The 52990-nt window shown below is 67.9% G+C and carries 50 protein-coding genes; 24 read left to right on the top strand and 26 right to left on the bottom strand.

Annotation, left to right across the window (positions count from 1 at the left end; genetic code table 11):
• The first annotated feature begins 67 nt into the window (after positions 1–67).
• Both AC5JJ2_RS12955 and purH read left to right on the top strand, forming a co-directional pair.
• A complete protein-coding gene (locus AC5JJ2_RS12955; RefSeq protein WP_495858460.1) occupies positions 68–604 on the top strand; it encodes a PP-loop family protein in 537 nt (178 codons plus the stop codon).
• A 67-nt stretch (positions 605–671) separates the two neighbouring features.
• Positions 672–2249 (top strand): bifunctional phosphoribosylaminoimidazolecarboxamide formyltransferase/IMP cyclohydrolase, encoded by a 1578-nt coding sequence (gene purH / locus AC5JJ2_RS12960; protein ID WP_495858412.1) that lies wholly within the window; start codon positions 672–674, stop codon positions 2247–2249.
• Positions 2250–2417: 168 nt separating this feature from the next.
• Here the strand turns inward: purH and AC5JJ2_RS12965 are convergent, their stop codons facing one another.
• Positions 2418–3419 (bottom strand): ABC transporter ATP-binding protein, encoded by a 1002-nt coding sequence (locus AC5JJ2_RS12965; RefSeq protein ID WP_495858413.1) that lies wholly within the window; start codon positions 3417–3419, stop codon positions 2418–2420.
• 121 nt (positions 3420–3540) lie between these two features.
• On the opposite strand from AC5JJ2_RS12965, the gene AC5JJ2_RS12970 reads away from it, so the two are divergent.
• Positions 3541–4416 (top strand): alpha/beta hydrolase, encoded by an 876-nt coding sequence (locus AC5JJ2_RS12970; RefSeq protein ID WP_495858414.1) that lies wholly within the window; start codon positions 3541–3543, stop codon positions 4414–4416.
• A 39-nt stretch (positions 4417–4455) separates the two neighbouring features.
• Here the strand turns inward: AC5JJ2_RS12970 and AC5JJ2_RS12975 are convergent, their stop codons facing one another.
• The 3 genes from AC5JJ2_RS12975 to AC5JJ2_RS12985 form a co-directional block, all read right to left on the bottom strand.
• Positions 4456–5541: a S1C family serine protease gene (locus tag AC5JJ2_RS12975; RefSeq protein ID WP_495858415.1), complete on the bottom strand. Its 1086-nt coding sequence runs from the start codon at positions 5539–5541 to the stop codon at positions 4456–4458.
• A gap of 74 nt (positions 5542–5615) precedes the next feature.
• Entirely contained in the window at positions 5616–6716 is a 1101-nt protein-coding gene (locus AC5JJ2_RS12980) for a S1C family serine protease (protein WP_495858416.1), read from the bottom strand.
• A gap of 381 nt (positions 6717–7097) precedes the next feature.
• Positions 7098–7859 (bottom strand): sugar phosphate isomerase/epimerase family protein, encoded by a 762-nt coding sequence (locus AC5JJ2_RS12985; RefSeq protein ID WP_495858417.1) that lies wholly within the window; start codon positions 7857–7859, stop codon positions 7098–7100.
• 237 nt (positions 7860–8096) lie between these two features.
• Here AC5JJ2_RS12985 and AC5JJ2_RS12990 point away from each other — a divergent pair, with 237 nt between their 5' ends.
• The gene (locus tag AC5JJ2_RS12990) at positions 8097–8414 is read left to right on the top strand and encodes a hypothetical protein (RefSeq protein WP_495858418.1); all 318 of its coding nucleotides are present in this window, start codon (positions 8097–8099) and stop codon (positions 8412–8414) included.
• A 169-nt stretch (positions 8415–8583) separates the two neighbouring features.
• Positions 8584–9324, top strand: a complete 741-nt coding sequence (gene ispD / locus AC5JJ2_RS12995) for a 2-C-methyl-D-erythritol 4-phosphate cytidylyltransferase (RefSeq protein ID WP_495858419.1) — start codon at positions 8584–8586, stop codon at positions 9322–9324.
• Positions 9325–9403: 79 nt separating this feature from the next.
• Here ispD and AC5JJ2_RS13000 read toward each other — a convergent pair whose 3' ends face one another.
• On the bottom strand, positions 9404–10279 hold the full coding sequence (locus tag AC5JJ2_RS13000; protein ID WP_495858420.1) for a sugar phosphate isomerase/epimerase family protein: 876 nt from the start codon (positions 10277–10279) through the stop codon (positions 9404–9406).
• A 165-nt stretch (positions 10280–10444) separates the two neighbouring features.
• On the opposite strand from AC5JJ2_RS13000, the gene mqnE reads away from it, so the two are divergent.
• From mqnE to AC5JJ2_RS13025, 5 genes are all read left to right on the top strand, one after another.
• On the top strand, positions 10445–11569 hold the full coding sequence (gene mqnE, locus AC5JJ2_RS13005; protein ID WP_495858421.1) for an aminofutalosine synthase MqnE: 1125 nt from the start codon (positions 10445–10447) through the stop codon (positions 11567–11569).
• A gap of 48 nt (positions 11570–11617) precedes the next feature.
• Positions 11618–12616: a hypothetical protein gene (locus AC5JJ2_RS13010; protein ID WP_495858422.1), complete on the top strand. Its 999-nt coding sequence runs from the start codon at positions 11618–11620 to the stop codon at positions 12614–12616.
• Positions 12613–13119 carry an RNA-binding regulator gene (rbp, locus tag AC5JJ2_RS13015; RefSeq protein ID WP_495858423.1) on the top strand — a complete coding sequence of 169 codons (507 nt, stop codon included), beginning with the start codon at positions 12613–12615 and terminating at the stop codon, positions 13117–13119. Before AC5JJ2_RS13010 ends, rbp begins: the two co-directional genes overlap by 4 nt.
• A gap of 126 nt (positions 13120–13245) precedes the next feature.
• Entirely contained in the window at positions 13246–13743 is a 498-nt protein-coding gene (locus AC5JJ2_RS13020; RefSeq protein ID WP_495858424.1) for an ACT domain-containing protein, read from the top strand.
• Positions 13744–13925: 182 nt separating this feature from the next.
• Entirely contained in the window at positions 13926–14975 is a 1050-nt protein-coding gene (locus AC5JJ2_RS13025) for a DUF1559 domain-containing protein (RefSeq protein WP_495858425.1), read from the top strand.
• A gap of 53 nt (positions 14976–15028) precedes the next feature.
• On the opposite strand, the gene AC5JJ2_RS13030 is transcribed toward AC5JJ2_RS13025, so the two are convergent.
• Both AC5JJ2_RS13030 and AC5JJ2_RS13035 read right to left on the bottom strand, forming a co-directional pair.
• The gene (locus AC5JJ2_RS13030) at positions 15029–16129 is read right to left on the bottom strand and encodes a WD40/YVTN/BNR-like repeat-containing protein (protein WP_495858426.1); all 1101 of its coding nucleotides are present in this window, start codon (positions 16127–16129) and stop codon (positions 15029–15031) included.
• A 3-nt stretch (positions 16130–16132) separates the two neighbouring features.
• Positions 16133–16423: a MoaD/ThiS family protein gene (locus AC5JJ2_RS13035; protein WP_495858427.1), complete on the bottom strand. Its 291-nt coding sequence runs from the start codon at positions 16421–16423 to the stop codon at positions 16133–16135.
• 225 nt (positions 16424–16648) lie between these two features.
• On the opposite strand from AC5JJ2_RS13035, the gene AC5JJ2_RS13040 reads away from it, so the two are divergent.
• The gene (locus tag AC5JJ2_RS13040) at positions 16649–16954 is read left to right on the top strand and encodes a hypothetical protein (protein ID WP_495858428.1); all 306 of its coding nucleotides are present in this window, start codon (positions 16649–16651) and stop codon (positions 16952–16954) included.
• 82 nt (positions 16955–17036) lie between these two features.
• The gene (locus AC5JJ2_RS13045) at positions 17037–17456 is read left to right on the top strand and encodes a hypothetical protein (RefSeq protein ID WP_495858429.1); all 420 of its coding nucleotides are present in this window, start codon (positions 17037–17039) and stop codon (positions 17454–17456) included.
• A 126-nt stretch (positions 17457–17582) separates the two neighbouring features.
• Here the strand turns inward: AC5JJ2_RS13045 and olsH are convergent, their stop codons facing one another.
• From olsH to olsI, 3 genes are all read right to left on the bottom strand, one after another.
• Positions 17583–19169, bottom strand: a complete 1587-nt coding sequence (gene olsH / locus AC5JJ2_RS13050; protein WP_495858430.1) for a lyso-ornithine lipid synthetase OlsH — start codon at positions 19167–19169, stop codon at positions 17583–17585.
• 71 nt (positions 19170–19240) lie between these two features.
• Entirely contained in the window at positions 19241–19870 is a 630-nt protein-coding gene (locus tag AC5JJ2_RS13055) for a class I SAM-dependent methyltransferase (RefSeq protein WP_495858431.1), read from the bottom strand.
• A 20-nt stretch (positions 19871–19890) separates the two neighbouring features.
• Complete coding sequence (olsI, locus tag AC5JJ2_RS13060) at positions 19891–20733, bottom strand: ornithine lipid biosynthesis O-acyltransferase OlsI (protein WP_495858432.1); 843 nt, start codon at positions 20731–20733, stop codon at positions 19891–19893.
• A gap of 371 nt (positions 20734–21104) precedes the next feature.
• On the opposite strand from olsI, the gene AC5JJ2_RS13065 reads away from it, so the two are divergent.
• Positions 21105–22220: an HAF repeat-containing protein gene (locus AC5JJ2_RS13065; protein ID WP_495858433.1), complete on the top strand. Its 1116-nt coding sequence runs from the start codon at positions 21105–21107 to the stop codon at positions 22218–22220.
• On the opposite strand, the gene AC5JJ2_RS13070 is transcribed toward AC5JJ2_RS13065, so the two are convergent.
• Together AC5JJ2_RS13070 and AC5JJ2_RS13075 are read right to left on the bottom strand one after the other, a co-directional pair.
• Positions 22209–22889: a hypothetical protein gene (locus AC5JJ2_RS13070; protein ID WP_495858434.1), complete on the bottom strand. Its 681-nt coding sequence runs from the start codon at positions 22887–22889 to the stop codon at positions 22209–22211. The two genes, AC5JJ2_RS13065 and AC5JJ2_RS13070, sit on opposite strands and share 12 nt — an antisense overlap.
• Positions 22890–22900: 11 nt before the next feature.
• Positions 22901–23875, bottom strand: coding sequence for an AAA family ATPase (locus AC5JJ2_RS13075; protein WP_495858461.1), 975 nt, complete (start codon positions 23873–23875; stop codon positions 22901–22903).
• A 406-nt stretch (positions 23876–24281) separates the two neighbouring features.
• On the opposite strand from AC5JJ2_RS13075, the gene AC5JJ2_RS13080 reads away from it, so the two are divergent.
• Positions 24282–25673 (top strand): DUF1501 domain-containing protein, encoded by a 1392-nt coding sequence (locus tag AC5JJ2_RS13080; RefSeq protein ID WP_495858435.1) that lies wholly within the window; start codon positions 24282–24284, stop codon positions 25671–25673.
• A 1-nt stretch (position 25674) separates the two neighbouring features.
• On the opposite strand, the gene AC5JJ2_RS13085 is transcribed toward AC5JJ2_RS13080, so the two are convergent.
• The 6 genes from AC5JJ2_RS13085 to AC5JJ2_RS13110 form a co-directional block, all read right to left on the bottom strand.
• A complete protein-coding gene (locus AC5JJ2_RS13085; RefSeq protein ID WP_495858436.1) occupies positions 25675–26943 on the bottom strand; it encodes a DUF1444 domain-containing protein in 1269 nt (422 codons plus the stop codon).
• 97 nt (positions 26944–27040) lie between these two features.
• Complete coding sequence (locus AC5JJ2_RS13090) at positions 27041–28891, bottom strand: M28 family peptidase (RefSeq protein WP_495858437.1); 1851 nt, start codon at positions 28889–28891, stop codon at positions 27041–27043.
• A 214-nt stretch (positions 28892–29105) separates the two neighbouring features.
• Positions 29106–30071, bottom strand: a complete 966-nt coding sequence (locus tag AC5JJ2_RS13095) for an SMP-30/gluconolactonase/LRE family protein (protein ID WP_495858438.1) — start codon at positions 30069–30071, stop codon at positions 29106–29108.
• 241 nt (positions 30072–30312) lie between these two features.
• A complete protein-coding gene (locus AC5JJ2_RS13100) occupies positions 30313–31641 on the bottom strand; it encodes an NAD(P)/FAD-dependent oxidoreductase (RefSeq protein ID WP_495858439.1) in 1329 nt (442 codons plus the stop codon).
• A 41-nt stretch (positions 31642–31682) separates the two neighbouring features.
• Positions 31683–32906 carry a glycosyltransferase 87 family protein gene (locus AC5JJ2_RS13105; protein ID WP_495858440.1) on the bottom strand — a complete coding sequence of 408 codons (1224 nt, stop codon included), beginning with the start codon at positions 32904–32906 and terminating at the stop codon, positions 31683–31685.
• Positions 32906–34105 (bottom strand): iron-containing alcohol dehydrogenase, encoded by a 1200-nt coding sequence (locus AC5JJ2_RS13110; RefSeq protein WP_495858441.1) that lies wholly within the window; start codon positions 34103–34105, stop codon positions 32906–32908. Before AC5JJ2_RS13110 ends, AC5JJ2_RS13105 begins: the two co-directional genes overlap by 1 nt.
• A gap of 114 nt (positions 34106–34219) precedes the next feature.
• Between AC5JJ2_RS13110 and mog the strand changes: the two genes are divergently transcribed.
• The 6 genes from mog to AC5JJ2_RS13140 all read left to right on the top strand — a co-directional run bounded on the left by mog (position 34220) and on the right by AC5JJ2_RS13140 (position 38880).
• A complete protein-coding gene (mog, locus tag AC5JJ2_RS13115) occupies positions 34220–34744 on the top strand; it encodes a molybdopterin adenylyltransferase (protein WP_495858442.1) in 525 nt (174 codons plus the stop codon).
• A gap of 76 nt (positions 34745–34820) precedes the next feature.
• The gene (locus tag AC5JJ2_RS13120; RefSeq protein WP_495858443.1) at positions 34821–36374 is read left to right on the top strand and encodes an ABC transporter permease subunit; all 1554 of its coding nucleotides are present in this window, start codon (positions 34821–34823) and stop codon (positions 36372–36374) included.
• Positions 36371–37066 (top strand): amino acid ABC transporter ATP-binding protein, encoded by a 696-nt coding sequence (locus AC5JJ2_RS13125; protein WP_495858444.1) that lies wholly within the window; start codon positions 36371–36373, stop codon positions 37064–37066. Before AC5JJ2_RS13120 ends, AC5JJ2_RS13125 begins: the two co-directional genes overlap by 4 nt.
• Positions 37063–37923 carry a menaquinone biosynthesis family protein gene (locus tag AC5JJ2_RS13130; RefSeq protein ID WP_495858445.1) on the top strand — a complete coding sequence of 287 codons (861 nt, stop codon included), beginning with the start codon at positions 37063–37065 and terminating at the stop codon, positions 37921–37923. The genes AC5JJ2_RS13125 and AC5JJ2_RS13130 overlap by 4 nt, the downstream gene beginning before the upstream one ends.
• A gap of 17 nt (positions 37924–37940) precedes the next feature.
• Positions 37941–38162 carry a DUF433 domain-containing protein gene (locus AC5JJ2_RS13135; RefSeq protein ID WP_495858446.1) on the top strand — a complete coding sequence of 74 codons (222 nt, stop codon included), beginning with the start codon at positions 37941–37943 and terminating at the stop codon, positions 38160–38162.
• A 79-nt stretch (positions 38163–38241) separates the two neighbouring features.
• The gene (locus AC5JJ2_RS13140) at positions 38242–38880 is read left to right on the top strand and encodes a hypothetical protein (protein WP_495858447.1); all 639 of its coding nucleotides are present in this window, start codon (positions 38242–38244) and stop codon (positions 38878–38880) included.
• On the opposite strand, the gene AC5JJ2_RS13145 is transcribed toward AC5JJ2_RS13140, so the two are convergent.
• Complete coding sequence (locus AC5JJ2_RS13145) at positions 38877–39299, bottom strand: 2Fe-2S iron-sulfur cluster-binding protein (protein WP_495858448.1); 423 nt, start codon at positions 39297–39299, stop codon at positions 38877–38879. The genes AC5JJ2_RS13140 and AC5JJ2_RS13145 overlap by 4 nt on opposite strands.
• 101 nt (positions 39300–39400) lie before the next feature.
• The gene (locus AC5JJ2_RS13150; RefSeq protein WP_495858449.1) at positions 39401–40294 is read right to left on the bottom strand and encodes a BON domain-containing protein; all 894 of its coding nucleotides are present in this window, start codon (positions 40292–40294) and stop codon (positions 39401–39403) included.
• A gap of 89 nt (positions 40295–40383) precedes the next feature.
• Here AC5JJ2_RS13150 and AC5JJ2_RS13155 point away from each other — a divergent pair, with 89 nt between their 5' ends.
• Positions 40384–41520 (top strand): Gfo/Idh/MocA family protein, encoded by a 1137-nt coding sequence (locus tag AC5JJ2_RS13155; RefSeq protein ID WP_495858450.1) that lies wholly within the window; start codon positions 40384–40386, stop codon positions 41518–41520.
• Positions 41521–41652: 132 nt separating this feature from the next.
• Here AC5JJ2_RS13155 and AC5JJ2_RS13160 read toward each other — a convergent pair whose 3' ends face one another.
• The gene (locus AC5JJ2_RS13160; protein WP_495858451.1) at positions 41653–41808 is read right to left on the bottom strand and encodes a hypothetical protein; all 156 of its coding nucleotides are present in this window, start codon (positions 41806–41808) and stop codon (positions 41653–41655) included.
• A gap of 175 nt (positions 41809–41983) precedes the next feature.
• Here AC5JJ2_RS13160 and dcuC point away from each other — a divergent pair, with 175 nt between their 5' ends.
• A complete protein-coding gene (dcuC, locus tag AC5JJ2_RS13165) occupies positions 41984–43300 on the top strand; it encodes a C4-dicarboxylate transporter DcuC (protein ID WP_495858452.1) in 1317 nt (438 codons plus the stop codon).
• Positions 43301–43391: 91 nt separating this feature from the next.
• Here dcuC and AC5JJ2_RS13170 read toward each other — a convergent pair whose 3' ends face one another.
• A complete protein-coding gene (locus tag AC5JJ2_RS13170; RefSeq protein ID WP_495858453.1) occupies positions 43392–44699 on the bottom strand; it encodes a DUF4974 domain-containing protein in 1308 nt (435 codons plus the stop codon).
• A 326-nt stretch (positions 44700–45025) separates the two neighbouring features.
• Between AC5JJ2_RS13170 and AC5JJ2_RS13175 the strand changes: the two genes are divergently transcribed.
• A complete protein-coding gene (locus AC5JJ2_RS13175) occupies positions 45026–45748 on the top strand; it encodes a hypothetical protein (RefSeq protein ID WP_495858454.1) in 723 nt (240 codons plus the stop codon).
• Positions 45749–45897: 149 nt separating this feature from the next.
• Here AC5JJ2_RS13175 and AC5JJ2_RS13180 read toward each other — a convergent pair whose 3' ends face one another.
• The 4 genes from AC5JJ2_RS13180 to AC5JJ2_RS13195 all read right to left on the bottom strand — a co-directional run bounded on the left by AC5JJ2_RS13180 (position 45898) and on the right by AC5JJ2_RS13195 (position 51181).
• On the bottom strand, positions 45898–48882 hold the full coding sequence (locus AC5JJ2_RS13180) for an ATP-binding protein (protein WP_495858455.1): 2985 nt from the start codon (positions 48880–48882) through the stop codon (positions 45898–45900).
• A 49-nt stretch (positions 48883–48931) separates the two neighbouring features.
• On the bottom strand, positions 48932–49375 hold the full coding sequence (locus AC5JJ2_RS13185; RefSeq protein ID WP_495858456.1) for a carboxypeptidase-like regulatory domain-containing protein: 444 nt from the start codon (positions 49373–49375) through the stop codon (positions 48932–48934).
• Positions 49376–49393: 18 nt separating this feature from the next.
• The gene (locus tag AC5JJ2_RS13190; RefSeq protein WP_495858457.1) at positions 49394–50302 is read right to left on the bottom strand and encodes a DUF1559 family PulG-like putative transporter; all 909 of its coding nucleotides are present in this window, start codon (positions 50300–50302) and stop codon (positions 49394–49396) included.
• A gap of 123 nt (positions 50303–50425) precedes the next feature.
• On the bottom strand, positions 50426–51181 hold the full coding sequence (locus tag AC5JJ2_RS13195) for an SDR family NAD(P)-dependent oxidoreductase (RefSeq protein WP_495858458.1): 756 nt from the start codon (positions 51179–51181) through the stop codon (positions 50426–50428).
• A gap of 119 nt (positions 51182–51300) precedes the next feature.
• Between AC5JJ2_RS13195 and AC5JJ2_RS13200 the strand changes: the two genes are divergently transcribed.
• Positions 51301–52788, top strand: coding sequence for a sulfatase family protein (locus tag AC5JJ2_RS13200; protein ID WP_495858459.1), 1488 nt, complete (start codon positions 51301–51303; stop codon positions 52786–52788).
• Positions 52789–52990: the final 202 nt, after the last annotated feature.

Consider the following 52990-nt stretch of genomic DNA (forward strand, 5'->3'; position numbering starts at 1 on the left):
GCCGCGAACAAGTCTTCGGCTTTGGCTTTGTTCCCTCCCCCCTTGGGGGGGAGGGAACAAGACAATCATCCGCCCCCTCCTGGCCGTCAGCCGTGACGACGTGACGGCCTACCTCGCGGCGCTCGGCCAGCCGGCGCGTACGGATTCGTCGAACGCCGACCGGCGGTTCACCCGCAACCGCATCCGCCACGACTTGCTGCCGCTGTTGAAAGACTTCAACGGCGAAATCGTCCCTATTCTGAACCGCCTCGCGGTCCACGCGGCCGAGGCGTTCGACTTCATCGAACGCGCCGCCGCCGCCCTGCTCGCGAAGGCCGAACGGCCCCGCGCCGGCGAAATGCTCATCCTCGACCGGCCGACGCTGGATGCGGCCGAGCCGTTCCTGGTGCGGGAGTTGTTCCGCCTCGTCTGGCGGCGCGAGGGCTGGCCGCTCGACGCGATGACCCACGCCCACTGGAATCGGCTCGCGGACCTCGCCGTCGGCGATTATCCGTCCGGCGTCCGCCTCCGGCTGGCCGGAAAGGTGGTCCAACTGGAACGCAAAACCGGATTCACCGCGGAGACCGCAAAGACCGCAGAGAGAAAACCAGAGAAGAGTTCTTAAAATCACTCCTCTGTTTTTCTCCGCGCCCTCTGCGCCCTCCGCGGTGAAATCTTCTTCTGAGGCTCTCATGCTGCGTCCGATCCGCCGTGCCCTCTTCTCCGTTTCCGACAAGACCGGCCTCGTGGCGTTCGCCGCCGAACTGCACGCGAAGTACGGCGTCGAGCTGATCGCCACCGGCGGCACGAAGAAGGCGCTCGCGGACGCCGGGCTGCCGGTAAAGGACGTGAGCGAGCTGACCGGCTTCCCCGAAATCCTCGACGGCCGCGTGAAGACGCTGCACCCGGCGATCTACGCCGGCCTGCTGGCAAAGCGGGGCAAGCCGGAGCACATGACCACGCTGGCGGAGCACAAGCTGCCGGAAATCGACCTCGTGGTGTGCAATCTCTACCCGTTCGAGCAGACGGTCGCGAAGCCCGGCGTGACGGAGGCCGAGGCGATCGAGAACATCGACATCGGCGGCCCGTGCATGGTGCGGGCGGCGGCGAAGAATTTCGAGAGTGTAACAGTAGTAGTGGACCCGACCGATTACGTACTTGTCGAAGTCCAGTTGAAACAACATGGTGGGGTCAGCCGTAACACTCGCCTGCATCTCGCGTCGATGGCATTCTTACGGATCGCCCAGTACGATACCGCGATTGAGAGGTACTTCAAAAGGCTCTCCCCGATTAGCAAAGACGACCAATTTCCGCTCGTTCTCGCACCAGACTTCGCCAAACTCCAAACCCTTCGATACGGGGAGAACCCACATCAGAAGGCGGCCTTCTATTCTGAACCCGGCGCATTGACTCGTCCGTGTGTCGCTAGTTCCCACCAACTCCACGGCAAGGAACTGAGTTACAACAACATCCTCGATCTCGACTCGGCGCTGAACCTCGCCCGCGAGTTCGCCGGGCCGACGGCCGTGGTCGTGAAGCACAACAACCCGTGCGGGGCGGCCACCGCGGGCACGCTCGCGGAGGCGTTCCAGAAGGCGTGGGACGGCGACCCGCTGTCCGCGTTCGGCGGCATCCTCGCGTTCAACCGGCCGGTGGACGCCGACACCGCGTCGGCCCTCATGGACCCGAAGGCCAAGCGGTTCATCGAGTGCGTCATCGCCCCGGACTACGAGCCGCCCGCCCTCGACGCGCTCAAGAAGTGGAAGGAGAACGTCCGCCTGCTGAAGACCGGGCCGCTGGCCGGGTTCCCGCAGGGGCTGGACTACCGCCGGGTGGACGGCGGGCTGCTCGTCCAGACCCGCGACGTGGGGGCGGACAAGCCAGACGAATGGAAGGTCGTTACGAAGCGAAAGCCGACGGAGGCCGAGTTCCACGCCCTGCACTTCGCGTGGTTCGTGTGCAAGCACGTGAAGTCGAACGCGATCGTCCTCGGCAACGGCACGCAGGTCGTCGGCGTCGGGGCCGGGCAGATGTCGCGGGTGGTGTCGGTGGAGATCGCCGTGAAGAAGGCCGGCGACCGGGCGAAGGGGTCGGTGCTGGCGTCGGACGCGTTCTTCCCGTTCCCGGACAACGTGGAGCTGGCGGCCGCGGCCGGCGTGACGGCGATCGTGCAGCCGGGCGGCAGCGTCAAGGACGCGGACAGCGTCGCCGCGTGCGACAAGCACGGGATCGCGATGCTGTTCACGGGGGTGCGGCATTTTCGGCATTGATAGTAGTAGGCACACTCCGTGTGCCGTCTGCACGGCGTATCGGCGACTTCGTGCAGGTCTCCGCGGCGCTCAGCAGACGGCACACGGAGTGTGCCTACTACTATGCCGCAAGGAGTGCATACTACTCTCAGCGATGGGAAGGAGACGGCACACGGAGTGTGCCTACTACTATGAAAGACCGTGGCCCACGAGTTCGATGAACACGTCTTCGAGCGTCGGCTCGACCTTCTTGAGCGTCTGAATCTTGCCGCCGCCCGCGATCACCGCCTGCACCACGCTGCCGATCACCGCGTCGGCCTCCAGCGACACCTTTAGCTCGATCGTCGTCGGCGTCTCCGTCCGCGTCGCCTGGTGAACGCCCGGCAGCTTCGACACGTCGGCCAGCGCGTCCGCCCCCGGCGAGAGGCTCAGCTCGAAGATCGGGAACTCCTGCACCTTCCGCTTCAGGTTCGCCGGCGTGTCGCAGGCCAGCACCTTGCCCTGGTCGATGATCGCCAGCCGGTCGCACAACTCGTCCGCCTCGGCCATGTAGTGCGTCGTCAACAGCATCGTCCGGGCCGGGTTCTCCTTCATCCACTCCTTGATGAACCCGCGGATGTTGCGGGCGGCCGTCACGTCCAGGCCGAGCGTCGGCTCGTCGAGGAACAGGATCTTGGGGTCCGTGATGAACCCGCGGCAGAAGTTCATCTTCTGCCGCTGGCCGGTCGAGAGGTGGCTGAGCCGGCTGTTCGCCTTCTCCGTCAGCCCGACGATGCCGAGCATCCGGTCGATCCGCTTCGCGACCAGGTCGTTCGGCACGCCGTAGATGCGGCTGAACAGCCAGAGGTTCTCCTTCACGTTGAGGATGCCGTAGCCGCTCGTCTCGCCGCCGGAGACCATGTTGATGATCGGGCGGATCTGCTTGGCGTGCGCGACCACGTCCTTGCCGTCGATCTCGGCCTTCCCCGCGGACGGGGCGAGGAGCGTGGTGAGGATTTTGATGAGCGTCGTCTTGCCCGCGCCGTTCGGGCCGAGCAGGCCGAAGAGTTCGCCCTGGCGGATGTCGAGATCGACGCCGGCGAGGGCGACGAAGTCCTTCGCGTCGTCGGGCTTCGGCTTGCGGAACCACCCCTTGCGGGGCTTGCGGTACGTGCGGGTGAGGCCGACGGTGCGGATCGCGGGAACTTCCATGCGGGAATTGTAGGCACGTCTTTATATAGCCGCCGGCTTGCCGGCGGGGTTTTGCGGACCCCAAACCCGCCGGCAAGCCGGCGGCTATATAAAGAGGGCCATCCCTCGGAGACCCCTCCTCATGCGTTCACTCGCACTCCTGCTCCTGCTCGCGGCCCCCGCGTTCGCCGACGAGCCGAAGCCGACCGCCACCCTCGACCTGTGGCCGGGCAAGGCCCCCGGTGAGACGAAGGAGTACCCGCCGGAGGCGTACGCGCCGCGGAAGGAAGGGCAGCTCGACGTGAAGCGGCTCGGCAACGTGTCGAAACCGCAGATCAGCGTCTACCAACCCGAGAAGCCGAACGGCGCGTGTGTGCTGATCGCGCCCGGCGGCGGGTACAACATCCTCGCCATCGAGCACGAGGGGACGGACGTGGCCGCGTGGCTGAACAAGCTCGGCGTCACGGCCGTCGTACTGAAGTACCGCGTGCCGAAGCGGGAGAAGCAGTCGCCGGAGAACCTGGCGCAGCTCCAGGACGCGCAGCGGGCGATGGGGCTGATCCGGAGCAAGGCGAAGGAGTGGAAGCTCGACGAGAATCGCATCGGGGCGCTCGGCTTCTCCGCCGGCGGGAACCTGACGGCGACGCTCTGCACGGGCTACGAGAAGCGGAGCTACGACCCCGTGGACGACGCGGACAAGGCGTCGTGCCGGCCGGACTTCGCGATCCTCGTCTACCCGGCGTACCTGGCGAAGAAGGACACGGCCGACCTCATGGACCGCTACCCGGTGACGAAGCAGACGCCGCCGATGTTCTTCGCGCACGCGTCGGACGACCCGATCACGAGCCAGGGGAGCGTGGCCCTGTACCGGGAGCTGAAGAAGAACGGCGTGTCAGCGGAGTTGCACTTGTACGCGAAGGGCGGCCACGGGTTCGGCATGCGGACCGACCGCGGCCCGGTCAGCGACTGGCCGAAGCGGGCCGAGGAGTGGATGACGACGCGGGGGATCGTGAAGTGATTGAAAAAGCCCCGCGAGGTTCCTCGCGGGGCTTTCCGGTTACTTCTTGTCCGTCACCTTCTTCTTGTCCTTGTCGTCTTTCGCCGCGGCCTTCTCCTCGCCCGGCGGGGGGAACTTGCCGGCCTTCAGGTCCGCGTAGATCGGCTTCACCACGTCCGCCGGCAGTGCCCACGTCTCGACCCGACCGGCCCGCGCGATGTTGATGCCGAGCAGCTTGCCGTCGAGGTCCACGAGCGGGCTGCCGCACTCCGTCGGCTTGATCGACGTGTCGTGCATGATGACCCGCGGGAACCCCGTCCGCCGGGACGACAGCTCGCCGGCCAGCGTGTTCTGGAAGTCGCCGCGGTCGAACTGGGCCTTCCGCACCAGCTTCACCTTGAACTCCTTCTCCTCGCCGTCCCGCTTGACGAGCAGCTTGACCGTCTCGCCGGGCTTGTACTTGTCGAGAATCTTCTTCAGGTCCTCGAACTTCTTCACGCCCCGGCCGGCGACTTCGAGGATGATGTCCTTCGGCTTCAGCTTCGCGAACGCCGCCCCGCCGCCGGGGGAGACGCTGCTAATCGTGACGCCCTCGGCCTCCGCCTCGCTGTCCTCGTTCGCGGACGCCGTGATGCCGAGGAACCCCTTGTTCAGGTTGTCGATCAGGTTCTCCTCGCCGTACAGCCGGCGGGAGGCGGCGCTGATGATGCCGACGGCCGCCGGCTCCGGCTCGGTGCTCGCGACCGCCACCCAGTTGCCGACGACCGCGTCCTTCGCGTCCGCCAAGGCCGGGATCGCCGGGATGTCGCCGGCGTCGATCTGGATCAGCGCCAGGTCGGACGGCTCGTGATAACCGACGTACTTCGCCTCGTACTCGGACCCGTCCGACAGGCGGACGCTGATCGCGCCCTTCAGTTCGCTACCCTTCGTGAGGATCAGCCCGGACTTGTCCATGACCGTGCCGAGGACGGCGTCCTTGTTGTCGCACCGGACCTTCACCGTCGCGGCCGTCGCCTTCGCGGCGCTGGCCGCGAACAGTTTCGTGACGAGCTTCTTGCCGGAGTCGAACGATTCGGCGAACGCCGGCGTCGCCAGCAGGACGAAGGCGAGCGCCGCGACCGTGATTCGGGTGATGACGCGAGGCATATGGGAAACTCGTTCGGGATGAACTCAGTTGGATACTCGGTACCGGGTACTCGGTACTCGGTACAAAACCATTTCTACCGCCGCGGCCGGCGGACCAAGGTGACCTTCGCCTCCAGCACTTCCTCGCCCCGCTGGAGTTCCAGCGTGGCGATGTCGTTCGGCCGGACCTGCGACATCAGCTCGTCGAAGTCCTGGCACGTCGGCGTCGGCTGGCCGTTGAACTTCCGGATCACGTCGCCGACCTTCAGGCCCGCCTTCTCGGCCGGCGAGTCCGGGCGGACCTCGTCGAGCTTCGGCAGCTTCTTGCGGTCCTCGTCCATGACGATGCCGAGGTACGCACCGGTGTCGCGGCCGATCAGGTCGCCGCGGACGAGCCGCCGCCAGTCGTCCTGGAACGCCTTCGTCGAGACGTGGACGTTGTCGTCGATCTTGTCCCCGATCCGGCTGTGAATGCCGACGAGCTTGCCGGTGAGGTCGAACAGCGGGCCGCCGCTGTCCCCGCCGACGAGCGTGCAGTCGGAGACGATCGACTTCGCCCCGCCGCCGACGCCGACCATCTGGCCGAGCCGCACCGGGGCGCGGCGCTCCGGCTTCGGCCCGCCGGGGTGGCCCAGCGACACGACCCACTGGCCCTTCGCCAGCTTCGTCGAGTCACCGAGTTCGACAAACGGCCACTTGCCTTCTTTCGCGCCGGGCCACGCCGCCTTCTCCGGGATCGGGTCGGTGATCTTCACCATGCCGCTGTCGATGCCGGGGTTGCGGCCGAGGATTTTGCCGCTCACCTCGATGTTGCCGGGGAGCAGGAGGCGGACGGTGGTGATCTCGCGGTCCCGCCGCTGGCCGAGGCCGCCGAACCCGAACGCCGGCGGCTCGACGACGTGCGCGGCCGTCAGCACGAGGCCGTCCGCGCTGACGATGACGCCGCTGCCCGCGCCGACGGCCTGCGGCCCGGGCTTGTGCGGATCGACTTCGCCGAGGATGACCGCGACCGTCGCCGGCGTCACCTTCTCGACGAGCTGCTTCACCGTGTCTTGGAGCGCCTTCAGTTCGGCGACCGATTCCGGGGCGGTCGTGCGGGTGGCCTCCCACCCGGTCTTCTTCGCGTCGGCGGCGGAAACGAAAAGGGCCAGGAGGGGGGAGAGCAGAGTTGCGAGAGCGAACCGGCGGAGGAACATACGATGTCGGCTCCGAAGTTGTGGTGAGGGCATTTCTACCCCCATCATAGCTTGTCGTGTCAAGCCGTGCGGGGCGTCGGCCCATTTCCCTAGCTTGCCCAATTCGCGGGGCGGATGCAAGCGTTTGATGAAGGAGAAGTTGCGAAACGGCGACGGCCGTGCCGGTCGGGGCGATGAGAAAAGTGTGGGAGATTGGCGAAACGACACGGGCCGAGGTTTCCCTCGGCCCGCGACATAACCCGTTGGTGGTGAATTTCGACACCTGGGACCGCGGGCGTCCCGCCCGCCACGGCCCCAGCCACTGAAGGCAGGCCCTCGCGGCCGGGAAGGTGGGCGGGCGGGACGCCCGCGGTCCCAGCAGCGGCCGTTCGTCCCGCCAGCTCACACCAGCGATTCGAGCAGGTACTTCAGCTTCCGCACCTCAGGCTCGACCGGGAACGGCGCGTCCGGCACGTCCCGCACGTCCACCGTCAGCGCCCGGTCGTACCGGAACTTGTCCAGGTGCGTCACGATCTTGCCGTACTCCAGTTCGCCCAGCCCGATCCGCACCTGGAACGCCTCCGGCTTCGCCGACGAGTCCCGCAGCCGGACGTGCTTCACGAACGGGTACAGCGCGTCGTAATCGACCGGGCCGTGCTCGCTCGCCACGTAGTAACTCGGGTCGAGCGTCAGCCCCAGGCCCGGAACGCTCTTGCACAGCTCGACCGCGCCGGCCGGGTCGGCCGTCAGCGTCGTCGAGTTCGTCTCGACGGTCAGGATCACGCCCTCCGCGGACGCGATGCCGACCCAGTCCTGGAGCTTCGCCACGTCCGCGTCGAAGTCCCCGCCCGTCGGCGCGGCCTGCACGGACACGAGCGGGACGGTGAGCAGCCGGGCCAGCCGGCAGACGCCGCGGAACTGCTTGCGGACCTCCGGCCCGTCGTAGGCCGCGAACCGGGCGTGGAACGCCGCGAACGCGACGTTCGTGGCCTTGAGTTTCTGTGCGACCTTCGACAGGTCGCCGGTCAAGTCGGACGGCTTCAGGTGCGGGCCGTCCTCGTGGATGGCCACGTCGGCCTTCGAGAAGTTCATTTCGCGGATGGTGCGAAGGGCCGCGTCGAGCGGGTGCTTCGCGAAACAGAGCGTGGAACAAGCGACGTACACGGCGGAACGCCTCCGTGATAAACGCGCCCCGGCCGTGGCTCGCGGCGCGACCCCCCAGATTCACCCCGCCCGCGGCTCCCCAACCGCGGACGGCGTGTCCCCCAATCGAACGGTGGGCAATACCGGTCGCGAAACCGGGTCGCAAGGGAATTCCGTTCAAAATGTCCGAATTCCCACGCAACTCCTCTCGCGTTTTCGCGAGGGCGTCGGTATCGCGGCGGGTCGGGGGGATTAGCCATGACCACGACGACCCACTGGCAGGAAACGCTCTCGCAGGTCGAGCAGTCCATCGGCGACTGCCTGGCGGCGCTCGACCGGTACGAGTCGGCGTTCGCGAAGGTGCTGCACGACAGCCCGGAGGCGATCGCGGCCCGGCCGGTCCCGCCGCCGTCGCCGGTGTGGGACGAGAAGCTGGCGGCGGCCGCCCGGCAGGCGGACGAGGTGGAGCAGCTGCTGACGGAGCAAGAAGTCGTCTGGGGCCGCTGGCGGCAGACGTTCGGCAACTGGCAGCAGTTGATGCAGGACCTGCCGGCGGAATTCGCTCGGGGGCGGTGATTTGTAGGGCGGGTCAAGGCTCTGCGCCGACCCGCCGGGGGCCGCAACCACGAGGGAGAACCGCCGAACCGGCTGGCGGCGCGGCGGGTCGGCGCAAAGCCTTGACCCGCCCTACAAGAGACCACGCTCCGGCTACAACGTCCCCACACGTTGTCGCGGGGGCCGAGCCATGTCGAAGTTCGCCGTCATCATCCCGGCGGCCGGGCAGTCGAGCCGGTTCGGCGGGATCGAGAAGAAGCCGTTCGTCAGCCTCGACGGCCGCCCGGTCTGGCTGCGGTCGGCCGAACTCTTCTGGTCCCGGCCGGACGTGTCGCGGGTCTACCTCGTCATCTCGCCGGACGACCGCGACGACTTCCGCACCCGGTTCGGCCACCTCATGATGTTCGCGAACGCCGAGGTTGTGGCCGGCGGAGCCGAGCGGTTCGAGTCCGTGGCGAACGCGCTGGCGAAGGTGACGGACGCGGAGTTCGTTGCCGTCCACGACGCCGTGCGGCCGCTGGTTTTGACGCGGCACATCGACGCCGTCTTTGACGCGACGCGGGAACACGGGGCGGCGATGCTAGGCGTCCCGCTGGCCGACACGCTGAAGCGCGTCGGCGAGAACGACACGATCACCGAGACCATCCCGCGGGCCGGGCTGTGGCAGGCCCAGACGCCGCAGGCGTTCCGCCGCGACTGGCTGACGGAGGCTTACGCGAACCGGGCGAAGCTGGGGGCCGCGATCACCGACGACGCGCAGTTGGTGGAGGCGAGCGGCCGCCCGGTCCGGGTGGTGGCCGGCACGGCGGCGAACTTCAAGATCACGACGAAGGACGACCTGGAACTGGCCGAGGCGGTGGTGCGGGCGCGGGCGAAGCCGGCCGAGGAGAAGCCCACGGCCCGCGGGTTCGGCGACGAGGCGGAGTGGTAACTACGGCGAACGCCACGGCGTGAGCGTGGCGGTGTTCGGGCCAACTACCGCCACGCTCACGCCGTGGCGTTCGCCTTTCTCACCCCTTCACCAACTCCTCCCACAGCTTCTTGTACCCTTCGAGGAACGCCTTCCCTTCCGTCGGGTCGTAAGCCTTCCCCACCTCGCAGAGCGTGTACCGGTCGTACCCGATGCCGGCCAGCTTCTTGAACAGCTCGCGGTACGGGTACTTCCCGGCCTTGTCGTTCGTCAGGTCGTTGATGTGGCACGACTTGATGTGCTTCGCCAACAACTCGAAGCCCTCGGCGATCGTGCCGTTCGCCAGGTCGGTCGGGTTCGAGTTCCACGTCACGCCGACGGCCTTGTGCCCGCAGGCGTCCATGATCGCCCTCATGTTCTTCGGCAGCTGCGTCACCGCCCCGTGGACCTCGACCCAGATTTCGAGCCCCAGGTCGTCCGCCGCCGTGCCGCACTGGACGAGCGCCTTGCCGATCTGCTCGCACGCCTGCTCGACGGTGTGCCCCTTCGCCACGCCGTTCGGCCGGACCTTGACGCCCTTGCCGCCGAGGTCGGCGACGAGCTTCAGGAACGCCTTGCACTCCTCGACGTTCTTCTTCACGACGGCCGCGTCGGCCGCGTGGAACTCGCACGTGCTGCCGCAACCCCAGAACGCGACGCCGCTGTCCGCGAACTGCTGCTTCACCCTCTTCCGCTCGTCCGCGTTGAGCGTCGGCTCGACGCCGTGCTTGTGCGTGGTGCGGCACTCGATCCCGGCGACGCCGACCTCCTTGCAGACGGTCAGCAGCGTCGGCAGGTCCCAGTCCTTCGGCACGTTGTACGTCACGACGCCGAGCTTGAACTTCGCGGCCGGCCTCGCCTCGCTGCCGCGGCCGACGGCCGCGAGCGCCGTCGCGCCGGCGGCGGCCAGGAACGAGCGACGATTCAGGTCTGACATGGCAACCTCGGGGGAGTTATGTGGGTGACGTTGAATGTCCCGGAAAGCCGGGGCGACGCCAAGTGAATTCCGGGTAAAGTCCGCCGCCGGGCGGCCCGGCCGTTGCGGTCCGGCGGCGTTCGCGGTTCGTATCCTGACGGGACCGACCTGCGGGAACCACCGACCATGATCGCCGCCATCCGCGAGAAAGTGTACGCCGGGCAACGCCTCACGTTCGAGGACGGGATGTTCCTGGAGAACCACGCCGACCTGCACGCGCTAGGCGAACTCGCCAACCACGTCCGCGAGAAGCTGAACGGCAACGTCACGTACTACAACGTCAACCAGCACCTGAACCCCACGAACGTCTGCGTCTACCGCTGCCAGTTCTGCTCCTTCCGCGCGGACCTGAAGTCGCCGACGGGGTACGTGATGACGGACGAGCAAATCCTCCGGCGCGCCCGCGACGCCCACGAGCAGGGGGCGACGGAACTCCACATCGTCGGCGGGCTGCACCACCAACTCCCCTACGAGTGGTACCGGAACATCATCAAGAACATCCACGACCACTACCCGGAGCTGCACCTGAAGGCGTGGACGGCCGTGGAGTGGGACTGGTTCGAGCGGCTGACGAAGCGGCCGACGCGCGAACTCCTCGCCGACATGAAGGCCGTCGGCCTCGGCTCCCTGCCCGGCGGCGGGGCGGAGATTTTCCACCCGGACGTGCGCGAGAAGATTTGCGACTACAAGGCCGACGGCGAGCAGTGGCTGCGGGTCCACCGGGAGTGGCACGCCCTCGGCGGTAAGTCGAACGCGACCATGCTCTACGGCCACATCGAACGGCCCGAACACCGCATCGACCACCTGCTGAGGCTGCGGGCGCTCCAGGACGAGACGGGCGGGTTCCAGACGTTCATCCCGCTCGCGTTCCACCCGGAGAACAACACGCTCGGGGCGAACCTGCCGAAGCCGACCGGCATCATGAACCTCCGGCAAATGGCGATCGCCCGGCTCATGCTCGACAACTTCCCGCACGTCAAAGCCTACTGGCAGATGCTCACCATCAACATCGCGCAGGTGGCGCAGAGCTACGGGGCGGACGACATCGACGGCACGGTCGTCCACGAGACGATCTACCACGCGGCCGGCAGCGACTCGCCGCAGGAACTGACCGTCGCGCAGCTGCGGCGGCTGATCGAGGAGGCCGGCCGCGTCCCGGTCGAGCGGGACACGCTGTACAACGCGGTGGTGCGAACCGCCCCGGCCGAGCGGGACTGGAAACTCGGGTCGAAACTCGTCTCCCTGGCGTGACGGATTTGTTAGACTGTCGCGTATCCGCCACCCCGAGGACGCGACGCCATGCCAGAAGAACTTCCGGGCCGCGAGGTCTACCGCGCCAGCGGCCGGTTCCACCCGCTCCTGCTCCCTGTCGGGTTCCTCATCGGGCTGCCCGCGGCGATCCTCGCCGGCGGGTTCCTCGCGTTCTGCTTCCAGGCCGGGTTCTTCATCCTGATCGCCATGCCGCTCATCGGCGGGTTCATCGCGTCGCTCGCGATGGTCGCGGCCGTGCTGATCGGGAAGTGCCGCAACAAGTTCGTCGCCGGCGTGCTGGGGCTCCTCACGGGACTGGTCGCCTACGGCAGCTACTACCAGTTCGACTTCGCGTACAACTTCAGCCGCGACGCGGGCTTCCCCGGCTTCCAGCCGCCGAGCTTCTGGGAGCTGGCCCCGCGGGTCGAGGTACTGCCGAAGTACGTCGAGTTGCGGCTGCGGACGGACCGCGTCGGGAAGGCCGGCGACGAGCCGGCCGAGCAAATCCAGATCGGCGGGCGGCAGAACCAGGGCGGCGCGCAGCAAGACTTCCTGCCGCCGATCCCGTTCATGAACTGGGCGACGCTCGCGCTCGACCTGCTGTTCGTGTGCGGCGCGCCTGTCGGCGTCGGCGTGGCGCTGGCTTCGCGGCCGTTCGCCGAGACGGCGAAGCGGTGGATGACGAAGCACCCCGTCACCGTGCCGCCGGGCGACGCCGGGCGGGTGGTGGCCGCGCTGAGGGCCGACGACCCGACGAAGCTGACGGACGGCGACGTGGACCCGATCGCGAACCCGGCGAACCTGCTGTTCTACTACGTGCCGAACGACCCCGCCTCGCCGGTCTACCTGGACGTGAGCCTCGTGCAGGCGCAGCCGAACGCGATGCCGTTCGTCGTGTTCAAGCAGGTCGGGCTGACGGCGGACGAGGTCCGGGTGCTGGCGGCGAAACTCGGCGTGCCGGGGTTGACCGCCGGGAACAATTCCGACAATCCGAACGATCCGGCCGGGAATTTCGTTCCGGAACCGCCGGGAAAGTCTGTAGAATGATTTCCGGTTCAGCGGCCGCTGGCACGCTGCCGAAGACGACGGCCCCCGGCCCCGGCTTCTCCAAGTATCTGTTCAAGGCGACGGTTATGAATCTGTATGTCGGCAACATGTCCTTCTCGACGACCGAGGAATCCCTGCGGGCGGCGTTCGGGCAGTACGGCACCGTGACCAAGGTGCAGGTCATCATGGACCGGGAGACCGGTCGGCCCCGTGGGTTCGCTTTCGTCGAGATGAGCGACGGGGCGGAAGCGGCGATCCAGGCGCTGAACGGCGCGACCCTCGACGGCCGGCCGTTGACGGTCAATGAGGCCAAGCCGCGGGAAGACCGTGGCGGCGGCGGTGGCGGCGGCGGCCGTGGCGGGTACGGCGGCGGCGGCGGCCGCGGCGGGTACGGCGGCGGTGGCGGCGGCCGCGGCGGGTACGGCGGCGGTGGCGGCGGCCGTGGCGGGTACGGCGGCGGCGGTGGCGGGTACGGCGGCGGCGGCGGCCGCGGCGACTACTAACCTCGACTTCGACACGAACAACGACCCCGGCGGAACCCGCCGGGGTTTTTGCTTTCCCAGGGCTTCCACTTGTTCCCGACCGGGGGGATCGGGTAAGTTACACAAAACTTCATCCGAGGGATCGGGATGATACTCGACGACGACGACCGCGACAGCATCGGGTTCGCCACGGCCCGCGGCCGCGACTGGCCGAGCGTCCGGCAGTTCAACATCTTCCTCGCCAACCGCATGGGGGCGCTGCTCAAACTCGTCAAGTCGTTCGAGACGACCGACGTGCAGGTCGTCTCCCTCAACGTCGTCGAGACGGCCGACTGCGCCATCATCCGGCTGTTGCCGAGCGACTACGAGCGGGCCTACGAGGTGCTGACCAGCGGCAAGTTCCCGTTCACCGAGAGCGACCTGATCGTCGTGAAGCTGCCCGACGACTCGCGGCCGCTCTTGACCATCACGAAGGCGCTGCTCAGCGGCGAGATCAACATCCACTACGCCTACCCGCTGTTGATCGGCGTCGGCCCGATGGGCAGCACGGCCCTCGCGATCCACGTCGATGACGTGGAGAACGCGGCCGTCACGCTTCAAAATCAGGGGTTCACCCTGTTCACGGAGGACGACCTGACCGGCTGAGTCCGACTGTTCCGCCGCACCTCCGCGAAAAATGACCGGCCCGGTCGAGTTTTCGTTGGCCGTTCTTCACAGTTCCTTTACAGTAATCAAATCCTCTTCCAACTAAACTAGTCTATCATGCGCGGTTTTTCGCAACCGGCCGCGCGGGTTCGCCCGTTGCATTCATTCATCCCGGAGGTTTCATGACTCGTCCTCTTCCCCGCCGGTCGGCGTTCACGCTGATCGAGCTACTCGTCGTGATCGCGATCATCGCGATCCTGATCGGCCTCTTGCTGCCGGCCGTCCAGAAGGTCCGCGAGGCCGCGGCCCGGATCAAGTGTACCAACAACCTGAAACAGATCGGCCTCGCCATCCACAACATGGAAGGCACGCGGGGCAACTTCCCGCCGTCGAGCGTCAACAACCCCGGCGCGGCCGACCGGCCGCAACTACGGGAGTTCCAGAAGGTCGGCACGACCGGGGCGAACGCCAGCGACTTCGCGAAGCACTGCTTCCTGTCGATCCTGTTGCCGCAGATCGAGCAGGCGAACGTGCTGACGCAGAACAGCGGGTACACGCTGCGGGAGGACTGGTACGCGACCGTCAACCGGGCGGCCGCGGCCACCCGCATCCCGACGTTCGAGTGCCCGTCCGTGCCGACGAACCACGAGGTGGACATCGGGCAGCTGTCCGCCGCCGAGCAGACGACCTACGGCACGGGGTGGGTTCCGAAGACGACCGACTACATGGCCGTGAACCGGGCGAACAACCGGTCGGCGGTGTGGAACGCCATCTTCAACGACACCAGCTATCCCGGCGACTCCGGCATCGCGGGCATCCTGGCGACGAACAAGTATTCGACGATCGCGTCCTGCACGGACGGGCTGAGCAACACGATCATGATCGCGGAGGCGGGGGCGCGGCCGGCCCGGTGGCAGTTCGGCCGGCAAACGGAGCCTTACGCCGGGGCCCCGAACCCGTTCATGAACGGCCCGTGGGCGCACCACACCAACGATATCGCGGTGGACGGGTCGAACGCTAACGGGAGCACCCTGAGTAGCGCCGCGGACGTGCCGACGGCGTGCAGCATCAACTGCTCCAACCAAGGGGAAATCTACGGCTTCCACACCCAGGGGGCGGTCGTCGGGATGGGCGACGGGTCGGTGAAGTTCATCCGCCAAACCATCGCCATCCGCACCCTCCAGGCGCTGTGCGCTCGGGGCGACGGGAAGCCGGTGAGCATCGACGATTGACCGCGGAAATAGCTCGCACGAAGCGGCCGCCCGTTTGGGCGGCCGTTGTCATTTCATGCGAACCGGACCGCGTGGACGGGCGGCAGCCGGGTCGGGACCAGCTGCCAGCGGTCGCCCTGGTCCTCGGTCACCCACAGCCCGCCGGTCGTGGAGCCGAAGGCGAGTCGGTTGCCGGTCGCGTCGATCGCCAGCGCGTGCCGGTAGACGAGGTCGTAGGCCGCGTCCTGCGGCAACCCGGTGCGGAGAATCTCGAACGTCTTCCCGCCGTCGCGGGTGCGGGACACGACCAGCTTGCCGTCCACCGGCAGCCGCGTCTCGTCCTTCGTCGCCGGCACGAACCAGGCCGTGTCGGGTTGCGTCGGATGCACCGCGACGGCGAACCCGAACCCGGACGGGGCGGCGTTCGGGACGTGCTCGAACGTCGCCGCGCCGTTCGTCGAGCGGAACACGCCGTTGTGGTGTTGAATCCAGAAGGCATCCGGCGACCCGGCGCACTGGACCATCAGGTGCGCGTCCTGGATCGACGGGTCGAACCGCCGGTCCGGGGGCATGAACTCGGCGAACATCCCCTCGCCCTTGATGGCCCACGTCTCGCCGTCGTCCTCCGTCAGCCAGACGCCGCCGCAGGACACCGCGAGGCGGAGCGTTTTGGTGCATCGCGGGTCGCGGCAGATCGAGTGAATGCCGGGGTGGTCCGCCCCGCCGCCGAACCAGTTCTTGCGCAACGGGTGGTCCCAGAGGCCGCGGACGAGTGCCCACGACTTGCCGCCGTCGTCCGACCGGAACAGCCCGCCGGGGAGCGTGCCGGCCCACAGGCGGCCGGGCTGCGTCGCGTCGCCGGGTTCGAGTGCCCAGATGAGCTTCAGTGTCGCCGGTGTCGGCGGCTTGCCGTCGGCGGTGGCGACCTCCTCGCCCGCCGGGTACTCCGGCGCGGCCCGGTCTTCCCAGGTCGCCCCCGCGTCCGGCGAGAACTTCAGCTTCACCCCGAAGTGGCCGAGGTTGAGGGCCGCGTACCACCCGCCGTCCCGCGGGTCGGCGACCGCGAGCGTGACGTTCTCGCCGAGGAACCCGGCCGGCTTTGCGGCCCAGCCGTTCGCCCCGCGCTCGACGGCGAACAGCCCCTTCCGCGTCGAAACCAGGAGTCGATTCGACATTGCTCAGCCTCCGGAAAGCGCCTGGAACAGGTAGACCTCGGCATCCACTGCGACCGGCTCGGCGAGCGCCGTCTTCTCGACGGCGTCGGCGTTCACGTACACGACGACGTGATGCCGCACCGCCCCGGCCTCGTCCACGACGTAGCCCCGCAGGTACGGGTACGCAGCGAACAGGTTGTCCAACACCTCGCGGACGCAGCTGCCGGCGACGGCCAGCCGCTTCTCCCCGGCCTGCGGCGTCGGGGACGGCGTGAGCCACCGGGCGAGGGACGACGCCAGCACGACGGTCGGCACGGACGAGTCCTCGTGTGCGGTTGAACTGTACGGATGCTAACCGGCGGTCGCCATTTCGCAAGATCGGTAGCCGGGGCGTGGGGGCGGGATTCGGTTACGGAAAATGGCCCGGATCGCTTTTCCGGCTAAACCCGTCGGCCGTTACAGCCGATACATTCGGCAGACTCGTCGCGCCGAAGGCCGAGCCGGGGGAAGCTCGTCTACCGGACGGGGGAGATGTGTCCAATGCGAATCACGAAGCGAACGATCGTCGGGTGCGTCGGCCTCGGCCTGGCCCTGACCGCCCTGAGCGGGTGTCAGACGTACTTCGGCGGCATGACGTTGCCCAGCCCGCACTACCTGAAGCACCGGCCGCAATACTTCCCGCCCGACCCGGCGTTCCCGCTCCAACGGGAGGTCGATTCGATGCAAGACCCGGACGGTCTGCTCCGCCGCGGGGCGGGGGCGGCCCCGGCCATCGGCCCGGCCGCCCCGGTCGTGGCCCCGGCCCCGGCCCCCGGCAACGTCGTGCCCGGCGTCGGCGGTCGGTAAGACCCGGCACAATCCCGGATTGACGCGTCCGCGGTTCGACGGTACACGCTCCCCATTCTTCTCACCAGGAAGGGGGAACGTCATGCCGCACGGATCGCGGATCGCTCTACTTTTGGCCCTCGCGTTGACCGGCTGCCAGTCGGCCGACAAGCGCGGCCAGCAACTCCTTCCGCTCAAGCCCGCCAACCTCCCGGCCGCGGACACGACGAAGCCGAAGGAACCGACGGCGAAGGCGAACCCGACCGGCCGGTCCGAAAACGTCAGCCCGGTGGTGACGAACGACAAGTTCCAGCGGCAGCCGATCGCGGTGTCCGGCACGCCGCAGCCGGGCGTCGCGCCGCCGCTCGGCGTGCCGACGCTGCCGACGACGGGCGTGCCCGGCCCGGCGATGGCGGAACCGACGCCGCCCGGCGCGCCGGGCCTCGGCGGAACCCCGCTGCCGCCGATGGCGGACGCGGGGGCGGGCGATTTGAAAGTGCCGTCGCTGACGGGGCCGAAGTAGGCGTGGCCGCTGACTTCCGAAGTCCGGCTTCGACTTCGGAAGTCGTTGCGGGACCAGAACGCACGGGGATGGCAAGAACGCCCCTGCGCGGGATCGACTTCCGAAGTCGAAGCCGGACTTCGGAAGTCAGGTTATCTTCCCGCGCTCCTGCAACCACGTCCGAATCTGCTCCGTCATTTTCCCGTCGTTGTCCATCCGCGGAACCTTCGTCTGCACGTCGAGCGTCCCCTTGCGGGCCTCCACCCAGCCGCTGAGCGCCCCCAGTTTCACGGGCACGACCTGCGGGGCCGTCATCGTCAGGTCGCCGACGCGGTGGGCCGCGTAATCCTCGTTCAGCCGGTCCAACTCCTTGTCCATCTCCCGCGCGAAGACGGCGAGGTCCGGCACGTCGCCGCGGAACTCCACGAGGTAGCGGTGGAACCCCGGCGTGTTCGGCTTCGACGGGAACACCGGGCCGACGTGGAAGTCGCCGGTGAAGACGCCGCACGCCTTCGCCGCGTGGGCGACGGCCTTCTCCACTTCCTCCTCGATCAGGTGCTCGCCGAACGCGGACAGGAAGTTCTTCGTCCGCCCGGCGAACCGCAGCAGCGGCGGCTTCGTCTGCTCGAAAATGATCGTGTCGCCGATGAGGTAGCTCCACACGCCGGCGCACGAGGTCAGCACGACGGCGTACCGCACCCCCGGTTCGATCTCGCGGACGGTGTGCCGCGTCGGGCGGTCCTTGAGCGTGCCGTGCGCGTCGAAGTCCTCGCACGGGATGAACTCGAAAAAGATGTCGTGGTCCGGCACGAGGCGGAGGAGCTTGTACCGCGGGTCTTCCGTGGCAATGAACCCCTCGGACGCCGGGTAGACCTCGCAGAACTCGAACGCATCGCTGCCGATCTGGGCGCGGAACAGGTCGCGGTAGCCGTCGAACTTCGTCCCGCCGTGGACGAGCATCCGGAAGTTCGGCCAAATCTCGGCGATGGTCTTCTTCCCGGTCGCCTGCTTCATCATGTCGAAGAGCAGCGCCATCCAGGACGGCACGCCGCTGAGCGCGACGACGTTCTCCCTCGCCGCCGCCTCCGCGAGCCGCGGCATCTTCTCCTCCCACCTCGCGATGCGGCTCAGCTCCAGCGGCGGGAACGTGTACGGCCGCACGGCGTCGGGGATTTCGCGGGCCGCGATCGCGCTCAGGTCGCCGCCGTGGCTACCGTTCGCGAGGAGCGGCATGTCCGTGTTGCCGCCGAGGAAGAAGAACTTGCCGGTGAAGAGTTGGTGGTACGGGAACGCATGCCGGAACAGCGAGACGGTCGTTTGCGCCGCCTTCCGGTTCGACTTCACCATCTCCGCCGAGACGGGGATGTACTTCGTCGTCCCGCTCGTCGTCCCGGACGACAGAGCGAAGTACGGCATGAACCCCGGCCACGTTTGATCGGTGACGTTCGGGTAGCCCTTCCAGTAGTTGTCCCAGAAGTATTCGTAGCTCCGCACCGGGACGCGGGCCTGGTAGTCGGCGACGCTGCCGATTTCGGCGAAGTGGTGGTCGCGGCCGAACCGCGTGTTCTTCGCCGTCCGCACGAGCTTCAGGATCGCGTTCGCCTGCGCCTTCGCCGCGTCCATCGCGTCGAGTTCGCGGGTGCGGCGGTGGGCGAGGCGGACCAGCCCGGCGTCGGCGACGCGGCGGACGACCGGCAGGTTGACGAGCGGGGCGAGGAACCGGGTACGGTCCATGGCGAGCGCCTCGGAAAGAAAACGGCCCGCGTCGAACGCGGGCCGTGTGAGGGATTCTATCCGACCAATCGTCACGGGGCTTCGGCGTCCGGCTTGAACCCCTTGCAGAAGTAGACGCCGGCCGGCGGGAAGTTCACCGGGACGAGCTTGAACTTCACGTCCGAGAAGTAGTTCCGGTACAGCGGCCAGTACACGTAGGGCATCACGGTCAGTTGGCGGAAGATGCCGTCCGGCCCCATCGACTTCGCGCAGCTGGCGAAGATCGCCTTGCGGACCGGGTGCGGGATCGACGGCATCGGCAGCCCTGAGATGAGGTGGTCCACCTGCTCGATGCCGCGGTCGGCGAGCAGCTTGTCGAGGTGGGCGGCGTCGCCCTGGACGATCTCCGCGTGCGGGAACCGCCGCCGCAGGCGGTCGCAGAAGTCCGGCTCGATCTCGACGATGATGAGCCGGGTGTGCGGCTTCACCTTCTTGAGCAGGATGTCCGTGATCGGCCCCGTCCCGGCCCCGAGTTCGACCACGACCTTCGCGGTGTCGAAGTCGATCCCCTTGAGCATCTCCTTGACCAGGAACCGGCCGCTCGGCGCGGGCGTGGCGATGGCCGTGCCCTGGGTGACGAACTTCTTGAAGACCATCCAGAAGTCGCTGCCGCCGGACTTCGGCGAGGCCGCGGGGCGGTCGGTGGTCGGGGTCGGCGTCATGAAGTATCCCGTTCTGTCGCTCAGCGACGGGTGGGTTTGACCAGAAACTGACGGGTCCAACTCGGGTGGGCCGTCGGGTTCGGCGCGGTGAGGAAGGATAAAACCAGGCGATTGATCTTCCGCGACTTCTCGATCTGCGGGGCGTGCCCGCACTTCGGCAGCGCGAGGAAGTGGCCGATCCCCGGCAGCATGTCCGCGGCCGCGGCCGCCGCCGTCTTCGGGTCGCAAATCTTGTCGTTCAGCGCCGTCACGAGCAGCGTCGGCACGGTCAGCTTGCCCATGAGCGGCCGGACGGAGTGTTCCTTCGTGTCGTTCACCGTGCGCAAGAGGCCCCGCTTCCACCGGCGGTTCTTCACCACCGCCTTGTAGTACCGGACCACGTCCCGGTCCACGAACCGGCGGCGGTAGAACACGCTGCGGACGACGGAGTTCCAGTCCTCGCGGCGGACGCCCTCCATGATCGGCAGTTGTTCCTTGTCCCCCATCCCGGACGGACACAGGAGGACGAGCCGGTTCACCATCTGCGGGTAGCGGGCCGCGAATTCGACTGCAACTTTCCCGCCGAGGCTGCTCGCGACGATGTGGTACGGCGGCGTCTGCGCGAAGTTGAACAGATACGTGTGCAGTTGTTCCACGAGGTAATCGACGGAGATGTCCTTCTTCTCGTCGATCCGCTGGTGGATGGCGTCGCCGTCGTAGACGAGGAAGTTCGGCAGGTGAACGTCGAAGTACCGCGCCCAGAACCGGCGGTTGCGGTACCACGACTCGGCTTGCTCGGCGAGGCCGTTGATGAGGACGAGGGGTTGCCGGCGGCCGTAGGCTTTCGGGCGGAGGCGGTCGAGAAGTCCGTTCAGCGCTGGCATGGTTCGTCGGCCCCGCGGCATGGTGCCCCCGTGGCCCGGCGGGGACGCAATTCCCTAGCTTAGCGTGAGCAATCCCGGCCGCGAGTGAAAATCTCAGGAACGGAGATTTTCCCGCCGAACGGGGTCGAATGTTCGTGCTAGCTTAGCTGGCTTCTCCCGCAATACAAGAATGAATCGGCAACTTGAGGGGAAAACGGAGGGCGGGGGACTTTTTCCGTCCGGCGGCGAGTTTCCCGGTCACCCCGAGGCGGCGGGCTGCGCAAATTGTGCTTTACCCGTGCGCGGCGAGGGGGTAGGCTGCCCGTGACCGCCTCCCGTCGCGTCACGGATTGGCCTGACTTCGGGGCGCGGCCACCCATCGAGTGGCAGCCATGACTTCCCGCCTGTGGACGGTGGCGGCGTTGGGCCTGTTCCTGGTCGCGCCCGCGCGGGCCGACTTCTTCGCGATCGACCTCAACGACTTCGGGTTCCAGCCCGCGGCCGTCAACAGCTCCCGACAGTTCGTCGGAAGCCGGGACTTCCCCGGCGACGGCTTCCGCGCCTTCCGCTGGGAGGGGGCGGCCGGGTTCGTGAACCTCGGCACGCTCGGCGGCGGGGTGTCGGCGGGAACGGCGGTCAACGAGGCCGGGTGGGTCGCCGGGTTCAGCCGCACCACGCCCGGCGGGACGGGGACGAACGCCTTCCTGTGGCAACCCGGCGTCGGGATGACCGGCCTCGGCACGCTCGGCGGCACGAACTCCACCGCGGCCGCGGTCAACGGGGCCGGGGTCGTCGTCGGCAGCAGTCAGACGACCGGGAATGCGGCGACGCACGCATTCGTGTGGCAGCCCGGTTCCGGCATGGTCGGCCTCGGCACGCTCGGCGGCACCAACTCGTCCGCGGTTGGCGTGAACACCGGCGGCCTTGTCGTCGGCACGAGCGACGTGACCGGCGGCGGCACGCGGCCGTTCGTATGGACGGAAGCGACCGGCCTGACCGACCTCGGCGGCCTCGGCGGGGCGTCGGCCGTCGGCCGCGCGTTCGGGGTGAACGACGGCGGCCTGGTGGTCGGCCGCAGCGACCGCGGGGACGGCACGTTCGGCGCGTTCGTCTGGCAACCGGGCGTCGGCTTCACCGACCTCGGCACGCTCGGCGGCGCGAACGCGACGGCGTTCGCGATCAACGACCAGGGCCAGGTGGTCGGCTCGTCCCAGGACGCGGCCGGCGAGGACCGCGCCTTCATCTGGGACGCGGCGAACGGGATGCGGGACTTGAACGCGATCATCGCGAACGGCGGCGGGTTCGCGCTGACGAGCGCGACGGGCATTTCGAGCGGCGGCGACATCCTGGCCGAGAGCCTGTTGAACGACGGCTCGACGATCTTCCTGGTGACGGAGCGGCCGGACCTGACCCCGCCGACGGCCGACGTACCCGCGCCGCCGGCGGTCGTGCTGCTGGCGCTCGGCCTGCCGGTGCTGGGGCTGGTGCGGCGGCGGTCAGCGCGGTAGTTCGGCCTTCAGTTCCTTCGGCAGCCGGTTGTAGGTTTCTCGGTAAGTCGCATTCAGCGGCACGTCGATGAACCGCGACTCGTCGATGTACAGTGGTCCCGGCGGCAGTGGCCGTCCCACGCCGACATAGTTCAAGTACCCGATTGGATTCCAATCGGCTCGGTAGCTAGCGACGAGCATCGGTCGGTCATTCGGAACGCGGGCTTTGGACCGGCGGTTCTCGACCATCGACCAGATGGCGGCGTGCATTCCCCGTGGGGCCGAGCGGTTCGGCGGAAGGATGTCGATGACAAGGACGTGAACGCCGGCATCCAACAAGTCTTGAACTCTGCCCGCGAAGATAACAACCGATTCGCGGCGGTCCTTTTCTGCGGGTGAAACCAACTTGATCGCGGCAACACGTCGGCCCGTCGAGTGGCGAATGGTGATCCATCGTTGCGGCGGTGAGGGTCGGGGGTTGGCAACGACCCGCACCTCGGTGACGGGTTCGGGGGCGTTGTGACCGTGCGCGGAATCCGGCGGACACCAGATTTGAGGCTGATCGACGGTCGCCGAGTAGCCGTGGGGCAACACCTCTTCGTTCAAGGCCGATGCCATGCTTCCGAGCCAATCATTGTGGAAGTCGTGGAACAACCCGTGATCGACCGCCGACCAGTCGTGTAGCGGCATCGTCGCCCCCTTTACAGCTTTTTCTTCGGCCCGGTGACGTACTTCGCCGGTTCCGGGTCGCCGACGACCTTCAGTAGCTCCGTCACGATGTCGTCGCTCGTCTTCCCTTCCGCCTGGGCCTGGAAGTTCGCCGCGACGCGGTGCCGCAGCACCGGGATCGCCGCCTTCTTCACGTCGTCGATGGCCACGCTGAACCGGCCGTCCATTGCGGCGAACGCCTGCCCGGCCCGCACCAGGTACTGGCCGGCCCGGACGCCCGCGCCGAAGTCCACCATCCGCTTCACGAACTCCGGGGCCGTCGGGTCCTTCGGCCGCGTCGCCCGCACCAACTTCACCACGTACTCCGTCACGAAGTCGCCGACCGGCACGCTCCGAACCAGCTTCTGGAGGTTCAGGATCGCCTTGCCGGTCAGCACCTTCGTCAGTTCCGCCGCCTCGTCCTTCGCCGTCATGCTGACGATCCGCCGCTCCTCCTCGGCCGTCGGGTAGTCCACCTTCACGTTGAACATGAACCGGTCGAGTTGCGCCTCCGGCAGCGGGTACGTCCCCTCCTGCTCGATCGGGTTCTGCGTCGCGATGACGAAGAACGGCTCCGGCAGCTTGTGCGTCTCGTTCCCGATGCTGACCTCGCGCTCCTGCATGGCCTGGAGTAGCGCGGCCTGCGTCTTCGGCGGGGTGCGGTTGATTTCGTCCGCGAGGACGATGCTGGAGAAGATCGGCCCCTGGACGAACCGGAAGTGCCGCTTGCCGTCCGGCGTCTCGTCGAGGACGGTCGTGCCGGTGATGTCCGACGGCATCAGGTCCGGGGTGAACTGGATCCGCTTGAACCCCACGTCCAGGATTTGCGCGATGCTGCTGACCATGAGCGTCTTCGCGAGGCCGGGGACGCCGACGAGCAGGCAGTGGCCCTTGGTGAAGATGGCGGCGAGGATTTGCTCGATGACCTCGTGTTGGCCGACGACGACCCGCTTGAGCTGCTCGACCATCTGCGTGCGGTGCTGGGCGAACTGCGTGAGGTACTCGCTGATGTTGGCGGACACCGGGGTGATCCTTTCGGCCGGGGAATCGGGACGGGTGCATTCTACAGAACCGGTTGCGCGGACGCGATGACCCGTTTGGCCGCGACCCGGAGGCTTTCGGAAGGGAGCGTGAGAGCGGTGTGCTGAGGACGAGGCGAAATTGAACCCAGACTTCCGAAGTCCGGCTTCGACTTCGGAAGTCGAAGGGGAAGAGGGGCGATTGCCGACACTACGAGCGCCGCCGTACGGGATCGACTTCCGAAGTCGAAGCCGGACTTCGGAAGTCTGGGCCGCCGCGCTCCCCTCCAAGTCTCCGGGTCGCGGCAGAACGATTCCCTTTTCTCGGCTCACATTCGTCGGTTACACTGTCACCATGCCACGATTGACCGCCACCCTCGGACCGCTCGGCTCGCCGCTGACGCGGCGGGACGTGCTCCGCATCGGGCTGCCCGCCCTGCTCGCGTCGTCCACCGCCCGCGCCGCGAAGCCGCTCGCCGGGTTCGGCCGCGCGAAGTCGGTGCTGATCGTCTTCGCCAGCGGCGGGCAGAGCCAGTTCGAGACCTACGACCCGAAGCCGGACGCCCCGGAGGAGATTCGCGGCGAGTTCGGCAGCGTCCCGACGGCCGTGCCCGGCCTGCGGTTCTGCGAACACCTGCCGCGGCTCGCGAAGCTGGCGGACCGGTTCGCGGTCGTGAAGTCGGTCACGCACGACGACCTCGACCACGGGTCGGCCGTGTACCTGTCGCTGACCGGCCGGTTCCACCCGCGGAAGTCGTCCAACCCGGACCCGACCGGCAGCGACTACCCGTCGCTCGGGGCGGTGCTGAAGCGGGTGCGGCCGGTCGCGAAGTTCCCGTACACGGCGATCCACGTCAACGGCCCGCTGCTCGTCCCGGAGAAGCACGCGCCGGGGCTGAACGGCGGGTTCCTCGGCCGCGGGTTCGACCCGTACACCGTCGGCGACCCGACGGACGAGGAGGAACTCGTCGGCGGACTCGGCCACAACGCGGACGTGCCGGCCGACCGGTTCGAGTCGCGGCGGCAGCTGCTCGGCGGCCTCGACACCGGCCGGTACGAATCGACCGTCGATCACGGCACGCTGGTGAACCAGGCGTATGACGTGCTGAAGTCGCCGAAGGCCCGCGGCGTGTTCGACCTGTCGCGGGAGCCGGCCGCGGTGCGGGACCGGTACGGCCGCCACCGGCCGGGGCAGGCGTGCCTGCTCGCCCGGCGGCTGGTCGAGGCGGGCGTCCCGTGGGTGACGACGTTCTTCAACTACACGATCCGCGGCCAGGACAAGCACCCGGAAGACACCGAGGTCTACGGCTGGGACACGCACAACGACATCTTCGACGCGATGAAGACGCACCTGCTGCCGCGGTGGGACGCGACGTTCTCCGTGCTGCTGGACGACCTGCACCAGCGGGGGCTGCTCGACACGACGCTGGTGGTCGGGATGGGCGAGTTCGGCCGCGCGCCGAAAGTGGCGCTGGAGCCGCGGTTCGCGGGGGCGACGCCGGGCCGGAAGCACTGGGCCGGGTGCTACTCGGTGATCCTGGCCGGGGCCGGGGTGACGCCGGGGGCGGTGTACGGCTCGTCGGACCGCATCGCGGCGTACCCGAGCGACCGGCCGGTGACGCCGTGCGACCTGACGGCGACGCTGTTCCACGCGCTGGGGGTCGACCCCGGCGGCCACTACCAGGACAGCACGAACCGCCCGGCGATCATCTCCGAGGGCGAGCCGATCGTGGGGCTGTGGAAGTGATCTATTCGCCCAACTCGCGAGCGAATTTACACGCCGGGATCAGCTCTTCCAGCATGCGGTAGTCGTTGGAAACTTCGCTCCCCGGATCGTCGAGCAAGTCTTTCAGGGCCGTGTAGGAAAACAGCGCGATCCGCATGTGATTCGGCGGCACGGGGTTCATGATTTCCCAATACTTGATGGTCAGTTCGTCCCCGTCCTCTTCGGCCGTGTGCGTGTATGTGACCATCCAGTTACCGCCGGGCAGTTCGGCCAGCGCGCCCCCTTCCTTGGCCGCACGCCGTTCGGCATCTTTGCGGATCGTGTGAATAGTAACCGGCTTTTGTGACTTCAATCCGAGCGTACTGAGGCGAAGCGTTCCGGAGTCGTCGTAATCCGGGTAAAACGTACCTCCGCCTTCCTCCTCGTACTCCTCTTCCCAGTCCTCGGGGATTCGGAACGTCACCAACCCGCCGCGGTAGTTGATTGTTTTCAAACCGTCTGGTTCTTCGAGAGGCCCCGGTGGTCTTTTCTGAAACTCCGCGACGGCTCGAACGCCCTCGTCGGTTATCTCGAAAACTTCCGTGCAAAGGGGGTATCCACTTTCCGAATACTCGCGCACAACCGTCGGCCCCAAGCGACCCACCAACTCACGATCCTTCTCCGCGACGAGGTAGACAAAGTCCCGGCAGGGCATCACGGCCATCAACGGCCAACCGAGGACGGGTTCGGCGAGCCGTTTCAAACCCGGACAAAACACGAGGGAAGCCTTGAATGCCGTGTATTCCGTCGAGAGCATTCCGAGCTTGTGTTGCTCAATCGACTCAGACTGCACATCCGCGGCCGAGAGGAGGCGTTCCATATTCTCGCGGGCGGCACCGAAGAGCATTTCTTTCGTTTGTCCCCACCGCTCGGCCAAGGCAGGAGTGATCCAACGGATTTCCGTCTCGCTGGGCGAAACCAGGACAAGCACGAGGGCGACTTGATCGGAAACGATGTCGTGAACGGTGTCATCCAGTTTCATGTCCCTGCCTTCGACCGACCAGCGTATCCGGGGACGCGCGGTCGCCCAGTCCGGGTCGTCGAGTTCGCGGGTGATGGAATCGACAAACGTGCGGATCCGGTCGGGATCGCGGTCGCGCTCGAAATCCCGGCTCAGGTTTTCAAGGTTGATGGTGGCCGTCGTGTCCCCGTATGCGACCGTGTAATCTCCGTCTTGATTCAGCGTGACCGGAACTCCCCGGTTTGCCATTTCATCGACGAACAGCGTTGCAACTTCCGCGGAGATCGGCATGGCGATGGCCTCATGAATGAGCGTGCCGAACGAGTGTAACCCGAGAAATGAAGAACGGCGAGGGTAACCCCGCCGTTCTATCGAATCCAAGAAATATTCACCCGCCCGGCTTCGGCGTGACCTTCAGCGTCTTCTTCTCGTTCTTCCGCGTCACCGTGATCTCGATCTCGACGCCGGCCTTCTGCGCCCCGAGGGCCTTCATGTAGTCGTCGATGTTCTTCACCGGCTTCCCGGCGATGTCGACGATGAAGTCCCCGGCCTTGATCCCACCCGCCTCGGCCGCGCCGCCGGCGATCACGTCCTCGACCAGCACGCCCTTGCCCTCCTCCTCGTAGTTGCCGGGCATCACGCCCAGCCGCGGCATCCGGGCCATCGCCCGCGAGCTGGTGTCCGTCGGGTCGCTCCACCGCCCCTGCGTGACGAGGTAGTTCGGCCGCTCCGGGACGGTCGCCATGTGGACCGCGATCAGCTCGACGAAGTCGACGATCTTCGTCATCCCCACGAGGTTGATTTTGTCCGGCGTGTCGGACGGCCGGTGGTAGTCCTTGTGCGTGCCGGTGTGGGCGAAGATGACCGGGATCTTCTTCTGGTAGAACGACTGGTGGTCGCTCGGCCCGCTGCCGGCCGGCGTCTTCATCAACTTCAGCCCGACCCGGGCGTTCACCGCGTCGCACAGCTTGTCGAACCCGTCGCTCGTGCCGGTCCCGCTGACGACCAGCCGGTGCAGCTTCTTGCCCCCCTCCTCGACCTCCGCCGCCCGGCCGATCATGTCCAGGTTCAGCATGAACGTCGTCTTCTCCAGCGGGACGACCGGCTCCTTGACGTAGTGCAGCGACCCGTACAGCCCCTTCTCCTCGGCCGAGAACGCGACGAACACGATCCGCCGGCCGAACCGGTTCTTCATCTCGCCGAACCGGCGGGCGAGTTCCAGCAGGCCGGTCGTGCCGGAGGCGTTGTCGTCCGCCCCGAAGTGGACTTGCCCCTCCGCCGCCTGCCCGCCGAGGCTGCCCTGGGCGCTCGTCCCGAGGTGGTCGTAGTGCGCGCCGATGACGATCGTCTCGTCCGCCAGCGGGCCGTTGCCGGGAAGGATGCCGACGACGTTCTTGCACGCCACCGGGTCGCGGTTGATCGTGATCTCGGTGGCGATGGTGCAGCCCTTCAGCTCGACCGACTGCGGCTTCATCTCCTTGTCGATGGCCGTCTCGATGTCGTCGAGCTTCTTGTCGTGGGCCGCGAGCAGCTTTTCGAGAACAGCCCGCTTCACATGAAGGACCGGGAACTTGGCCGTCGCGCCGCCGGACCGCCGCAGGTCCATGAGCGTGTCGGTCGGCTTGCCGAACGTCTTGTCGTTGACGAACACGATCCCGGCCGCGCCCTTCTTCTCGGCCAGTTCGGTCTTCGCCGTCAGCGCCGCGACGCCCTCCAGGTCGCCGACGAACGGGCTGTCCTTCTGCTCGGCCTTCGGTGTCTTGCGGAGGACGACGACGACCTTGCCCTTCACGTCCAACCCGGCGTAGTCGTCGTACTTCACCTTGTCCGTGTTCACGGACAGCCCGTACCCGACGAACACGAGGTCGGCGGTCGCCTTCCCGGCGGCGGACGTGCCGAGGACGGTGAACTCGTCGTTGAACTTCAGCTCGGCGTCCTTGTCCTTGACCGCGAGCTTGACCGTGTTCGGCGTGCCGAGGCGGGCGCGGCCGGTGAACGTGAACGGCTGGAAGTAGCCGTCCTTCGTGCCGGGTTCGAGGCCGGCTTCCTTGAACAGCTTCGCGATGTGGTCGGCGGCCTTGTCGATGCCGGGGGAGCCGGTCCCGCGGCCCTTACACTCCTCCCCGGCGAGGTAGAAGATGTCCTTCTTCATCCGTTCGAGGACGGCCTCCGGCGACGCGGCGGAGCTGCCGGCCGCGGTAACGACTACGGCGACGAGCGCGAGAAAGCGGCGAGTCATGAATGAACCACTCGAAGTGGGAATGGGGAAACGGCGGCCGTCGGCCGCGGGGAGGTCATGAGAATTCTATGGGCCGAAGTGTGAGCAAGCTATGAATGGCCCGCAGATGACGCGGACTTCGACGCAGATGAAAAACCGGATCAAAACCAAGAATGGATTTTCGGTCTTATCCTCTTCATCTGCGTCGAAGTCCGCGTCATCTGCGGGCCATTCTTCATTTCGGCCAGACCAGTCGGCCGGCGGTCGTCGTGCGGATGCTGTAGAGCGTGCCGCCGCCGGTGACGTAGAGCGTCTTCTTGTCGTCGCCGCCGAACGCGCAGTTCGTCACCTCGTCCGTCGGCACGGTCAGGAACGCCAGCAACTTCCCCTCCGGGCTGAGGACGTAGATGCCGCCCTTGATGTCCGTCGCCGGTTCCGCCGGCGGGTTCGGCTTGTTCAGCCCGGCCGCGACGTAGAGGCGGCCGTCCACGTCCTGCTTCAACCCGTCCGGGCCGCGGCCTTGTTGCCAGTCGTAGAGCAGCTTCTGACTCTTCGCGTCCACCGTGCCGTCCGGCTTCAGGTCGAACCGCCAGAGCTTCCGCGCGCCGCCCTCGCCGTTGTTGTTGTCCGCGACGAACAGGAACTTGTCGTCCGCCGACACGAGGACGCCGTTGGCCCGCTCGACCTCGCGGCCGATCACGCGGCTCACCTTGCCGTCCGGGTCGAGTCGGTAGACGCCCTCGACGGTCTTGCCGGCGGCATCGAACTGCTCCATCCCGTCGCGGGGACCGTACCGCGGGTCGGAGAAGTAGATGCGGTCCTTCGAGTCGATGGTCAGGTCGTTCGTGTGGTTGTACTTCCTCCCGTTGAAGCTGTCGGTGAGGACTGTGACTTTGCCGTCGGTGTCGGTGCGGGTTAGGCGTTTCAGCTTCGGCTCGCACGCGACGAGGCGGCCCTCGCGGTCCCAGAGGAGGCCGTTCGTCCCGGCGTTCTCGCGGAAGATCATCGACTTGCCGTCCGGCGTGAGCCGGTAGACGTGGCCGTTGCCGCTGGAGAAGACGCCGAGCGTCGGATGCCACGCCGGGCCTTCGCCGCCGGACCCGTTGGCGGCCTCGACCTTGAGCTTCGCGTTCGGCTCGAAGATCGGCTCGTCGGCCAGCGACGGGGCAGCGAGGAGGAGAAGCAGAGAGAGGATTCGCATGGATTTCTCCGTCATATAGCCCCCGGCTTGCCGGGGGGCGGTTTCGAGTCTTCGAGAAACCGCGTGGGCCTTCCCGCGTCCGGGACGTTACTTCCCGCGCGGCGAGGTTATCGCGGGCGGGAAGGCGTTCCTCCCGCGAGGACGTTCCGCCCGTCGCAGGCAGTTCCCTGCGGGAGGCAGGTGGTGCGGGTTCTCGCAAAGCCTCGAACCCGCACGGTGGGCAGAGCCACACCGCTATCTGTCAGCCTCTGACTGTTGGATGGTTCTCCACCGGCATCCCGGTAATCAGCCGGGCCGCGCGGTTGCGGGTCACGTAGTTGAACACCCACTGGAACACCACCAGGAACCGGTTCTCGAACCGGGCCAGGTACAGGATGTGGACGAACAGCCACCCCAGCCACGCGATGAACCCGCTCAGCCGGATGCGGCCGCTCTCCAAAACGGCCCGCGCCCGGCCGATGGTCGCCATGCTCCCCTTGTCCCAGTAGCTGAACGCCGCCCGCGGCGTCTTGCCCCGCACCCGGCGGTCGATCACGTCGGCCGCGTAGTCGCCCTGCTGCATCGCCACCGGCGCGACGCCCGGCAGTGGCTTGCCGGCCGCGTCCTTCAGGCTCATCATGTCGCCGAGGATGAAGCACTCCGGGTGGCCGGGGATCGTGCAGTCCGGGGCGACGCTCACCCGGCCGCCGCGGTCCACGGCCGCCGCCGCGCCGAGCGCGTCCACCAGCTTCTTCCCCAACCCGGACGCCTTCACGCCGGCCGCCCACACGACCGTCCTCGTGTCCACCCGTCGAACGTCGTTCCCCTTGTCGAAGCTGATTTCCACGAAATCCGGCGTCACCGTCGTGACGTGGCAGTCGAGCCAAATCTCCACGCCGAGCTTGCCGAGCGCCTCGGCCGCCCGCTGCGACAGTTTCTCGTGGAACGTCGGAATCACCCGCGGCTGCCCCTCGACCAGCAGCACCCGGCAGGTCGTCGGGTCGATGGCGCGGAAGTCGTTCTTCATCGTCAGGTGCGCGAGTTCCGCAATCGCCCCGGCCATCTCCACGCCGGTCGGCCCGCCGCCGACGATCACGAACGTCATCAACTGCTTCCGCTTCACGGGATCGGGTTCCCGCTCCGCGGCCTCGAACGCGGATAGGACGTTCCGCCGAATTTCGGTTGCGTCCTCGATGGTCTTCAGCCCCGGCGCGATCGGCTCCCACTCCGCGTCCTTGCCGAAGTAGTGGTGCGTCGAGCCGGCCGCGACGACGAGCGTGTCGTACCCGAGCCGCGAGCCGTCGTTAAAAATGACTTCCTTCTTCGGGCCGTCGAAGCCGACGACCTCGCCGAGCCAGACGCGGGCGTTCTTCTGCCGCTTCAGGATGCCGCGGAGCGGGGCGGCGATGTTCGCCGGGGACAGCCCGCCGGTCGCGACCTGGTAAAGGAGCGGCTGGAAGAGGTGGAAGTTGCGACGGTCCACGAGCGTGACATCGACCGGCGAGCGGCGGAGGCCCTGGGCGCAGTACAGGCCGGCGAACCCGCCGCCGATGATGACGACGCGGTGCCGCGGGGGTTCGGGGGTCGCCATGAAGCAGTCTCTCGCGGAGCGGACGAGAGGCTATCCTACGGCTACGCCTTCGTCGGTGAAGCGGGCCGCACGGCCAGCCACAGCAGCAGGACGGCGGGCGTCACGCCGATGAAGTAGTGGATCGGCATGTGGAACACGCCGGTGAGGAGTTGCACGACCCACGGCGAGAAGACGGCCGCGAGCGTGAGCAGAACGAGGCCGCCGAACCAGACCGGCCGTCGCCAACTGCGGTCTTCGACGAGTTCGACGGTTCGAGCGATGACCGGGACGAGCAGGACGACGAGGTCGAAAATCCACGCGCCGTAAGGCGTCGTCAGCACGGACGCGAAGATCAACCCCGGAGCCTCGGCGGGCCAGTTCCAACCGGCCCGCTTCCCCCACCAGTACGCGACGACGGCGGCGGCCGTCAGCAGCATCGGGACGAACTGCACGCGGAATGACTCCGGCGCGAGCCACTCGCGGAGCCAGTAGCTGACGAGCGGCTGGGCGTAGTTCTTTGGCGAGATGTGCAGCCCGGTCGGCGACTCCCACCCGGCCCCGGCGTAGTGCGCGTACACGGCCGGGTTCATCAGGTAAGCCGCGACAGCCGCCGCTGCGAGGGCGACCGCCCCGACAGCGACAGCGATGCGGGTTCGCTTCGACACAACGGCATCGAGGATCAGCACGAGGCCGACGGCGAACAGCAGGTGCGGCTTGATCGCCGTCAGCGCGACGAACAGCCCGGCGGGGATGGGGCGATCCTGTTTATGGAAGTAAAGAAACCCGGCGAGGCCGAGCAGGACGAGGCCGCCGATCTGCCCCCACCAGAAGATGAACACCGACGGCGCGAAGCCGAGCGTGACCAGCCACGCGACCCAGATGAGCTTCGGCGGCCCGGCGTACACCTTCCACAGCCAAGTCCCGGCGAGGAGCAGCGCGGCGAGCTGCACGAGCAGGAACAGGACGTGGCCGACGGCCGCCGGGAGGACGCCGAGCGGCGTGACGAGGGCGAGCACCCACGGCGGGTTCCACATCATCGTGACGTGTTCGACCTCGGCCTTCAGCGCCTCTTCCTGATACGGCTTCAGCGTGGCCGGGTCGTAAGGGTTGCCGCCCGCGAGGTTCGCCTTCGCCGCCGACCAGTACTCGACGAAGTCCTTCATCGGCAGCGACGTGGGATCGTCCGCGACCTTCAAGACGCTCCACCCCAGGCCGGCGGCGACGGCGAGGACGCCGACGACCACGACCCACGGCCGCGTCTTGGGTTGTTCGGGGTCGGTCGTCATCAGTACGCCGCCCGGTAGACGGCCAGGATTTCGTCCCGCGTCGGCAGCCGGGGGTTCACCCGCATCAGCCGCGAGATCGCGGCGGCCTTGTCCGCGAACCCCGGCAGCATCTCGGCCGTCACGCCGAGGTCGCGGAGCCGGGGCGGGATGCCCACGTCGGCGCACAGCTTCGCCACGACCTCGATCGCGTAGTTCGCCAGGAACGTCTTGTCCGCGGACGCCGGGTACTCGCCGAGGATGAACGGCAGCTTAGCGAACACGTCCATCCGCGCCGACAGGTTGAACCGCATGACGTGCGGCAAAAGCAGCCCGTTCCCGGCCCCGTGCGAGACGTGGACGGCCCCGCCGACCGGGTACTCCATCGCGTGGACGAGCGCCACGCCGGCGTTCGAGAACGCCAGCCCGCCGAACGTCGCGGCCAGGGCCATGCCGTCGCGGGCCTCCAGGTCGTTGCCGTCCTTCACCGCCCGCTTTAAAAACTGGCCGACGAGTTCGATGCACTTCGCGGCCGTGAGGTCGGCCATCGGGTTCTTGCCCTGATAGACGGACGGGCCGCCCGGCCGCGTCAGGAACTCGGCCTGATCGACGGCCGTGATCGCCTCGATGGCGTGGACGAGCGCGTCGATGCCGGAGTCGGCCGTCACCTTCGCCGGGCACGTCACCGTCAGCAGCGGGTCCACGACCGCGACCTTCGGCCGCAGGTGCTGGCTGAGGCTGCTCACCTTGATGTGGTTCGCGGTGTCCGTGAACACGGCTGCGGCGGAAACCTCGCTGCCGGTCCCGGCCGTCGTCGGCACACAGATGATGGGCGTTACCGGACCTGGGACGCGGGAGTCGCCGGTGTATTCGGTCGGGTCGCCGCCGTGCGCCAGCACGATGGCGACGAGCTTCGCCAGGTCCATGTTGCTGCCGCCGCCGAGGCCGAGGACGGCGTCCGGCCGCACGAGTCGCGCCCCGGCCGCGGCCGTCTTCACGACCTCCAGCGCCGGCTCCGGTTGCCCGCCGTCGAAGACTTCGACCTCGACGCCGGCGGCCGTCAGCGGCTCCGTCACGCGGTCGAGCGTGCCAGCTTTCACGAGCACCCCGTCGGTGACGACGAGGATTCGTTTGTAGTTCCACGACTTCGCGATGTCGCCGAGCTTCAGGACCGACTGCCGGCCGAAGACGAGCGACCCGGCCGAGTGGAAGTTCCAGATCATGTTTGCAACGCGGAGTTCGGATCGCGGATCTCGGAATGAAGAATAGAATACGCCCCGCGGTCGTGTTTCCGGTTTTCACTCCGCGTTCCGAATTCCGCGCTCCGAGTTTGAACCATGATTCGCGTCGGCGTCCTCACGATTTCGGATCGCGCGAGCCAGGGGGTCTACGAAGACCTGAGCGGTCCGGCGATCGTTGCGTGCTTGAAAGAGGTGCTGAGTTGCGAGTGGGAGCCGGTGGTCCGCGTCATCCCGGACGAGCGGCCGCTGATCGAATCGACACTGAAGGAGCTGTGCGACGCGGAAGGCTGCTGCCTGGTGGTGACGACCGGCGGGACCGGCCCGGCGAGGCGGGACGTGACGCCGGAGGCGACCGAGGCGGTGTGCGAGAAGATGATGCCCGGCTTCGGCGAGCTGATGCGGGCGGTGTCGCTCAAGGTCGTGCCGACGGCGATCCTGTCGCGGCAGACGGCCGGCATTCGCGGGAAGTCGCTGATCGTGAACTTGCCCGGCAAGCCGTCGGCGATCCGCGACTGCCTGACGGCGGTGATGCCGGCGATCCCCTACTGCGTGGACCTGATCGACGGCTCGTACCTGACCACGAACGAGGCCGTGGTGAAGGCGTTCCGGCCGAAGAAGTGACCCATTTTGCATTTTTCATTTCGCATTTTGAATTGTTCCGATATTGATTCTTCATTCGCGCCGAGGGTTCCCCACGTTGAACAAGTTCGCGCTGGCGTTCCTACTACTCCTACCGGCGACCGCGCTCGCACAAGACAAGAAACCGTTCCGCTGGGGGACCGACCCGACCGGCGGCGCGCCGTTCGTCTACCAGGACGAGGACGGCAAGTACGTCGGGTTCGAGGTCGAACTGGCCGCGTACCTGGCGAAGAAGCTCGACCGCGAGCCGAAGATGGTCGCCGGCGACTGGTCGAACCTGCCGCAGCAGCTCGACAAGTCGCCGGACGTGGAGGGCGGCATCGACGTGGTGCTGAACGGGTACGAGTTGCAAGAGGACCTGGCCGGGAAGTACGCGGCGACGCGGCCGTACTATGTCTTCCGCGTCGTGCTGATGGCCCGGAAGGACAACGCCGCCGTCCGCGGGTGGAGCGACCTGTACAAGCGGGGCGAAGACCGAAAGACCGTCGGCGTGCTCGGCGGCACGGTCGCCCAGCAACACCTGGAGAAGACGTTCGGCTCGGACATCGACCTGAAGTCGAACCCGGACGTGGCGAACGTCATCAAGCTCGTCAACGACAAGCGGCTGGACGCGACCGTGCAGGACAGCCCGGCCGCGACGCACTTCCTGAAGGAGTACCCGGAACTGGCGGCCGTGGGCGAACCCGTGCGGCCGGGGTTCTACGTCCTTTACTGCCGGAAGACCGACGGGGAATTGGTCGCGAAACTCGACGCCGCGATCTCGGACGGGATCAAAGACGGCACGCTCCAGAAGATTTACTACAAGTACGGCCTCTGGACCGAGGATCAGGAACGGCTGCTCTACTGGCAAACGCAGCCCTGGCCGCCGCCATTCAAGGGGGCGCAAGAAGAGGAAAACGACGAGAAGAAGGAAGCCACCAACCCGCTCCCGCGGTTGACCCGCGAACTCGTCGAGGCGGCGTGGGTCACGGTCAAGCTGTCGTTTCTGTCGTTCCCGGTCGCAATGGCCGTCGGGTTGATCGTCGGCGTCGGCCGCGTCTACGGCCCCGGTTGGGTCCGCGTCCCGTTCACGGTCTACGTGGAGGTGATTCGCGGCACGCCGTTGCTTCTCCAATTGTTCATCATCTACTACCTCATCCCGGACCTGATGCTGCGGTCCGGCGTCTCGACGCTCGAAGTACTCGCGCGAAACCTCACGCCGATGTTCGCCGGCGTCCTCGGCCTCGCGATCAACTACTCCGCCTACGAGGCCGAGAACTACCGCGCCGGGCTGCTCGCGATTCCCCGCGGCCAGATGGAGGCGGCCCAGGCGCTCGGCATGTCCCGGCTCGCGGCGATCTGGCACGTCGTCGTCCCGCAGGCGATCCGCATCGTCATCCCGCCGGTGACGAACGACTTCATCGCGCTGTTCAAGGACACGTCGGCGTGCTCGATCATCCTCGTGGTGGAACTGACCCGGAAGTACAACGAGCTGTTCAACTTCAACCGCACGCTGATCGTGGAACTCGCGTTCCTCACGGCCGGGCTGTACCTCCTCATGAGCTACCCGCTGTCGGTCGTGGCCCGCCACCTCGAACGCCGGCTGGCCGGGGCGAAAGGCGGCCACCCGTGATTACCGTCACCAACGTCACGAAGTTCCACGGCCCGGCCCGCATCCTCAACGGTGTGTCGCTGGCCGTCAACAAGGGCGAAGTCACCGCCCTCGTCGGGCCGTCCGGCGGCGGGAAGAGTACGCTCTTGCGGTGCATCAACGGGCTGGAGACGTTCCAGTCCGGCGAGATCGATGTGGCCGGAACGAAACTCGTCGGCGGCCCGGCGCACGACTCGAAACAACTCCAAAAGCTCCGCCGCGTCGTCGGGATGGTGTTCCAGCAGTTCCACCTGTTCCCGCACATGACGGCCCTCGAGAACGTCATGAGCGGCCCGCTGTACGTCCTGAAACAAGGGCGGGCGGAGGCGGAAGCGGTCGCCCGCAAGCTGCTCGACCGCGTCGGGCTGAAGGAGAAGGCCGACGCGCGGCCGGCGAACCTGTCCGGCGGGCAACAGCAGCGTGTTGCGATCGCCCGGACACTTGCGGTTAGGCCGTTAGCGATCCTGTTCGACGAGCCGACCAGCGCCCTTGACCCGCAGATGGCGAAGGAAGTGCTGGCCGTGATGCGGGACCTGGCGGCCGACGGGCAGACGATGATCGTGGTGACGCACGACATGGACTTCGCCGAGCAGGCGACCGTCGTTCACCTGATGAAGGCCGGCGAGATCGTGCAATCCGGCCCGCCGGCCGAAATCCTGAAGGACCACCGATGACCACCCAACTCATCCGCGTTGGCCACTCCCCGGACCCGGACGACGCGTTCATGTTCCACGCCCTGGCGAACGACAAGGTTCCGACCGGAAACTTCCGGTTCACCCACGAACTGCAAGACATCGAGACGCTGAACCGCCGGGCGCTGAAGGGCGAACTCGAAGTCACGGCCGTGAGCATCCACGCCTATGCGTACCTGCTGGACAAGTACGCCCTGCTGCCGAGCGGGTGCAGCATGGGCGACAAGTACGGCCCGATGGTGGTGGCGAAGAAGCCGCTCACGCTCGCCGACCTGCCGACGACAAGGATCGCCGTCCCCGGCACGATGACGACGGCGTTCCTGACGCTGCAACTCTTGCTCGAAGACCTGAAGTCGGGCGCGGCTAAGCAGCTTCAGTACGAGGTCGTGCCGTTCGACCAGATTCTGGACCACGTCGCGGCCGGGAAGGCGGACGCCGGCCTCATCATCCACGAGGGGCAGCTCACGTTCCAGAACCAGGGGCTGAAGTTGGTCGTGGACCTCGGCGTCTGGTGGCAGGAGAAGACGGGGCTGCCGCTGCCGCTCGGGGGGAACGTCGTCCGCCGCGACCTCGGCGACGCGACCATCCGCGAGGTGAGCCGGCTACTGAAGGAGAGCATCCAGTACGGCCTCCAGCACCGCAAGGAGGCGCTGGCCCACGCGCTGAACTACGCCCGCGACATGGATTCGACGTTGGCGGACAAGTTCGTGGGGATGTACGTCAACGACTGGACGCTCGACTACGGCCCCCGCGGCCGGGAGGCGGTGCGGAAGCTGCTCGCGGAAGGCCACCGGGCGGGGCTGATCCCGAACCCGGTGGACGTGCAATTCGTGGAGTGAGCGGGTATCATTCACACATGGACTACCACGACCTCATCACCGTCGATCCGGTCCGCCGAGGCGGGAAGCCGTGTGTCGTCGGGACGCGCATCGCGGTTTACGACGTGCTGGACTACCTAGCCGAGGGTATGACCCCGGACGAGATTCTGCATGATTTTCCGCAGTTGACCGCCGAGCACATCCGGGCCTGCCTGGCGTTCGCGGCCGACCGCGAGCGGCTGCTGGCGGGGCCGGCATGAAACTCCTGTTCGACGAGGACGTGTCGCACCACCTGCCCACCTTGTTGGCCGAATCCGAAACCGCGTCGGAGTTCGCACGATGCCGTTCGTTTCGTACGCGCGTGTGGACGACGTAGTCAAGAAGCACAAGCTCACGTACATCCAGGGGCCGGTCCTGCCGCCGGACCCGACGGCCCCGCCGTTCGGCGACTACTTCCGCGAGGAGTTAGCGTTCAACCTGCGGAAGCTGCCGATCGGCCGCTCGGAAGTCGGCGCGGGCGAGGTACTGCTGTTTCCCATTTTGCGGGAAGTGTGGAAGCCGTACTCGGACGAACTCGCCCTGTTCACGCACGAGGGGCTGACGTTCGACGACGACCTGACCGGCGTGCCGGATTACTTCGTGTGTAAGGTGTCCGAGTACGGGCAAACGATCCCGGACGTGCCGTACCTGTTGGTCGCGGAGGCGAAGTTGGACGACTTCGAGCGGGCGTGGGGCCAGTGCTCGGCGGCGATGCTCGCGGCCCAGCGGCTGAACCAGGCCCCGGACGTGCCGGTATACGGCCTGGCGACGAACGGCGGGTCGTGGCAGTTCGGGATGCTGCTCGGCCGCGAGTTGACCGTGGACCCGAACGCCACGTCGCTCTCGAACCTCGACACGCTTTGCCAACGGTTGCACGCGACGCTGCGGGCCGTGCGAACGGTGGCCGTCGGGTACGCGGGACGGGCCGCCGTCGGCTAGTGGTGCCCTTCCTTCACCGCGTTGCGGTTCCACTTCGGGACGATCACCAGCAGGTCCTTCGTCCCGTTCGGCACGCACTGGCAGCTCAGCCGCGACTCCGGCGTCACCGCCGGGGCGGAGTCCAGCATGTCCTCCTCGTCGTCCGTGGACGCGGAACACGTCTCCAACCCCTGGGCCACATAGACGTGGCACGTCGAGCAGGCGCACACGCCGCCGCAGGAGTGGTTGATCTCCACCCCCGCCCCCTCCGCGATGTCGAGCAGGCTGCCTTCCAACCCGTGGTCGCCGAACGGGATGTCGGCCGGGTTCACCGGCACGTCGATCTTCTCGCCCGTCTCCTCGAGCTGGAACGTGACCTTGAACGGCCGCTGCGGTTTCTGGGTCTTCGCCGCCTGGATGTAGGGGTTGACGCCGCCCATCGCGTGTGTGACCTCGGTGCGAAAGTCGTGATACCGCCATTGTACGCAAAACGAACGAAGCCCGGCCGTTCGCGGCCGGGCTTCGCGAGTCGCGGAGCGGATCAATACTTGAGTTCGTTCTTCACCGTCCGCACGCCGGGGGTCAGCCGGACCATGCCCTCGACGGTTTGCGCCTCTTCCTGGTCCTTCACCGTGCCGCGGAGGACGACGGTGTTGCCGTCCATGCTCAGGGCGATGCCGCGGGGGTTGGCGATCATGCTGGACCGGTCGATCATGCCGCGGAGGTCGGCCTGCACCTGCGGCGTGTTCATCTGCGGGACCGGCATCCGCACGGTCATCGTGTAGCTGACCGGCCGCGGCAGCGGGATGACGGCGTTCCCCTGCTGCTGGTTCGTGCCGCCGAGGCCGCCGAGCTGCCCCGTCCGCCCGCCGAACTGCCCGGTCGTCCCCGTGCGACCGCCGAACTGGCCCGTGGTTCCACCGAACTGCCCGGTCGTTCCGCCGAAGCCCGTCGTCCCGCCGGCCCGCCCGCCCGTGCCGAGGCCCGTCACGCTGGTGTTCCCGCCGGTCCGACCGGTCGCCCCGCCGCCGGTCCCGCCCGTGCCGGTCGCCCCCGTCCGGCCCGTGTTCAGCCCGGACGCGCCGACCGCCCGGCCGGTCCCGCCGCCGCCGGTCCCGGTCAGCGCGGACCCGAACCCGCCGGGGCCGTCCTGTCCGGTGGCCCCGGCCCGGCCCTGGTAGAACGGGTTCGCGTAAAACTGGCTGAAGGCGTTCGTCGAGTTGAGCGTCGAACCGGATGTGGTCGCGTTCGCGATCTGCGGGGCCGACTGCATCTGTTGAATCTCGAACGAGCTGGCCGACCCGGTTTGCAGCCCGGAGATGCCGCCGCCCGTGCTACCCCCGGTTCCCGTGCCGCCCCCCCCCGTGGTCTGGGCGAACCCGGCGGACGCGGAAAGGCAGGCAACGGCGGCGGCTAGCAGGTAGCGGGTGCGCATGGTATCCCCTCGAACGTGGTCTGTCCTGATAGTATCGTCTCTGCGGGGCCGGGAGTTCAGAAAGTTCGATGAGAGTTCGGGAGTTTCTCATGGCGTCGTTCGGGGCGGCCGTCGTCGGCACGGGGTTCATCGGGCCGGTTCACGTCGAGGCGCTGCGGCGGCTCGGCATCCCGGTCGTCGGCGTCCTCGGGTCGTCGCACGGGAAGTCGAGGGCCGCGGCGATGGCGATGGGGCTGGAGAAGGGGTACGCCTCCTTCGACGAACTGCTCGCCGACCCGGCCGTGCAGGTCGTGCACCTAGCGTCGCCGAACCTCGCGCACTTCGACCAGTGCCGCCGGGCGATCGCGGCCGGCAAACACGTCGTCTGCGAGAAGCCGCTGGCGATGACCTCATCGGAGACGGCGGAACTGGTGAAGCTGGCGGCCGCGTCGCCGGTCGTCACGGCCGTGAACTACAACGTGCGGTTCTACCCGCTGGTCCTCGAAGCCCGCGAGCGGGTCATCTCCGGGCAGGTCGGCGACGTGTTCCACGTCACCGGCAGCTACCTCCAAGATTGGCTACTGTTCCCGGACGACTTCAACTGGCGGGTGCAGGCCGAGCACGGCGGGCCGTTGCGGGCCGTTGCGGACATCGGCACGCACTGGCTCGACACGGTCTGCTTCATCACCGGGCTGGAAATCGAGGCCGTGTGCGCCGACCTGCGGACCGTCCACCCGATCCGGCAGCGGCCGACCGGCGGGAGCGAGACGTTCACGAACGCCGCCAAGACCGGCGGCGATCCGGTCCCCATCGACACGGAGGATTACGGCAGCATCCTGCTCCGCTTCCGCGGCGGGGCGAAGGGTTGCCTGACCGTGTCGCAGGTGACGGCCGGGCGGAAGAACTGCCTGCGGTTCGACGTGGCCGGTTCTCAGTCGGCGCTGGCGTGGGACTCGGAAGACCCGAACGTGCTGCACGTCGGCCACCGGGCGAAGCCGAACGAGGCGCTGATTCGCGACCCGGCGCTGATGGCGGCCGCCGTCGGGCCGTTCGCAAACTACCCCGGTGGCCACGCCGAGGGGTTCCCGGACACGTTCAAGCAACTCTACCGGGCGGTGTACGCGGACATCGCGAACGGGAAGTCGGATCGGCCGCTGTACGCGACGTTCGCGGACGGCCATCGGGAGGTGCGAATCTGCGAGGCGATCCTGGCGAGCAACGGCGAGGCGCGGTGGGTAACGGTGTGAACGGTTTGCCCGGAGAGGTCGGCTCCTGGGACCGCGGGCGTCCCGCCCGCCCACCTTCCCGATTCGAGGACCCGTCTTAAGCGGCTGGGGCCGGAGCGGGCGGGACGCCCGCGGTCCCAGGACCGAAACCATCTACTTCCCCGGAACCACGGCCGGCGGCGTTGGGGCGGTCACCGTCACCGCGGGCTTCACCGGTTCCTTCGGCGGCTCCTTCGGGAAGCTGAACACGGCGACGCCGACCACGGCCAACACGCCGGCCACCAACCCGAGTTTCGATTCGTCCGACATGGCTCGTTCCCCCGACTCTACGCGGATTATTGCGGGGGATACTGCAACCCGCAGGGCCACTTGAGGCCAATCGCGGAAAATCCGTTGGACGCCGCTCCGAGAGAAACGGAAAATACGGCCCTTCGATTCGACCGATCATCCCGGTACAGACTACCACCCTCCGACGGGCCGACGCATGGGACCGCTCCAGTGGGCTTCGCTCCTCGTCATCGCCCTCGCGGTCGCGGCCATCGTCCGCGGCTGGGACGTGCGTCTCGTGCTGGGCGTGTCGGCCCTCACGCTCGGCACGTTCGCCGGCGACCCGTCGCCGGTCGTCCGCACGTTCCTGGAAACGTTTAGCAGCGAGAAGTTCGTCGTGCCGATCTGCTGCGCGATGGGGTTCGGGTTCGTCCTCCGGCAAACCGGCTGCGACCAGCACCTCGTCCGCCTCTTGATGAAGCCGATCCGCCGGGTGAGGTTCCTGCTCATCCCCGGCGTCATCCTCGTGGCGTTCACGGTGAACATCCCGATCGTCAGCCAGACGAGCGTGGCCGTGTGCGTCGGGCCGGTCGTGATCCCGCTGCTGCGTGCGGCCGGGTTCTCGGCCGTGACGATCGCCTCGTGCCTGTGCCTCGGTGCGTCCGTCGGGGGCGAACTGCTCAATCCCGGCGCGCCGGAGTTGCTGACGATCCGCGCGAAAACTGGGATCGAGACAATGCGGCTGTCCCGCGAGTTCATCCCGCCGCTGCTCGTGCCGTACCTGGCCGTGGCGACGCTCGTGTTCTGGGCGCAAACGATCTGGCTCGACCGGCGGGAAGCGACGACCGAGCCGCAGCCGGAGACGCCGACCGAGCCGGTCAACCTGTTGAAGGCCGCCGTCCCGCTCGTGCCGCTGGTGCTCTTGTTCAGCACCGGGCCGCCGCTGAACCTGATCGAGGTTCCGCAGCACTGGATCGCGGCGACGAAGGAATCGTTCAGCAGCCGCCTCGTCGGGCTGGCGATGCTCGTCGGCGTCGCGCTCGCGCTGGTCGTCTCGCCGAAGCACGTGAAGGACGGGGCGAAGACGTTCTTCGAGGGGGCGGGGTACGGGTTCACACACGTCATCAGCCTGATCGTGACCGGGGCGTGCTTCGCGGAAGGGCTGCGGCTCTGCGGGCTGGCCGCGGCGCTCGGGCATCTCATCGCCGAGCTGCCGGGGATGCTCGTGCCGTTGGCGGCGGTCGTCCCGGCGGCGTTCGGGTTCGTCAGCGGGTCCGGGATCGCGAGCACGAAGGGGCTGTACGAGTTCTTCCACGCCCCGGCGGAGGCGGTCGGCCAAGACCCGAACGCGGTGGGGGCGGTGGTGTGCGTGGCGTCGGCGGCCGGGCGGACGATGTCGCCGGTCGCGGCCGTGGTGCTGATGTGCGGCACGCTGACCGGGGCGAAGCCGTTCGAGATCGTGAAGCGGGTCGCCCCGCCGCTGATCGCGGGGCTAGTCGTGGCAGTGACGTTGCGGATGTTGGGAATCGTCTAAACCGGCGAGCCGAGCGGCGTAAGCCGCCGGGTAAGGGTTCAGCCCACTCACCCGGCGGCTTACGCCGCTCGGCTCGCCGTTGATCGGCCGACTACTTCTTCGGCGGGCTGGCGCTCAGGCTGCTGCCCATCATCGCGTGGACCTCGGTGGACGCCTTCACCACCACGGACAGGCTCGCCATGTGGAACGTCACGCTGCACGCCCCGCCGTTGTCCTTCCACGCCCGCGGGTCGATCGAGTCCTTGATCGCCTTCACGATGTTCTCCGCGTTCTGCACCGCCTGCTGGTAGCTCGCCACCGGGCCGAACTGGATCGCGTTGCCGAACGGCCCCGTTCCCATCACCAGGTCGCCGAGGTAGTACGACCGCGTCGTCAGCTCCCGCTCGGCCCGCTCCAGCGTCACCACCTGGATCATCTCCCCCTTCACGATGAACGTGAGCTGGTTGCTCTGCAAGATCGCCCGCAGCGCCGTCCGCGCGTTGACGTTCCCCTTGAAGCTGATCCCCCGCGTCAGGTCGAGGCCGGCGTCCTTCAGCGACTGCTTGTCGATGAAGATTTCCTGGTTCATCTTGTTCGACAGGTCTTGCAGCGCCTCCTCGAACGGCCGGTCCTGGAAGTTCACGCTCACCGCCGTGTCGAGCGACTTGAGGATGCCCTCTTCCTTCTCGGAGAGTTGCAGCTTGTCCCGCTTCTTGCGGAACTCGGAGAGCTTCCGCCACTCGGCCGCGTCCATGAACTGGATGTCGCCGGTCGCGGGCGTGGCGGACGCGATCACGTCGCGCGAGTTCTTCAGCATCGCGTCGGCGTACCGCTTGGTGAAGTTCGCGTCGGCCCGGATTTGCTCGGCCGTGTAGCTCTGCATCCCGGCCGCGTCGAGGAACGGGTTCCGCGGGTACTTCACCATCAGCCCGGCGATCGTTCGGCGGGCCTCGTCGTTCCGCCCGGCGTCCTTCAGGTCCGCGTATTTCTTCAGCCCCTCCGCGACCTCCTTCGCCTCCGTCAGGTCGTCCTCGTACTTCTGCCGGACGCCCTTCTTCACCTCCGCCGCCTTCGGATCGACGTTCGGCCGCGTGCCCGCGTCCTTTGGCTGGTAGGCCGCCAGTTTCGCCTCCAACTTCTTCGTCAACTCGTCCCGCTTCGTCGAACCGATCCCCACAGAGATGTCGAGGCTCGTCTGCGCGGCCTTCAAGATGTTGACGGCCTTCGTCGTGGACACCTTCGCGTACTTCTCGGCGTCGGCGATGGCCGTGTCCACCTCGTTCGCCGCCTTCTGCTCGGCGAGGGCCTGCGTCAGTTGCGCCTTCTCCGCCGGTTGTTGCGCGAGTGCCGGTCCGGCGAGGGCTGCCGACAGGACCGACGCGGACGCGAAACGCCGAATCTCAGATCGCAGGCTGGCCATGATGTCCCTCATTCCGCGGAGCGTTCAGCCCATTATCGGCCGGGGGGTGTCACAGTTCCAACGTACCCGACGGCGGCCGCGTTTGCCACAATCGCGCCGCGATTGCAGCCGGCACGACCGGCACGCCCGACTTCCGAAGTCCGGCTTCGACTTCGGAAGTCGATGCGGTCGAGAGGGCGAATGCCGATACCCCGAACGCCGCCGCGCGGGACCGACTTCCGAAGTCGAAGCCGGACTTCGGAAGTCAGGGTTCACGTTGACCACACCGCCGGGTCGGGTTATGACCGTCCGGCCGAAAATCCGGCAGGGCCGCCGGAGGACCACCCATGCGACGACGACTGCGTTCGATCCTGTTGACCGTCGGCCTGCTCGCGCTCGTGTTCGGCGTCGTCGGCGGGGCGCTCGGCAGCGTGCTCAAGCAGGAGCCGGAGTTCTACCTCCGCCTGTCCGAATCCCCGGCGTGGGAGACCAGCGAGCGGGCGTCCGCTCTGCTCACCCGCGTACAGGACTTGAAGAACGACATCCGCGCGAAGGCCGACTGGTCCGGCACGTTCCGCGGGGACGACCTGAACGCCTTCTGCCAGGAGAACCTGACCCCCGGCACGGCCTACGCGAACCTGCTGCCGAAGGGGTTCCACTCGCCGCGGGTGGTGATCGACGGCGACCGCGTGAAGCTCGGCCTGCGGTACGGCGACGGGTTCTGGAGCACCGTGCTCTGGGTCGAGATGAAGGCGTGGCTGGTGAAGAACGACACGAACGTGATCGCCGTCGAGCTGTGCGGGCTGAAGGCCGGGAACCTGTCGATCGGCTGCCAGACGCTGCTCGACTCGCTGTCCGAGGCGGCGCACGAGTCGAACATCGAGGTGACGTGGTATCGGCGGGACGGGAACCCGGTCGGGCTGTTCCGGTTCTACGCGGACCAGCTCCGGCCGACGACGCAGATTCACACGTTCAAGATCGACGACGGGAAGGTCGCCGTGGCCGGCCGCACGCGGCTGGAAACCGTGCCGGCGACCGTACCGGGGCTGAACCCGCTGACGGGCGATTGAGCCGGCGTCGGGCGAATAACCTGACTTCCGAAGTCCGGCTTCGACTTCGGAAGTCGGTCCCGCGCGGCGGCGTTCGGGGTATCGGCATTGCCCCCGTCGCATCGACTTCCGAAGTCGAAGCCGGACTTCGGAAGTCAGGCCCACGATCGTTACGCCGGCAGCGGCCGGACGGCGTCCGCCTCCAGCGCCTCGCGGACGCAAGTGACCAGCTCCTGCGGGCGGTACGGCTTCTTCAAGTACCCCGCGATCTTCTTCGTCTCGTCCGCCTCGAGCTGCTCGGACGCGTACCCGCTGGCGAAAATCACGCGGGCGTTCGGGTGCGATTGCACGATCTCCCGGAAGGCGTCCTGCCCGGACAACACCGGCATCGTCAGGTCGAGGACCGCCAGGTCGATGTGTGCCCCCTCCTCGGCGAACGCCCGGACGGCCTGCTTGCCGTCCGCCGCCTCCAGCACGTTGTACCCGTGCTGGCGGAGAACCATCGCGGCCATCCGGCGGACGATGTCCTCGTCGTCGGCCAGCAGGATCGTCGCCGTGCCCGTCGCCGGGGCCGGGGCCGCGGCCGGGACGATCAGGTCGGTCGCCGGTTGATTCGTCTGCGGGAAGTACAGGTCGAACCGCGTGCCGACGCCGACCTGGCTGTCGCACTCGATCCACCCGTTGTGCCCCTGCACGATCCCGAACACCATCGCCAACCCGAGGCCGGTCCCCTTGCCGACTTCCTTCGTCGTGAAGAACGGGTCGAACATCTTCGACATCGTCTCCGGCGTCATCCCGCCGCCGTCGTCCTGGACGCTGAGGCGGACGTACTTCCCCTCCGGCCGGTCGTGGCCGGCCCGGTCCGCCCCCCCGTCCACGTTCGCGGCCCGGACGCGGACGCACCCCGGCCCGTTGATCGCGTCGCGGGCGTTGATGCACAGGTTCATGAGTACCTGATTCATCTGGTTCGGGTCGGCCTCGATCAACCCCAGGTCGGCGGGCAACTCCGCTTCCAGCCGCACCCGCGGGTCGATCGTCCGGCGGAGCAAGGACACCACCTCGCCGACGACGGACCCGAGGTTGAGGACCTGCCAGTCGAGATGGTGCTGCCGGGCGAACCCGAGCAGCCGATTCGTCAAGGACGACGCGCGGTCTGCGGCGCACTGGGCGGCGTCGAGCATTTCGACAACCGGGTTCTGGGCGGACAGTTTCAGCCGGGCGAGTTCGAGGTTCCCGACGATGGCGGTGAGGAGGTTGTTGAAGTCGTGGGCGATGCCGCCGGCGAGCTGGCCGAGGGCGTCGAGCTTGCCGGTCTGCCGGAGGCGGGCTTCCATCGCCCGCTCGTCGGTCACGTCCCAGCTCATGCCCAACACGCCGACGCGGCCGCCGACGGCGTCGAGCAGCGGCGTCAGGACGCGGCGGACGGTCCGCGGTTGGCCGTCGATGGATACCTCTTCCTCGCTCTCCGCCGACCCGTGCTCCAGGACGCGGCCGTCAACGTCGGCCCACCGCGCCGCGAACAGGGGGGCGACCTCGGCGTCCGTCCGGCCGACGAGGTCGGCCTCCGGCCGGCCGACGAGCTTGCAGTACGACGGGTTCGCGGCCATGTACCGGCCGTCGCCGTCCTTGAGGAAGACGCCGTGCCGGAGGTTGTCGATCAGCGACCGGGACCGGGCCTCGCTCAGTCGCAAGGCGGCCTCCGCCGTCACCCGCTCGCGGACCTCCCGCTCCAACGCCGCCGCCCGGCGGCGGGCCGTTTGCGCGAGGTAAATCGCGAGGGCCAACAGGGTCACGAGGCTGACGCCGGCGACGAGCACCAGCCCGGCGACCGGGAGACTTTCGCGGTCCAGCACGACCGACGTGGGCCACTGTCGGACCTCCCAGTTCAGGCCGGTCAGCTGCGTCTTGTGGTGGACGGCGAACGCGCGGCCGGTCGGCCCCTCGGACCCGCCGCGGACGTACAGTACGTCCGGCCCGTCGCGGACTTCCAGCGCGTACCCTGTCGCGACGGTGTGCGGGAACACGGCGTCCAGGAACGGCCGGGTGAACGTCACCGCCACCAGCCCGCCGGCGGCCGGGTCGTCCGACCGGATCGGGCAGTAGAAGAGGAGCACCCAGTTCCCGTCCCACTTCGACCGGGGCGGCCGCACGACCGCCGGCTGCCCCTGCCGCACGGCGGCCGCGAGCGCCGCCCCGCCGAGCGCGTCGAGCGTCGTCGGCAGCGGGTGGCGGGCGTCGGGTTCGACCCACCGCAGCCGGCCGTCGGCGTACAACCGGGCGAGGCCGTAGACCCCGTGTCGGTTCCCCACGTACAGGGAAAGGTCGTCCTGCCCGAGGGCCGCCTCCCCCTTGTTCCTCACCTTGCCGGCCGACTCCGACAGCCGGTACGCGCAGTCTTCGAGCGCCTTTTGGATGAGCATGTGCGTCTCGGCCGCGTCGAACTGCACGAGCCGATGGAGCCGCTCGTTCTCCTTGGATTCCAGCGCGAGCCAGAGGATGACGGTCAGGAGCAGCCCGCCGACCCACACGCCGCCGGCGAGGACGTACCGGATCGGCAGCGCCGGGTACGTCGCCCGGACGCCGGCGACGAGCGCGGCCGCCCCGCCGGCCAGCGTCCCGACGCACAGCAAGAGCGGCGGGCCGAGCTGGTTCGGCGGGCCGAGGAACAGCGGGGAGTTCACCAACTGCGCGACCGTGCCGAACGCCACGCCGATACCGAGGACGACGAGCAGCCAGTCCCCGGCCGGCCCGCGGCCGGGGCGGGCGGTCAGCCACAGGCCGACGCCGCCGAGGACGAACCCGACGGCCGCGAGCCAGTGGACGCCGGTGGCCGGAACCGCGGGCAACAGCGGGTCGGCGGGGAACGCCCACGTAGCCAGGGCCGGGCCGAACGACATCGCGCCCGCAGCCAACGCCCCGATGCCGCCGAGGGTGACTGCGATGGCCGCCGCGGCCGCCCCGCGGCGGCGGTCGCAGGCCGCCAACAGCAGCCCGCCGCCCCACGCGGTCAGCAGGAGCGCGGGGTTGTAGTGGAACGGTTGCAGTTGCGTGTGGAACTGGATGAACGGCTGACACGCCGTCGCCCACGCCGCGACGGTCCCGGCCCCGAGCAGAACGAGGAACCCGCCGCACGCCGCCAACACGAGTCGAAACATGGGAGTCTGAAACCCGAAAAGCCAAACCGGTCCCGGCCCGCCGCGGCGGTCAGCGGGTTAGTGTGATGTCGAACGTGGTCTCGCCGCGGCCGACGGTGACGGCCAGGCCGGACTCCTCCGGCACGCCGTACCGGTCCGGGATCGGCGGGACCGGGGCCGGCGGCGGGCCTTCCGTCGGACCCTTCGGCCCGTTCACGGCGGCCGGGGCCCGCGACCCGACGTTGAAGTTGTACGGCACGGCCGTGTGCGACTTCACCGTCACCCGCAGGTCGCCCGGCGGGACGTTCGCGATGGCGTACCGGCCGTCCGCGCCGATCAGCCCGGTGTACAGCTTCTCGCCGGGGCCGAACATCACGACGGACCCGCCGTTCAGCGGTTTCCCGTTGTAGACCACCCGGCCGGACACGGTGCTCGCCGCCGGCCGACACCCGCCCAGGGCGAGGACGGCGGCGACGAGGCCGAGGGCCGTGGATCGGCGGAAGGTTGGAAACATGGGCGTGGGCCTACGAGGTCAGAGGGCGTCGGAGGGAAGGATTTCGCCGCCGCGCGGCGTTTGCAGGTACCACCAGGTGTACAGCGTCATCCCCGCGGACAGGTGGCGGACGCTGCCGTCGGCCATGCCGGCGTGGATGCCGCCGGGGTGCGGGGACGACGCCAGCGTCGGGTCGCACGACCCGTTGAACGGCGTCGGCCGGACCTGGAACTTCGAGCCGGGGCCGATGCTGTACCCGTTCCACGAGATCGCGTAGCCGGGGTGGTTCGGGAACAACATGCTCCCGGACGTGAGGTAGTACCCCCAGAAGTTCCCGCCGACCGGGTAGCTGGCATTGGAACACTGGGCGTACTTCTCGCTCATCAACACCGTGGACGACGTGCCGTCGGTGATGTCCGCCGGGAGGCGGCTCGAGTGGTCCGGCGTGATCATCCGGCCCTCGGCGTCCACCCGCAGCACGACCTGCGCGTTGACCGCGTAGGTGGCCACGCCCCACAGGTTGCCGACGGTGTCCGCGGCGACGCCGCCGGCCGGGGCGCTCGGGTCGGACGGGCAGACCATGCCGGGAATCGGCTTCGCGAACGTCTGGTTGTGGCCGACGAAGTACCGCCCGGCCGCGTAGGATCCGGCGTAGACGTTCTGCTGTTCGACGAACGGCAGCAGGTGGAAGAAGTAATCGCCGTAGGCCCCCGGACCGGGGTAGCTCCCGATCCCGGCGGGGAGCTTGTCGTGCGTGGCGTTGGCGCTGTGTGACGCGAGGACCAGCTGCTTGAGGTTGTTACTACACCGGACGTGGTTCGCCGCCTCCCGGACCTTCTGGACGGCCGGGAGCAGCAACCCGATGAGGATCGCGATGATCGCGATCACGACCAACAACTCGATGAGGGTAAACCCCGGACGGCCGCGAGCGGCTCGAACCGAACCCATGGGCGGGGGCTCCAGTGCGAGGGAAACGGTGACTCGAATGAATCATCGAGTTCCGTGTCCAATTTTTGCCGGGTTCGTCCGAGTTCGCGAGCATTGTCGGGGAAAATCCCTACGACCGCCCGTTTACAGCCGAATCCCACCGGACACGTCGAGCCACGTGCCGGTCACCCACCGGGCGTCGTCGGTCGCCAGGAACGCGGCCGCGTCCGCGATGTCCTCGCTCTCGCCGATCCGGCGGAGTGCCGTCAGCGCGATCTCTTGCTTCTCCTCCTCCTTCGTCTTGCCGCTCTTCTCGCTGTTCATGTCCGTCCGCGTCGATCCGGGGGCCAACACGTTCACGCGAATCCCCCGCGGCCCCAGCTCGGCGGCCAGCACGCGGGTCATCACGTCGATCGCCCCCTTCGTCGCGGTGTAGACGACCGCGCCGGGGTACGCCATGCGGCTGATCGCGCTGCCGACGTTGATGATGCTGCCGCCGGCGGTCATCAGCTCGGCCGCGTGCTTGCAGCAGAGCAGGTAGCCGCGGACGTTCACGTTGAAGTGCGCGTCGATGTTTTCGGCCGTCACGTCCGGCAGGAACGTCCGCTGCATGATGGCGGCGTTGTTCACCAGGATGTCGAGCTTGCCGAACGCCTTCACGGCCGCCGCGAACAGCATCGGAATCTCGGCCGGCTCGCCCATGTTCGCCTTCACGGCGATGGCCTCGCCGCCGGCGGATTTGATCTGCGCGACGACGGCGTTCGCCTCGTCCGCGCTGCGGGAGTAGTTGACGACGACCTTCGCCCCGTCTTGGGCGAACCGGACGGCGATGGCCGCCCCGATGCCGCGGGCCGACCCGGTGATGACCGCCACCTTCCCCGCGAGCCGCTTGTCGGACATGTCCAACCCCCAATACGGATGCCGGCGGGTCGCGCGTCAACCCGCGATGGGGTCATGGTAGGGACGGCCGCGGCGGTTTCACTAAACCACCACCCTCACCTTCTCCCCGAGGGCCGGTCATGCCGTACCTGCGATTCCTCCTCGCGCTCGCGTTCGCCAGTTCCTCCGCCGCCGCCGCCGACAAGCCGAACGTCGTCGTCATCCTCGCCGACGACATAGGGTACGGCGACCTGTCGTGCTACGGCGCGACGAAGATTCACACGCCGAACCTGGACAAGCTCGCGGCCGCCGGGACGAAGTTCCTGGACGCGCACAGCCCGGCCGCCGTCTGCACGCCGACGCGGTACTCGCTGCTCACCGGGCAGTACTCGTTCCGCCACCGGCCGGGGGCGAGCATCCTCTCCGGCGTCGCCCCGCTCGCGATCCCACTCGACCGGATGACGATCCCGAAGCTGATGAAACAGGCCGGGTACGCCACGGGTGTCGTCGGCAAGTGGCACTTGGGGTTGGGCGAGACGGAGCCGGATTACAACGCGGAGATCAAGCCGGGGCCGCGGGAGGTCGGGTTCGACTACTCGTTCCTCATCCCGGCGACCGGCGACCGGACGCCGTGCGTGTACGTCGAGAACGGCCGCGTCGTCGGCCTCGACCCGAACGACCCGATCCGGGTGGACTACAAGCAGAAGGTCGGCACCGAGCCGACTGGGAAAGAGAACCCGGACCTGCTGTTCAACCAGAAGCCGAGCCACGGGCACGACATGACGATCGTGAACGGCATCAGCCGGATCGGGTGGATGACCGGCGGCAAGGCGGCCCGGTGGAAGGACGAGGACATGGCCGACACGATCACCGCGAAGGCGGTGAAGTTCATCGACGAGAACAAGGCGAAGCCGTTCTTCCTCTACTTCGCGACGCACGACGCGCACGTCCCGCGGGTCCCGCACAAGCGGTTCCGCGGCAAGAGCCAGCACGGCCTCCGCGGCGACGCGATTGAGGAACTCGACTGGTGCGTCGGCGAGATCATGAAGAAGCTCGACGAGTTGAAGCTGGCCGACGACACGCTCGTCGTCTTCACCAGCGACAACGGCGGCGTCATGGACGACGGGTACGTGGACGGCACGCAGAACGATATGAGCGGCCACAAGTGCAACGGGGCGCTCCGCGGGTTCAAGGGCGGCAACTACGAGGGCGGCCACCGCGTCCCGTTCCTCGCGCGTTACCCCGGCAAGGTCCCGGCCGGCGCGGAGTCGAAGGCTTTGATCTGCCACGTCGATCTCTTCGCGACGTGCGCCGCGGCCACCGGGCAGAAGTTGGACGCCGACGCCGGGCCGGACAGCTTCGACCAGTGGCCGACGCTGCAAGGGAAGGGGACCGGCCGCACGGAACTGCTGACGCAGGCCGGGAACTTCCAGGCCCACGCGCTGCGGCAAGGGCCGTGGAAGCTGATCGTGCCGGCGGGCAAGATGAAGGGCGGGCCGGAGCTGTACAACCTCGCCGACGACCCGGCGGAGGCGAAGAACGTGGCGGCCGCGAACGCGGACCGGGTGAAGGAGATGACGGCCGCTCTGGAGGCGGTCCGCAAAGGTCTGAAGACGCGACGGGATTGAGCGGGCGGCCGCGGCTCTAGTTGTTTGTGCCTTTGTTCCCTCCCCCCTTGGGGGGGAGGGTTAGGGAGGGGGGTAGCCTCCCTCCCTCCGCGGCGTTCGCGTCCGAGGCGGGTAGCTCGGGGGGGGGGCGGCCCGCCCCCCCCCCCCCCCCCCGGCCCCGCGCCCCCGCCCCACCAACCCCCCGCCCGGGGCGGGGGGGGCG

This window comes from Limnoglobus sp. (assembly GCF_059499385.1).

Excerpts from the sequence above, each read along its gene's own strand:
- purH (WP_495858412.1), top strand. The coding sequence starts at position 672 with ATGCTGCGTCCGATCCGCCGTGCCCTCTTCTCCGTTTCCGACAAGACC.
- AC5JJ2_RS13150 (WP_495858449.1), bottom strand. The coding sequence starts at position 40,294 with ATGCGCACCCGCTACCTGCTAGCCGCCGCCGTTGCCTGCCTTTCCGCG.
- dcuC (WP_495858452.1), top strand. The coding sequence starts at position 41,984 with ATGGGACCGCTCCAGTGGGCTTCGCTCCTCGTCATCGCCCTCGCGGTC.
- AC5JJ2_RS12990 (WP_495858418.1), top strand. The coding sequence starts at position 8,097 with ATGACCACGACGACCCACTGGCAGGAAACGCTCTCGCAGGTCGAGCAG.
- AC5JJ2_RS13135 (WP_495858446.1), top strand. The coding sequence starts at position 37,941 with ATGGACTACCACGACCTCATCACCGTCGATCCGGTCCGCCGAGGCGGG.
- mqnE (WP_495858421.1), top strand. The coding sequence starts at position 10,445 with ATGATCGCCGCCATCCGCGAGAAAGTGTACGCCGGGCAACGCCTCACG.
- AC5JJ2_RS13055 (WP_495858431.1), bottom strand. The coding sequence starts at position 19,870 with ATGACGCCGACCCCGACCACCGACCGCCCCGCGGCCTCGCCGAAGTCC.
- AC5JJ2_RS13185 (WP_495858456.1), bottom strand. The coding sequence starts at position 49,375 with ATGTTTCCAACCTTCCGCCGATCCACGGCCCTCGGCCTCGTCGCCGCC.
- AC5JJ2_RS12965 (WP_495858413.1), bottom strand. The coding sequence starts at position 3,419 with ATGGAAGTTCCCGCGATCCGCACCGTCGGCCTCACCCGCACGTACCGC.
- AC5JJ2_RS13025 (WP_495858425.1), top strand. The coding sequence starts at position 13,926 with ATGACTCGTCCTCTTCCCCGCCGGTCGGCGTTCACGCTGATCGAGCTA.
- AC5JJ2_RS12970 (WP_495858414.1), top strand. The coding sequence starts at position 3,541 with ATGCGTTCACTCGCACTCCTGCTCCTGCTCGCGGCCCCCGCGTTCGCC.
- AC5JJ2_RS13100 (WP_495858439.1), bottom strand. The coding sequence starts at position 31,641 with ATGGCGACCCCCGAACCCCCGCGGCACCGCGTCGTCATCATCGGCGGC.
- AC5JJ2_RS13030 (WP_495858426.1), bottom strand. The coding sequence starts at position 16,129 with ATGTCGAATCGACTCCTGGTTTCGACGCGGAAGGGGCTGTTCGCCGTC.
- AC5JJ2_RS13045 (WP_495858429.1), top strand. The coding sequence starts at position 17,037 with ATGCCGCACGGATCGCGGATCGCTCTACTTTTGGCCCTCGCGTTGACC.
- olsH (WP_495858430.1), bottom strand. The coding sequence starts at position 19,169 with ATGGACCGTACCCGGTTCCTCGCCCCGCTCGTCAACCTGCCGGTCGTC.
- AC5JJ2_RS13000 (WP_495858420.1), bottom strand. The coding sequence starts at position 10,279 with ATGTCAGACCTGAATCGTCGCTCGTTCCTGGCCGCCGCCGGCGCGACG.
- AC5JJ2_RS13075 (WP_495858461.1), bottom strand. The coding sequence starts at position 23,875 with ATGGTCGAGCAGCTCAAGCGGGTCGTCGTCGGCCAACACGAGGTCATC.
- AC5JJ2_RS13095 (WP_495858438.1), bottom strand. The coding sequence starts at position 30,071 with ATGCGAATCCTCTCTCTGCTTCTCCTCCTCGCTGCCCCGTCGCTGGCC.
- AC5JJ2_RS13140 (WP_495858447.1), top strand. The coding sequence starts at position 38,242 with ATGCCGTTCGTTTCGTACGCGCGTGTGGACGACGTAGTCAAGAAGCAC.
- AC5JJ2_RS12975 (WP_495858415.1), bottom strand. The coding sequence starts at position 5,541 with ATGCCTCGCGTCATCACCCGAATCACGGTCGCGGCGCTCGCCTTCGTC.
- AC5JJ2_RS12980 (WP_495858416.1), bottom strand. The coding sequence starts at position 6,716 with ATGTTCCTCCGCCGGTTCGCTCTCGCAACTCTGCTCTCCCCCCTCCTG.
- rbp (WP_495858423.1), top strand. The coding sequence starts at position 12,613 with ATGATTTCCGGTTCAGCGGCCGCTGGCACGCTGCCGAAGACGACGGCC.
- AC5JJ2_RS13180 (WP_495858455.1), bottom strand. The coding sequence starts at position 48,882 with ATGTTTCGACTCGTGTTGGCGGCGTGCGGCGGGTTCCTCGTTCTGCTC.
- AC5JJ2_RS13155 (WP_495858450.1), top strand. The coding sequence starts at position 40,384 with ATGGCGTCGTTCGGGGCGGCCGTCGTCGGCACGGGGTTCATCGGGCCG.
- AC5JJ2_RS13010 (WP_495858422.1), top strand. The coding sequence starts at position 11,618 with ATGCCAGAAGAACTTCCGGGCCGCGAGGTCTACCGCGCCAGCGGCCGG.
- AC5JJ2_RS13105 (WP_495858440.1), bottom strand. The coding sequence starts at position 32,906 with ATGACGACCGACCCCGAACAACCCAAGACGCGGCCGTGGGTCGTGGTC.
- AC5JJ2_RS13195 (WP_495858458.1), bottom strand. The coding sequence starts at position 51,181 with ATGTCCGACAAGCGGCTCGCGGGGAAGGTGGCGGTCATCACCGGGTCG.
- AC5JJ2_RS13200 (WP_495858459.1), top strand. The coding sequence starts at position 51,301 with ATGCCGTACCTGCGATTCCTCCTCGCGCTCGCGTTCGCCAGTTCCTCC.
- AC5JJ2_RS13145 (WP_495858448.1), bottom strand. The coding sequence starts at position 39,299 with ATGGGCGGCGTCAACCCCTACATCCAGGCGGCGAAGACCCAGAAACCG.
- AC5JJ2_RS13110 (WP_495858441.1), bottom strand. The coding sequence starts at position 34,105 with ATGATCTGGAACTTCCACTCGGCCGGGTCGCTCGTCTTCGGCCGGCAG.
- AC5JJ2_RS13130 (WP_495858445.1), top strand. The coding sequence starts at position 37,063 with ATGACCACCCAACTCATCCGCGTTGGCCACTCCCCGGACCCGGACGAC.
- AC5JJ2_RS13065 (WP_495858433.1), top strand. The coding sequence starts at position 21,105 with ATGACTTCCCGCCTGTGGACGGTGGCGGCGTTGGGCCTGTTCCTGGTC.
- AC5JJ2_RS13085 (WP_495858436.1), bottom strand. The coding sequence starts at position 26,943 with ATGCCGATCTCCGCGGAAGTTGCAACGCTGTTCGTCGATGAAATGGCA.
- AC5JJ2_RS13080 (WP_495858435.1), top strand. The coding sequence starts at position 24,282 with ATGCCACGATTGACCGCCACCCTCGGACCGCTCGGCTCGCCGCTGACG.
- AC5JJ2_RS13040 (WP_495858428.1), top strand. The coding sequence starts at position 16,649 with ATGCGAATCACGAAGCGAACGATCGTCGGGTGCGTCGGCCTCGGCCTG.
- AC5JJ2_RS13070 (WP_495858434.1), bottom strand. The coding sequence starts at position 22,889 with ATGCCGCTACACGACTGGTCGGCGGTCGATCACGGGTTGTTCCACGAC.
- mog (WP_495858442.1), top strand. The coding sequence starts at position 34,220 with ATGATTCGCGTCGGCGTCCTCACGATTTCGGATCGCGCGAGCCAGGGG.
- ispD (WP_495858419.1), top strand. The coding sequence starts at position 8,584 with ATGTCGAAGTTCGCCGTCATCATCCCGGCGGCCGGGCAGTCGAGCCGG.
- AC5JJ2_RS13160 (WP_495858451.1), bottom strand. The coding sequence starts at position 41,808 with ATGTCGGACGAATCGAAACTCGGGTTGGTGGCCGGCGTGTTGGCCGTG.
- AC5JJ2_RS13175 (WP_495858454.1), top strand. The coding sequence starts at position 45,026 with ATGCGACGACGACTGCGTTCGATCCTGTTGACCGTCGGCCTGCTCGCG.
- AC5JJ2_RS13190 (WP_495858457.1), bottom strand. The coding sequence starts at position 50,302 with ATGGGTTCGGTTCGAGCCGCTCGCGGCCGTCCGGGGTTTACCCTCATC.
- olsI (WP_495858432.1), bottom strand. The coding sequence starts at position 20,733 with ATGCCAGCGCTGAACGGACTTCTCGACCGCCTCCGCCCGAAAGCCTAC.
- AC5JJ2_RS13020 (WP_495858424.1), top strand. The coding sequence starts at position 13,246 with ATGATACTCGACGACGACGACCGCGACAGCATCGGGTTCGCCACGGCC.
- AC5JJ2_RS13170 (WP_495858453.1), bottom strand. The coding sequence starts at position 44,699 with ATGGCCAGCCTGCGATCTGAGATTCGGCGTTTCGCGTCCGCGTCGGTC.
- AC5JJ2_RS13090 (WP_495858437.1), bottom strand. The coding sequence starts at position 28,891 with ATGACTCGCCGCTTTCTCGCGCTCGTCGCCGTAGTCGTTACCGCGGCC.